This is a genomic window from Collinsella sp. AM28-11LB (assembly GCF_003469895.1).
Classification (GTDB): domain Bacteria; phylum Actinomycetota; class Coriobacteriia; order Coriobacteriales; family Coriobacteriaceae; genus Collinsella.
Genome location: NZ_QSKJ01000010.1, coordinates 49,350 through 96,583, shown reverse-complemented (window position 1 = coordinate 96,583; position 47,234 = coordinate 49,350). Strand labels below are relative to the sequence as shown.

38 protein-coding genes are annotated in these 47,234 nt (G+C 61.3%); 31 read left to right on the top strand and 7 right to left on the bottom strand.

What is annotated here, in order from left to right; translation table 11 throughout:
• Positions 1 to 109 precede the first annotated feature (109 nt).
• The 4 genes from hisS (at position 110) to larD (ending at position 7,128) form a co-directional block, all read left to right on the top strand.
• The gene (hisS, locus tag DW732_RS08275) at positions 110 to 1,423 is read left to right on the top strand and encodes a histidine--tRNA ligase (protein ID WP_118099267.1); all 1,314 of its coding nucleotides are present in this window, start codon (positions 110 to 112) and stop codon (positions 1,421 to 1,423) included.
• 257 nt (positions 1,424 to 1,680) lie between these two features.
• Entirely contained in the window at positions 1,681 to 4,494 is a 2,814-nt protein-coding gene (locus tag DW732_RS08270; RefSeq protein WP_369831594.1) for a phosphoenolpyruvate carboxylase, read from the top strand.
• Positions 4,495 to 5,069: 575 nt separating this feature from the next.
• Complete coding sequence (gene larA, locus DW732_RS08265; protein WP_117807847.1) at positions 5,070 to 6,347, top strand: nickel-dependent lactate racemase; 1,278 nt, start codon at positions 5,070 to 5,072, stop codon at positions 6,345 to 6,347.
• A 49-nt stretch (positions 6,348 to 6,396) separates the two neighbouring features.
• A complete protein-coding gene (larD, locus tag DW732_RS08260) occupies positions 6,397 to 7,128 on the top strand; it encodes a D/L-lactic acid transporter LarD (protein ID WP_117807845.1) in 732 nt (243 codons plus the stop codon).
• A 306-nt stretch (positions 7,129 to 7,434) separates the two neighbouring features.
• Here larD and DW732_RS08255 read toward each other — a convergent pair whose 3' ends face one another.
• The 4 genes from DW732_RS08255 to serB all read right to left on the bottom strand — a co-directional run bounded on the left by DW732_RS08255 (position 7,435) and on the right by serB (position 10,433).
• A complete protein-coding gene (locus tag DW732_RS08255; RefSeq protein WP_117798996.1) occupies positions 7,435 to 7,974 on the bottom strand; it encodes a TetR/AcrR family transcriptional regulator in 540 nt (179 codons plus the stop codon).
• A 2-nt stretch (positions 7,975 to 7,976) separates the two neighbouring features.
• Positions 7,977 to 8,888, bottom strand: coding sequence for a LarC family nickel insertion protein (locus DW732_RS08250; RefSeq protein WP_117734676.1), 912 nt, complete (start codon positions 8,886 to 8,888; stop codon positions 7,977 to 7,979).
• 10 nt (positions 8,889 to 8,898) lie between these two features.
• Positions 8,899 to 9,681: a nickel pincer cofactor biosynthesis protein LarB gene (larB, locus tag DW732_RS08245; RefSeq protein WP_117734675.1), complete on the bottom strand. Its 783-nt coding sequence runs from the start codon at positions 9,679 to 9,681 to the stop codon at positions 8,899 to 8,901.
• A gap of 116 nt (positions 9,682 to 9,797) precedes the next feature.
• The gene (gene serB / locus DW732_RS08240; RefSeq protein WP_118099266.1) at positions 9,798 to 10,433 is read right to left on the bottom strand and encodes a phosphoserine phosphatase SerB; all 636 of its coding nucleotides are present in this window, start codon (positions 10,431 to 10,433) and stop codon (positions 9,798 to 9,800) included.
• A gap of 256 nt (positions 10,434 to 10,689) precedes the next feature.
• Here serB and aspS point away from each other — a divergent pair, with 256 nt between their 5' ends.
• Positions 10,690 to 12,477, top strand: coding sequence for an aspartate--tRNA ligase (gene aspS, locus DW732_RS08235; RefSeq protein ID WP_118099265.1), 1,788 nt, complete (start codon positions 10,690 to 10,692; stop codon positions 12,475 to 12,477).
• Positions 12,478 to 12,596: 119 nt separating this feature from the next.
• On the opposite strand, the gene DW732_RS08230 is transcribed toward aspS, so the two are convergent.
• A complete protein-coding gene (locus DW732_RS08230; protein WP_118099264.1) occupies positions 12,597 to 13,613 on the bottom strand; it encodes a LacI family DNA-binding transcriptional regulator in 1,017 nt (338 codons plus the stop codon).
• A 375-nt stretch (positions 13,614 to 13,988) separates the two neighbouring features.
• On the opposite strand from DW732_RS08230, the gene DW732_RS08225 reads away from it, so the two are divergent.
• The 15 genes from DW732_RS08225 to ligA all read left to right on the top strand — a co-directional run bounded on the left by DW732_RS08225 (position 13,989) and on the right by ligA (position 33,956).
• A complete protein-coding gene (locus tag DW732_RS08225; protein ID WP_118099263.1) occupies positions 13,989 to 16,997 on the top strand; it encodes a glycoside hydrolase family 2 TIM barrel-domain containing protein in 3,009 nt (1,002 codons plus the stop codon).
• A gap of 3 nt (positions 16,998 to 17,000) precedes the next feature.
• Positions 17,001 to 17,456: a hypothetical protein gene (locus DW732_RS08220; protein ID WP_117743184.1), complete on the top strand. Its 456-nt coding sequence runs from the start codon at positions 17,001 to 17,003 to the stop codon at positions 17,454 to 17,456.
• A 153-nt stretch (positions 17,457 to 17,609) separates the two neighbouring features.
• Positions 17,610 to 19,073 carry an amino acid permease gene (locus DW732_RS08215; RefSeq protein WP_117743185.1) on the top strand — a complete coding sequence of 488 codons (1,464 nt, stop codon included), beginning with the start codon at positions 17,610 to 17,612 and terminating at the stop codon, positions 19,071 to 19,073.
• Between the two features lie 421 nt (positions 19,074 to 19,494).
• Positions 19,495 to 19,743 (top strand): HPr family phosphocarrier protein, encoded by a 249-nt coding sequence (locus DW732_RS08210; RefSeq protein WP_035136856.1) that lies wholly within the window; start codon positions 19,495 to 19,497, stop codon positions 19,741 to 19,743.
• 213 nt (positions 19,744 to 19,956) lie between these two features.
• Positions 19,957 to 20,199 carry a FeoA family protein gene (locus DW732_RS08205; RefSeq protein WP_040358815.1) on the top strand — a complete coding sequence of 81 codons (243 nt, stop codon included), beginning with the start codon at positions 19,957 to 19,959 and terminating at the stop codon, positions 20,197 to 20,199.
• A 39-nt stretch (positions 20,200 to 20,238) separates the two neighbouring features.
• Positions 20,239 to 20,460, top strand: coding sequence for a FeoA family protein (locus DW732_RS08200; RefSeq protein ID WP_006234774.1), 222 nt, complete (start codon positions 20,239 to 20,241; stop codon positions 20,458 to 20,460).
• Positions 20,461 to 20,583: 123 nt separating this feature from the next.
• The gene (locus DW732_RS08195) at positions 20,584 to 22,914 is read left to right on the top strand and encodes a ferrous iron transporter B (RefSeq protein ID WP_118099262.1); all 2,331 of its coding nucleotides are present in this window, start codon (positions 20,584 to 20,586) and stop codon (positions 22,912 to 22,914) included.
• Between the two features lie 205 nt (positions 22,915 to 23,119).
• Positions 23,120 to 23,320: a hypothetical protein gene (locus DW732_RS08190; protein WP_118099261.1), complete on the top strand. Its 201-nt coding sequence runs from the start codon at positions 23,120 to 23,122 to the stop codon at positions 23,318 to 23,320.
• Positions 23,321 to 23,422: 102 nt separating this feature from the next.
• Complete coding sequence (locus DW732_RS08185) at positions 23,423 to 25,372, top strand: NAD(P)/FAD-dependent oxidoreductase (protein ID WP_118099260.1); 1,950 nt, start codon at positions 23,423 to 23,425, stop codon at positions 25,370 to 25,372.
• Between the two features lie 205 nt (positions 25,373 to 25,577).
• Entirely contained in the window at positions 25,578 to 26,270 is a 693-nt protein-coding gene (locus tag DW732_RS08180; protein WP_118099259.1) for a GntR family transcriptional regulator, read from the top strand.
• Positions 26,271 to 26,390: 120 nt separating this feature from the next.
• Complete coding sequence (locus DW732_RS08175; RefSeq protein ID WP_158567387.1) at positions 26,391 to 27,413, top strand: LacI family DNA-binding transcriptional regulator; 1,023 nt, start codon at positions 26,391 to 26,393, stop codon at positions 27,411 to 27,413.
• Between the two features lie 141 nt (positions 27,414 to 27,554).
• Positions 27,555 to 28,892 (top strand): glutamine synthetase family protein, encoded by a 1,338-nt coding sequence (locus DW732_RS08170; protein ID WP_117798990.1) that lies wholly within the window; start codon positions 27,555 to 27,557, stop codon positions 28,890 to 28,892.
• A gap of 50 nt (positions 28,893 to 28,942) precedes the next feature.
• Positions 28,943 to 29,605, top strand: coding sequence for a response regulator transcription factor (locus DW732_RS08165; protein WP_006234733.1), 663 nt, complete (start codon positions 28,943 to 28,945; stop codon positions 29,603 to 29,605).
• Between the two features lie 207 nt (positions 29,606 to 29,812).
• Complete coding sequence (locus tag DW732_RS08160; RefSeq protein WP_118099257.1) at positions 29,813 to 31,276, top strand: S1C family serine protease; 1,464 nt, start codon at positions 29,813 to 29,815, stop codon at positions 31,274 to 31,276.
• 451 nt (positions 31,277 to 31,727) lie between these two features.
• On the top strand, positions 31,728 to 33,956 hold the full coding sequence (gene ligA, locus DW732_RS08155; protein ID WP_118099256.1) for an NAD-dependent DNA ligase LigA: 2,229 nt from the start codon (positions 31,728 to 31,730) through the stop codon (positions 33,954 to 33,956).
• Between the two features lie 67 nt (positions 33,957 to 34,023).
• On the opposite strand, the gene DW732_RS08150 is transcribed toward ligA, so the two are convergent.
• Positions 34,024 to 34,872, bottom strand: coding sequence for a MerR family transcriptional regulator (locus DW732_RS08150; RefSeq protein ID WP_118099255.1), 849 nt, complete (start codon positions 34,870 to 34,872; stop codon positions 34,024 to 34,026).
• Between the two features lie 74 nt (positions 34,873 to 34,946).
• A complete protein-coding gene (locus tag DW732_RS08145; protein ID WP_118099254.1) occupies positions 34,947 to 36,293 on the bottom strand; it encodes an MATE family efflux transporter in 1,347 nt (448 codons plus the stop codon).
• A 267-nt stretch (positions 36,294 to 36,560) separates the two neighbouring features.
• Here DW732_RS08145 and DW732_RS08140 point away from each other — a divergent pair, with 267 nt between their 5' ends.
• The 11 genes from DW732_RS08140 to DW732_RS09990 all read left to right on the top strand — a co-directional run bounded on the left by DW732_RS08140 (position 36,561) and on the right by DW732_RS09990 (position 47,224).
• Positions 36,561 to 37,433: a GTP 3',8-cyclase MoaA gene (locus DW732_RS08140; protein ID WP_233539411.1), complete on the top strand. Its 873-nt coding sequence runs from the start codon at positions 36,561 to 36,563 to the stop codon at positions 37,431 to 37,433.
• The gene (locus DW732_RS10130) at positions 37,346 to 37,615 is read left to right on the top strand and encodes a hypothetical protein (protein ID WP_233539410.1); all 270 of its coding nucleotides are present in this window, start codon (positions 37,346 to 37,348) and stop codon (positions 37,613 to 37,615) included. Before DW732_RS08140 ends, DW732_RS10130 begins: the two co-directional genes overlap by 88 nt.
• A gap of 4 nt (positions 37,616 to 37,619) precedes the next feature.
• Positions 37,620 to 38,930 carry a molybdopterin-guanine dinucleotide biosynthesis protein B gene (gene mobB, locus DW732_RS10180; protein ID WP_118099253.1) on the top strand — a complete coding sequence of 437 codons (1,311 nt, stop codon included), beginning with the start codon at positions 37,620 to 37,622 and terminating at the stop codon, positions 38,928 to 38,930.
• Positions 38,931 to 39,085: 155 nt separating this feature from the next.
• Complete coding sequence (locus tag DW732_RS08130; RefSeq protein WP_118099252.1) at positions 39,086 to 40,372, top strand: MFS transporter; 1,287 nt, start codon at positions 39,086 to 39,088, stop codon at positions 40,370 to 40,372.
• 205 nt (positions 40,373 to 40,577) lie between these two features.
• On the top strand, positions 40,578 to 41,399 hold the full coding sequence (locus tag DW732_RS08125) for a Cof-type HAD-IIB family hydrolase (protein WP_118099251.1): 822 nt from the start codon (positions 40,578 to 40,580) through the stop codon (positions 41,397 to 41,399).
• Positions 41,400 to 41,676: 277 nt separating this feature from the next.
• On the top strand, positions 41,677 to 41,988 hold the full coding sequence (gene gatC / locus DW732_RS08120; protein WP_118099250.1) for an Asp-tRNA(Asn)/Glu-tRNA(Gln) amidotransferase subunit GatC: 312 nt from the start codon (positions 41,677 to 41,679) through the stop codon (positions 41,986 to 41,988).
• Positions 41,988 to 43,502: an Asp-tRNA(Asn)/Glu-tRNA(Gln) amidotransferase subunit GatA gene (gatA, locus tag DW732_RS08115; protein ID WP_118099249.1), complete on the top strand. Its 1,515-nt coding sequence runs from the start codon at positions 41,988 to 41,990 to the stop codon at positions 43,500 to 43,502. Before gatC ends, gatA begins: the two co-directional genes overlap by 1 nt.
• Positions 43,502 to 45,178, top strand: coding sequence for an Asp-tRNA(Asn)/Glu-tRNA(Gln) amidotransferase subunit GatB (gene gatB, locus DW732_RS08110; RefSeq protein ID WP_118099248.1), 1,677 nt, complete (start codon positions 43,502 to 43,504; stop codon positions 45,176 to 45,178). Before gatA ends, gatB begins: the two co-directional genes overlap by 1 nt.
• Positions 45,179 to 45,658: 480 nt before the next feature.
• On the top strand, positions 45,659 to 45,862 hold the full coding sequence (locus DW732_RS08105) for a DUF1490 family protein (RefSeq protein WP_117763616.1): 204 nt from the start codon (positions 45,659 to 45,661) through the stop codon (positions 45,860 to 45,862).
• A gap of 120 nt (positions 45,863 to 45,982) precedes the next feature.
• Positions 45,983 to 46,576, top strand: coding sequence for a hypothetical protein (locus tag DW732_RS09995; RefSeq protein ID WP_199569775.1), 594 nt, complete (start codon positions 45,983 to 45,985; stop codon positions 46,574 to 46,576).
• 27 nt (positions 46,577 to 46,603) lie between these two features.
• Positions 46,604 to 47,224, top strand: a complete 621-nt coding sequence (locus tag DW732_RS09990; RefSeq protein ID WP_255413420.1) for an HAD-IC family P-type ATPase — start codon at positions 46,604 to 46,606, stop codon at positions 47,222 to 47,224.
• Positions 47,225 to 47,234: the final 10 nt, after the last annotated feature.

Here is a 47,234-nt window from a genome sequence, read left to right as displayed (position 1 = left end):
CCGAACGAGTCCCCATACCCTCGTTCGGCCAGACGCGCCGTCGCTGTTTGCGTTTGTGCCGTATAATGACCGTTACCTATGACGCGATACAAAAGAAAGGTGTTTGCCCATGCAGGCACAGAAGGCGGAGGGAACCCGCGACCTTATCGGCGCCGAGATGCGCGCCTGGCAAAAGATGCAGCAGATTGCGGCCGGCGTGTTCGAGCCGTTTGGTTTTAAACCCATCGAGACGCCCGCGATCGAGCAGGTGGATGTGTTTGTCCACGGTATCGGCCAGTCGACCGACGTCGTGCGCAAGGAGATGTTCCGCGTGTTCAGCGGTGCCAACCTGGAGCGCGTCTTTACCGAGGGCACCGACACCAAACTCAAGCCCAAGCAGCGCCTGGCACTTCGCCCCGAGGGCACGGCCGGCGTGGTGCGCGCCGTCGTCGAGAACAATCTGGTGCCCCAGGGCTCCACGCCGTTTAAGGCGTACTACGCCGAGGCCATGTTCCGTGGCGAGCGTCCCCAGAAGGGTCGTCTGCGCCAGTTCCACCAGGTGGGCATCGAGTGGCTCGGCGCTCCCGATCCGGCGGCAGACGCCGAGTGCATCATCATGCTCATGGAGTTCTACAAGCGCCTGGGCTTCGATCTTTCCAAGCTTCGTCTGCTCATCAACTCGATGGGTGACGCCCAGTGCCGTCCGGCTTACCGCGAGCAGGTTAAGCAGTTCATCCTCGATCACGCCGACGAGATGTGCGATGAGTGCCGTGAGCGCGCCGAGCTCAACCCGCTGCGTGCCTTCGACTGCAAGAACGACCATTGCCGCGAGATCATGGCCGAGGCCCCGCTGATGGGTGACAACCTGTGCGACGAGTGCCGCGAGCACTACGAGCAGGTCAAGCGCTATCTGGATGCCGCCGGTATCGAGTATGTCGAGGATCCCACCTTGGTGCGCGGCCTGGACTACTACACCCGTACCGTCTTTGAGGTCGAGGCCCCTGGCGCCGGCGTCGGCTCCATCGGCGGCGGCGGCCGCTACGACGACCTGGTTGAGCTCGAGGGCGGCAAGCCTACGGCCGGCGTCGGCTTCGCCGTCGGTTTTGAGCGCGCCCTGCTGGCCTTGCAGGCCTTTGGCAGCGACCTGGGTGCCGATGAGGCCCCGTGTGTTTATGTCGCCAACGCCGGCAAGGAGCTGCGCCAGAACGTCTTTGCCATTACGCAGGAGCTTCGCGCCGCAGGCATCGTGACCGAGGCCGACTATCAGGGCCGTTCGCTCAAGGCCCAGTTTAAGCAGGCCGATAAGGTGGGCGCCAAGCTCATCCTGGTCCTGGGCGGCGACGAGCTTGCCGCCGGCAAGGTCAAGGTGCGCGACATGGAGAGCCATGACGAGGTACTGGTCGATCTGGCCAACGTCGTCGAGGCGGTTCGTGAGCGCCTGTAGCGCATCTTTTTGAGCTGCGGACCCGCTTGAGTGTCCCGTTCATTGCGAGCGATTGTTACGGGGGTGTTTCGCATTTATGCGGAATGCCCCCGTTTGTGTATGCCGTCCACCGAGAAATACGACCATTTAGGGCAAAAACCCTTGCAATGCAGAAAATACTTTTGTGTGGTAAAGCGCAATCAGTGTCGAAAGTATTTCTCAAGCGCCTATAATGAATACCGCATGTTACGTGCATAGAAGGAGGAATGGGAGGAAACGTGGCTGAGAACCTAAGCAACCAGTCTGTACCCGAAGCCGCGGCGCGCGTCGCTGCCGTGGTCAACCGCCTCGTTAACCGAATCGGCTCGAATGCCGAGTCCAGGGAGCGTCTCGCCGAGATCGAGATCCCCGAGGAGCTGCGCGACAATCTGGCGTTGTTCCTACGCCTGGAGCGTCGTGTGCTTAGCGAGTATGATCCCGAGATCGCGGACCTGTTCGACAAAATCCTGTCGGCCGAGATTGTGGCCAATGCCGGCAACCCCGGTACCCGCGCTGCCGACGAGGCCGTCGACGAGCAGGGCGTGCCCACCGCCGACGAGCCCACCGCCGTGGCGTTTCGCGAGGTCGTCGATCTGATTGACAGTCTGCCGCTCGATAAGCAGCAGGTCATCGTTCGCGCCTTTACGAGCTTCTTCCACCTGGCAAACCTGTCGGAGGAGAACTACCGTGTGGCGCAGCTGCGCGAGCGCGAGGCCGGTGCGTCGACCGATACCGAGGTCGATCCCGCCAACGAGCTCACCGTCGCCTATCACCAGCTGGTGAATGAGCTGGGTGTCGAGGGCGCCAATGAGCTGCTCGGCAAGCTTGAGTTCCATCCCGTCTTTACCGCGCATCCCACCGAGGCCCGTCGCAAGGCCGTCGAGGGCAAGATTCGCCGTATCTCCAACCTGCTGGAGGAGCGTCCGCGCCTGGGCGGCTCCGACCTGGTGGAGAACGAGCGCCATATGCTGCAGGAGATCGACGCCCTGGTGCGTACGAGCCCCATCGCGCTCAAGAAGCCCACGCCGGTCGAGGAAGCCGATACCATCATCGACATCTTCGACAACACGCTGTTCGACGTCATCCCCGTCATCTATCGTCGCTTTGACGACTGGATGCTGGGCGACAAGGCCGGTACCGTGCCGCCGCTGTGCCCGGCGTTCTTCCATCCCGGCAGCTGGATTGGTTCCGACCGCGACGGTAACCCCAACGTCACCGCCAAGGTGAGCCGTGAGGTCGCCGCCAAGTACTTCACCCACATGGTGCTCAAGCTCGAGGACAAGTGCCGCCGCATCGGCCGCAACCTCACGCTCGAGGCCACCTACAGCAAGCCGTCTGCCGAGCTCATCAACCTGTGGAACCATCAGGTCGAGATGAGCGCCCAGTACACCGCACGTGCTGAACTGATCTCCGAGCACGAGCCGCATCGCGCCGTCATGCTCGTCATGGCCGACCGTCTGAACGCCACCGTGCGTCGCATCACCGACACCATGTACCACAGCGCCGATGAGTTCCTGGAGGACCTGCGTGTCGTCCAGCGCTCGCTGGCCGCCTGCGGTGCCGTCCGTGCTGCCTACGGCCCGGTCCAGACCATCATCTGGCAGGTCGAGTCCTTCGGCTTCCATATGGTCGAGATGGAGTTCCGTCAGCACTCCGTGGTGCACGCCCGCGCCCTCAAGGATATCCACGAGAACGGTATCCATGGCGACCTGCAGCCCATGACGCGCGAGGTCATCGATACCTTCCGCGCTATCGGCTCCATCCAGAAGCGCTACGGCAAGAAGATGGCGCATCGCTACATCATCTCGTTCACCAAGAGCGCCCAGCATGTGGCCGACGTCTTTGAGCTTGCCCACCTGTCCTTTGCACACGAGGAGGATGTCCCCGAGCTCGACGTGATCCCGCTGTTCGAGCAGCTCGAGGACCTCGAGGGCTGTGTTGACGTGCTCGATCAGATGCTCACGCTGCCCGTGGTGCAAAAGCGCCTTGCCCAGACCAACCGCCGTATGGAGGTCATGCTGGGCTATTCCGACTCCTCCAAGGATGCCGGTCCTACCACGGCCATGCTCGCGCTGCACTCCGCGCAGGAGCGCATCGCCAAGTGGGCCGAGAAGAACGATATCGACCTGGTGCTCATGCACGGTCGCGGCGGTGCCGTGGGCCGTGGCGGCGGCCCGGCCAACAAGGCCGTGCTGGCGCAGCCCAAGGGTTCGGTCAACTGCTTCTTTAAGCTCACCGAGCAGGGCGAAGTCATCTTTGCCCGTTACGGCAACCGCACGCTGGCTCAGCGCCATGTTGAGTCCGTTGCTGCCGCAACGCTTTTGCAGTCGGCCCCGAGTGTCGAGAAGACCAACACCGAGACCACGCAGAAGTTCTGGAATATGGCCGAGAAACTCAACGCAGTAAGCCATGAGCGCTATCTTGACCTGCTGAACACCGAGGACTTTACACCGTGGTTCTCGACCGTGACGCCGCTGACCGAGGTCGGTCTGCTGCCGATCGGCTCGCGTCCCGCCAAGCGCGGCTTGGGTGCCAAGTCGCTTGACGACCTGCGTACCATTCCGTGGATCTTTAGCTGGAGCCAGGCGCGCATCAATCTGGCCGCTTGGTACGGCCTGGGCACCGCCTGCGAGCAGCTGGGCGACCTTGACCAGCTTAAGGCTGCCTACCAGGAGTGGCCGTTCTTCCGCACCTTTATCGACAACATCGAGATGTCGATCGCCAAGACCGACCAGCGCATCGCCAAGATGTATCTGCACCTGGGCGATCGCCAGGATCTGTCCGAGAAGGTCTTTACCGAGATGCAGCTCACCCGTAAGTGGGTCCTTGCCATCGTCGGTGACGAGTGGCCGCTGCAGCGTCGTCGCGTGCTCGGCTGCGCCGTTCGCGTGCGCAACCCCTATGTTGATGCCCTGTCCATCGCCCAGGTCCGCGCCCTTCGCGAGGTGCGTATGAACCAGGACGAGATGGCCGAGGAGAAGAAGGCCGAGTACATGAGCCTGATTCTTTCGACTGTGACCGGCGTCTCGGCAGGACTCCAAAACACGGGGTAATCGATAGCCCTGTAGTCGTCCGGGCCCGCCATTAGTTTACTTTTAGGCACGTCCTCGGACATGCAAGAAGCCCTCGCTGCGCACTTCGTGCGGCGAGGGCTTCTCGCGTCCTGCGGAGTGTGCCTAAAAGTAAACTAATGGCGGGCCCTACGATGTCCGGTCTTCGGCGGATTACTGCTGGGGAAAAGATAGCGCGCTTCGCGCACTTTGATGGGGTTTCGTGCTGCGGAATGCATTCAGAGGGAAACCCATCGGGTCCCTTCGTCCTCGGTCTTCTGGAATTAAAGCTGAGGAGAAGAATGGCGCGCTTCGCGCGTTTTGGATGGGGCCTGTCCCGGCGGCGCGTTTGGCGCTTCGCGCCTCGCGTCTTATCGAATGGGATCGAGATGCATTTGGCGCTTCTCGCCTTACGACTGTAGCGGCCGCGGTTCCCTTTGGGATCGCGGCCGTTTTGTTGTAGGTCAAATATGAACGTTGTGTTAATGAGTCGGTGGACGGTGGTGTTTTTCGGTGAACGGCGTATCCTTCCAACGGTTTGACTAGTGTGTCAGTTGAAAGGAAGAGGGCGCTCGTCAATGTTTGAATGTGAACTGCCGTTTGACCACAAGACGTTGCATCTGGAGCTCGAGGACAAGAACTTCGCGGGTGTGATGGAAGGTCATCAAAACGAGTTTAAGACTACGAAATCGCAGGAAAAACTGGTAGAGGAGTCGCTTGCCAACCCTTATGGCTCACCTTCGCTCGAGGAGCTTTGTGCTGGTAAAAAGAACATCGTCATCATCAGCTCCGACCATACGCGTCCCGTTCCCTCGCGTGTGACGATGCCTATTCTGCTGCATCACATTCATGCCGCTGCGCCCGAGGCTCGTGTGCGTATTTTGGTTGCTACGGGTATGCACCGTCCGTCGACGCACGAGGAGCTCGTCAACAAGTATGGCGAGGACATCGTTGCCAACGAGGAAATCGTTATGCATGTCGCAACCGACGACAGCATGATGAAGAAGATCGGCACCCTGCCTTCTGGTGGCGAGTGCATCATCAACAAGATCGCTGCCGATTGCGACCTGCTTCTTGCCGAGGGCTTCATTGAGCCGCACTTCTTTGCCGGCTTCTCTGGCAGCCGAAAGTCTGTCCTGCCCGGCATCGCCAGCTATAAGACCATCATGTACAACCACAACGGTCAGTTTGTGAACGACTCCCATTCGCGTGCCGGCAACCTGTGCCACAACCACGTGAGCGAGGATATGTTCGCCGCTGCCGAGATGGCTCACCTTGCCTTTGTGCTTAACGTGGTGCTCAACGGCAAGCACGAGATCATTGGCTCCTTTGCCGGTGACATCCACAAGGCACACGAGGCTGGCTGCGAGTTCGTGAAGAGCCTTGCCGGCGTTGAGCCCGTCGAGTGCGAGATTGCCATCACCACCAACGGTGGTTACCCGCTCGACCAGAACATCTACCAGGCCGTGAAGGGCATGTGCGCTGCCGAGGCCACGCTTCCCGAGGGCGGCGTGATCATCGATGTCGCCGGCTGCGCCGACGGTCACGGCGGCGAGGGCTTCTATCACAACATCGCCGACAACGATCCGGCGGAGTTTGAGCGTGCCTGCATCGATCGCCCCAAGGACGAGACTCTGCCCGATCAGTGGACGAGCCAGATTTTTGCTCGCATCCTGGCACATCACCCTGTGATCATGGTTACCGACCTGTGCGACCACCAGATGCTCAAGGATATGCACATGACGCCGGTTAACACCCTCGAGGAGGCGCTCAAGCTCGCCTTTGAGATGAAGGGTGCCGACGCCAAGGTCGCCGTCATCCCCGATGGCCTGGGTGTTGTCGTCGCCCAGCACTAGTGCGCGGCTTAAACGAATCGTTTGTAACCAATAAGAAAGATAAGGTTTTATGCTTACCAAACTCCTCTGCGAATTCGGCGCGACGGCCCTCATGATCGTCTTTGGCGTGGGCGTGCACTGCGATACCGTGCTCAAAGGCACCAAGTATCAGGGCTCTGGCCATATGTTTGCCATCACCACTTGGTCTTTTGGCATCTCGGTCTGCCTGTTTGTCTTTGGCGGCGCCGTGTGCATGAACCCCGCTATGGTGCTTGCCCAGTGCATCGTCGGTCTGGTGCCGTGGGGCAACTGCATCCCCTTCATGCTTGCCGATATGCTCGGCGGCTTTGTGGGTGCTGTGATCGCTTGGTTTATGTATGCCGATGAGTTCAAGGCTTCCGAAGGCGTCGTCGATCCCATTGCTCAGCGCAACATCTTCTCGACCAACCCCACCACCGAGGGTACGAACTATGCCCGCAACTTCTTCTGCGAGGCCATCTGCACCTTTGTGTTCATTAGCGCCATCCTTGCTGCTGCTAGCCGTGCTGGTGAGGACGTTCTGATGCTCGCTATCTGCGTCGGCCTGATCGTTTGGGCCGTTGGCATGGGCATGGGCGGCATCACCGGCTTCGCCATGAACCAGGCACGTGACCTTGGTCCTCGCATGGCCTATCAGTTGCTGCCGATTAAGAACAAGGCTGACAACAACTGGAAGTATGGCCTGCTTGTTCCTGGCATTGCGCCGTTTGTCGGTGCTATTGTGGCCGCGCTGTTTGTGCATGGCTTCTTGGGTATGTTCTAGTCGAAGACAATTGATATAACGTCCGGATCCGGCATAGGTTAACTTTCCGCCGCGTCCTCGGACATGCAAGAAGCTCCCGCTGCGCACTTCGTGCGGCGGGAGCTTCTTGCGTCCTGCGGAATGCGGCGGAAAGTTAACCTATGCCGGACCCTGCGGGAATCCAGTTGGATTGGAACAAGCAACCCAACATATATATCTGAATTTGGATGTGAGGGGCGCTTTGTTTTTGGGTGCCTTTACAAGAAAGTGTGACTTGGGGATGGAATGGGCGCTTTGCTGGAATGGCACTTTGGGGTGGGGTCTTACTTAGGTGAACAGGGGTTGTATGGCCGATAGGTAGTCTTTGGCTACGTTGGATTTGTTGGCTTGGAAGTTGTGCCAGGCCCACCATTGGACCATTCCTACGAAGCTTGAGGCTATGTGATGGAGGAGGAAGCTGCGGTCCATGGTGCCGGCTGGGCCTGTGGGATCGATGGGGACGGTTTCGGCCGCGAGCGACATGATGGTCTTGCGGAGGCTGTCGGCGAAGACGCGTGAGCCGGCGCCGGCTACAAGGGCCCTCACGCCCTGACGGCGTTCCCACAGGTTGCTAAGGATATGCTCGACCTGCACGAATGGGTCGTCGAGCGGTGTGCCATCGTCGTCGAGGGCGTGGGTACAGATGTCGCTCACGAGCTCGGACAGTAGGTCGTCTTTGCTCTTAAAGAGGCCGTAGAATGTCGCGCGGCCTACGTGAGCGCGCGCGATGATGTCGCCGACAGTGATCTTGCCGTAATCTTCCTCGCACAGGAGCTCGGAGAACGCCGCGACGATCGCGGCACGGCTTTTGGCCTTGCGGGCATCCATGGCTATGCGTCTGCGTGAACGAGCAGGCAGCGAAGCGTACCGGAGCAACCCTCGTAGGGGCGCTTACCGGCGCCGTAGCCGACGGCCTCGATGCGGTAGCGGGCCGGCAGGTGCTCGGACGTGCGCAGTGCGGCGACGATGGCGGCGCCCGTGGGCGTCACGAGCTCGCCGGCGACCGGTGCGGGCGTGAGGGCGATATTGCCTGCTTGGCATAGGTTGACGACGGCGGGCACCGGGATGGGCATAAGGCCGTGGGCGCAGTGGATGGTACCGTGACCCTCGGAGAGCGACTCAACCACGATGTCTTCAATGCTCAGGTCGTCGAGGCAGATGGCGACCGAGCAGACATCGACGATGGAGTCGACGGCGCCCACCTCGTGGAACATGACGGTCTCGGGCGTTTTGCCGTGTGCCTTGGCCTCGGCGGCAGCCAGCGCGGTAAAGATGGCGAGAGCGCGGCGCTTGGCACCGCCACTCAGCTGCGAGCCGTCGATGATGGCGGTGACGTCTGTCAAAGAACGGTGGTGATGGTGGTGGGCGTGATGGTGGCCCTCGTGGCCATGACCGTGAGCCTCATGGCCATGCTCGTGGCAGTGTTCGTGCTCGTGCTCGTCATGGTCATGATGGTGGTGCTCATGCATATGCTCGACAGCTGCTTCGTTGCCGTAGAGCCAGGCCATATCGTGATCGTGGTTCTCGAGCTCCTCTGCAAGCTGGACGTCGAAATCGCAGGCGTCGATGCCATGCTTGTTTACGCGCGTCACGGCGATCGTAAAGCCGTCGACCGGCAGCGTGGCGAGCTGTTCGCGCAGGTGCTCCTCGCTGGCGCCCAGGTCGAGCAGAGCCGCGACGGTCATATCGCCGCTGATGCCCGAGGTTCCGTCGATGATAAGCGTGTGCTGGTGGTTGGACATGGAATGCTCCTTAGCGGGCGCAGGGCGTGCCGGCGCTCAGATGATTGATAAGACTTGCCTGATAGGCGGCGCCAAAGCCGTTGTCGATATTGACGACCGAGACGCCGCTGGCGCAGGAGTTGAGCATGGCGAGCAGCGCGGCCACGCCACCAAAGTTCGCGCCGTAGCCCACGCTGGTGGGAACGGCGATGACCGGGCAACTCACCAGGCCGCCGATGACGCTTGCCAGGGCGCCTTCCATGCCGGCGATGGCGATGACCACCTGCGCCTGGGCAAGTTCCTCAGCATGAGCGAGCAGGCGGTGCAAGCCGGCGACACCTACGTCGTAGAGGCGATCGACTTCATTGCCGTAGAACTCGGCCGTCAGTGCCGCCTCTTCGGCGACGGGCAGGTCGCTCGTACCGGCGCAGGCGACGACGATGCGTCCGTTGCCGGTGGGGGAGGGCTTGCCGCCTACGAGGGCGAGCTGTGCGTCCGGGACATATCCCAGGTCGATGCCGTTGCCGAGAAATTCCGAGGTACGGGCGGCCTTTTTGGCGTCCAAGCGCGTGACCAGGATGCGCTCCTGGCCTGCATCGCGCAGCGCTTCGATAATGGCGGCAATCTGCCCGGCGGTTTTACCGGCGCCGTAGATAACCTCGCCGGCTCCCTGGCGTACCCCGCGTGAAAGATCGAGCTGCGCAAAACCCAGATCGGCGGTCGGAGCCGTCTGGATGCGCGTGAGGGCGTCGGCAGGGGTGACTGCCCCGCCGGCAACATCGCTCAGCAATTGCTCAAGATCTCGCTTATCCATATATATGTTCCCTTCGACGGCGCAAAGTCTAGCACTCAAAGGGTATATTTCCGAACACTAAGATAAAATTGTTCGGAAACTATAGGACAGACTGATTCAATTGTTAGACGAATCGGCTAGTCACGCAGGATGATGTCCATGGCGAGCATCAGGTTGCGCTCGTCGATGGCAAACGGGGCGGCCTCGCGCGTCTTGGGCTTGGCGCAAAACGCGATGCCCGTGCCCGCGGCCTGAATCATGGGGATGTCGTTGGCGCCGTCGCCAATAGCGACCGTGTGGGCCATATCGACGCCGCACTCAACTGCCCAATCCAGCATCTGGATAAGCTTGGACTCCTTGGTCACGATGTCTGCCGCCAGTCTTCCGGTGAGCTTGCCGTCTACGACCTCCAGACGGTTGGCCAGGCAAAAGTCGATGCCCGCGGCTTCCACGATCTTATCGGCAACCTCGTGGAAACCGCCGCTTACCACGCCGACCTTCCAGCCCTTGCTGTGCGCCGAGCGCACAAGCTCAAACGCGCCGGGGGTAAACGTCACACGCTCAAAGGTGCGCTCGAACACGTTCTCGTCCAGGCCCGCAAGCAGCCCCACGCGCTCCTCGAGCGCTTGCTTAAAGTCGAGCTCGCCGCGCATGGCGCGCTCGGTAATTTGCGCTACCTGCTCGCCCACGCCTGCCTCCTCACCCAAAAGATCGATGACCTCCTGGTTGATGAGGGTGGAGTCGATATCCATAACGATGAGGCGTGCAGACATGTTGGGCCTTTCCGGGTGCAGTTGTATTGGGGCACATTGTCGCACGCGGCGCGCCTCGGCGACAGTCGCGGTGCGCCAATTGTTTCGTCTCCGTCAAGTCTTTGGGCAGGAGCTACTTTTTCGCGGCACATCGACGCGGGTGCGATAAGATAGAACGCCATGTCCGGCTGCGCGGTTTACGCAGGCCGGGCGAATCTGTACGACGCCGCCCGGAACGACACGGGGCGGCACAGATCCATAAAGGAGGATCACTGGTATGAGCCAGACCCGTCCCATCGACGAGCATTCCATGCACACCCGTACCTGCGGCGAGCTTCGCCGCGAGAACGTGGGCGAAGAGGTCACCCTCACCGGTTGGGTGAGCCGTCGCCGCGACCACGGTGGCCTTATTTTCTGCGACCTTCGCGACCGTGAGGGCATTACGCAACTCACCTTCGACCCCGAGCATTCTGACGGCGATGCCTTTAAGATCGCCGAGACCATGCGTCCCGAGTGGCCCATCAAGATTCACGGCGTCGTGCGCGCCCGTGGCGACGAGACCACCAACACCAAGCTCGCCACCGGCGAGATCGAGGTCCTGACCGACCATGCCGAGGTGCTCAATACGTCCGTCACCCCGCCGTTCCAGATCGAGGATGGCATCGAGACCAGCGAGGACACCCGTCTGCGCTATCGCTATCTGGACCTCCGTCGTCCCGAGATGATGGCCAACCTCAAGCTGCGCTCCGACTTCACCTTTGCCATTCGCGAGGCACTGCACAACCGTGAGTTCATGGAGGTCGAGACGCCCTCACTGTTTAAGTCCACGCCCGAGGGCGCCCGCGACTTCATCGTTCCCAGCCGCATCCAGCCGGGCAACTTCTACGCTCTGCCGCAGTCCCCGCAGCTTCTGAAGCAGCTGCTCATGGTCGGCGGCGTCGAGCGCTACTACCAGGTTGCCAAGTGCTTCCGCGACGAGGACCTGCGTGCCGACCGTCAGCCCGAGTTCACCCAGGTCGATATCGAGATGTCTTTCGTGGACCAGAACGATGTCATGAGCGCGCTCGAAGAGGTCCTGGCCGATGCCTTCGGCCGCATGGGTGTCGAGATGCCCACGCCGCTGCGCCGCATGGATTACTGGGAGGCCATGGACACCTATGGCTCCGACAAGCCCGATACCCGCTATGGCATGCACCTGGTCGACCTGACCGACATCTTTGCCAACTCCAAGTTCAAGGTCTTTGCGACTGCCGCAAACGAGGAGGGCTCTGTCGTCAAGGCCATCAACGCCAAGGGTGCCGGTGCCTGGGCGCGTGCCAAGATCGATAAGCTCGCCGGTGTGGCTTCCACGTTTGGCGCTAAGGGCCTGGCTTGGATCGCCTTCCGCGAGGACGGTTCCATCAACAGCCCCATCGTCAAGTTCTTCTCGGACGAGGAGATGGCCGCTCTGCGCGAGCGCATGGACGTCGAGCCCGGCGACCTCGTGATGTTCGCCGCCGGCCCGCGCCTGCTTTCCGACGAGATCCTGGGCGGCATGCGCTCCCACATGGCCAACGCGCTCGAGATCAAGCGCGAGGGTCACGACTTCCTGTGGGTCGTCAACTTCCCGCTGTTCCACTGGGACGAGGACCGCAAGGCCTATGCAGCCGAGCATCAGCCCTTTACCCTGCCGACCGAGGCTGACATCGCCAAGATCGAGGCTGACCCGCTGGCAGCCGGCTCCTGCACCTACGACTTTGTCATGGACGGCTTTGAGGCCGGTGGCGGCGGTATGCGTATCCACAACGCCGAGATGCAGATGTCCATGCTCAAGCTTCTGGGCTTTACCGAGGAGCGCGCCGAGTCGCAGTTCGGCTTCCTCATGGAGGCGCTCAAGTTTGGTGCGCCCCCGATGGGCGGCTTCGCTCTGGGCCTGGATCGCGTGTGCATGCTGCTCACCGGCTCCGACTCCATCCGCGACGTCATGGCGTTCCCCAAGACGGCCAGCGGCTCCGATCTCATGTCGGGCGCCCCGAGTGCCGTTTCCGGCGCCCAGCTCAAGGACGTCAGCCTGCGCCTGATGTAGGCGAGCGGCTACATATTGCCCGCAACGAGGGAAGGACGTGTGCCTTCCCTCGTTTTTTATACGCCGATGTTGCGAGGGTATGGGTTGACCGGGCATCGCGGAAAGCCCGGCCCAGTTTCCTACAGTGAGTCTCTCTGAACGAGCTGCATGTGCATGACGGTGGTGGTGGGCGCGGCACCGTTAATCATATCGAGCGCAATGCCTGCGGCCTTGCGGCCTTCCTCACAAAGCGGCTGACGAATGGTCGTCAACGCGGGGACGCTGCGAGCTGCGACCTCGTGGTCATCGAAGCCCACGACCGAAACGTCTTTGGGTACGCTAATTCCCGCTTCGTTGAATGCGGCGATAACGCCGGTTGCGATACGGTCCGATCCGCATAGCACGCCGTCGGCATGTATTTCGCGCGCGAGCAGCCGCCGCGTGGCTTGGTAGCCGTCTCCGCTGCTCCATCCGGTATAGATGACATTTTCATCTGGAAGGCTTTCGCCCAAAATTGCACGGTAGCCGCGAAGGCGGTCGACGACGGCGGGGTTATCCTGCGGCCCCAGCACGGCAACGATGTCCTTGCGCCCGCGATCTTTCATAGCGAGCGCCGCAAAGCGTCCGCCCTCTTCGTCGTCGGAGTAGACCGTCGAGAACACATCGCGATAGGGGTGGCCCTCGAGCTGGCCGCACAACACGGTGGGTACGCCCAGCTCACGCAGCACCTCGAGCAGCTCACTGCCCTTGTAGGGCGAGACGTCGATGACGGCGTCAAACGAGCGACGCTCAAAATGCTCGCGTGCGCGATTGCGCTCATGCGAGGAAGATGCCTGCAGGATCACGGGTAGGTAAGACGACTCCGAAAGTTCCTCGGTAATGCCGCTAAAAAACTCACTGTAGGTGGGATCGCTAAACAGCTCGCTCAAAGGCTCGGTAACCAGTACGGCGATAATTTCCGTGCGTCCGACGGCGAGCGCCCGGCCGCGTGCGTTGGGTACAAAATTGACTTCCTTGGCAGCCGCGCGGACGCGCTTTTTAGTTTCCTCGCTAATGCGGGGGGAGTCGTTGAGGGCACGCGATGCCGTGGAGCGCGAAACACCGGCAGCTGCAGCAACCTCGGCAAGCGTCGGTGCGGTGCGAACTGGTTGGGTCATGGTGTCTCCTGGAAAAAGCGGTCGATGTTGTCACTGATACGGGCTGGTGCGGATACAGCTTACTATAGTGCGCCTGAACAGCGTTCATGATATCCGGCCACTGGTGGCATTTCACGTTCAAGCTGCTGTTGAACATGGCTTGCAAGGGTGGGGCATAGATGGGCGCGGCCGTTGTCCGCCGCCTGGGAATGCTGTTTTGCGCTGAGTTTCGATACGCAGGGTGACATAAGTTCCGCGGTTGTACAACCGGTTGCACCGTTAATCCGGCGAAATCGACCGTTCAGCGGACAACCGGTTGCACAGGTTTTTGCATCGCCCATAAGATAAGGACAACCGGTTGCACAAGAATCACTACGATGACGAAGGAGCATCACCATGGACGCCATTAACGATTGGGAAAACCAAGCGCTCACCCACAGGAACCGCCTGGCACCCCATGCGTACTTTATGGGTTATGAGACCGCCGATCTCGCCGCTACGTACAGCCGCGAGCTGTCGCGCGGATTTGTCCAGCTGTCCGGCTCGTGGCAGTTCCGCCTTTTTGAGGGCCCCGCGGCCGTCTCCAACGAGGCACTTTGCACGTACGAGCCCGAGTGGGATCACGTGGAGGTTCCGCACCTGTGGCAGGTAGACGGCTATGGCAACCTTGCCTATACCGACGAGGGTTTTCCGTTCCCAGTGGACCAGCCGTTCGTTCCCTCCGACGACCCCACGGGCGTCTACCAGCGCATCGTCAACCTTCCTGCCGTGCCTACCGGCGCTCGCGAGATCATTCGCTTCGACGGTATCGAGAGCTACGGCGAGCTGTATGTCAACGGCAAGTTTATCGGCATGACCAAGGGTTCGCGCCTGTCCGCCGAGTTTGACGTAACCGACGCGCTCGTCGAGGGCGACAACCTGATTGCGGTCAAGGTTCTGCAGTACAGCGATGGTAGCTACATCGAGGACCAGGACATGTGGTGGGCATCGGGCATCTTCCGCGATGTGTACCTCATGCAGCGTCCCGCCGCGCATCTGGTCGACTTTAGGTTCCGCACGCACCGCGAGGGCGATGCCGCTCTGGTCACGCTCGATACGGTTGCCGAGGGCGCAAGCCGCGTTGTGTATACGCTCAGCGATGGCCAGAATGTGGTCGCTACGGGCGAGTGCGTCGACGGCCATGCCGAGTGCAGCGTTGCCGATGCCCACTTCTGGAACCCCGAGGACCCCTTCCTCTATGACCTTACGCTTGAGGTCTACGACGGCGACGAGGTCAGCGAGTACGTTCCGCATCGCCAAGGCCTTGCCGAGGTGACGGTCGAGGGCAATCATATCTACCTCAACGGCACCTACTTTAAGATGCATGGCGTCAACCGCCATGACCACGACGATCACAAGGGCCGCGCTGTGGGCCTCGATCGCATGCGCCGCGACCTGGAGCTCATGAAGCAGCACAACATCAACGCGGTGCGCACATCCCACTACGCCAACGACCCGCGCTTCTACGAGCTGTGCGATGAGTATGGCATCATGCTGGTCGCCGAGACCGATATGGAGAGCCACGGCTTCGAGAATATCGGCAACATCGCCCTGGTCACCGACGGCCCTGCCTGGGAGCCGGCCTACGTCGACCGTGTTGAGCGCCTGGTGATGCAGGAGCGCAATCACGCCTGCATCATTATGTGGTCGATGGGCAACGAGAGCGGCTATGGCTGCAACATCCGCGCGATGTATGCCAAGGCTCACGAGCTCGACGGTCGTCCGGTCCACTACGAGGAGGACCGCAACGCCGATACCGTCGACGTCATTTCCACCATGTACTCCCGCGTGTCGCAGATGAACGACTTTGGCGAGCATCCGTTCCCTAAGCCGCGCATCAACTGCGAGTACGGCCACTCTATGGGTAATGGTCCCGGAGGCCTGTCCGAGTACCAGGAGGTCTTCGATCGCTGGGATTGCATCCAGGGCCAGTTTATTTGGGAATGGTGCGACCACGGTCTGGCTGCTGTGACCGAGGACGGCGTTGCCTACGACATGTATGGCGGCGACAACGGCGATTACCCCAACAACAGCAACTTCTGCATCGATGGCATGGTGTTCCCTTGGCAGCAGCCGAGCCCGGGCCTTACTGAGTATGGCCAGGTTATCTGCCCGGTTCGCATGGCCTACGATGCCGAGTCGGGCGAGCTGACCGTCACCAACAAGCGTTGGTTCACCACCCTCGAGGATGTTTGCCTGTCGGCCGAGACCCTGGTGGACGGCGACGTGGTCAGCCGCAAGACGCTCATGCCCGGTGCGGTTGCCCCCGGCGAGTCCGTCCAGCTGCCACTGGTGATTCGCGAGGCCGCAGTGGGCGAGACCCTGCTGACCGTGCACGCCTACACAATGGCGGCTCACGCCTGGTGCGAGCCGATGTTCCAGCTGGGTGCAAGCCAGTTTGCCATCGCAAACCATCCGGCGCCGGCCATCGCGGCTCCCATTCGTCCTGAGCTTACGGTCGAGGAGACCGAGCAGGAGATTCGCATTCACTCCCTCAACGGCGAGCTGACCTTCAACAAGGTTAACGGTACCGTGAGCGAGTGGAAGGCATCCGGCCGCGACGTCATCGCCTCCGGTCCCCAGGTTGGTTTTTGGCATCCGCTCGTCGATAACCACGCCCAGGAGTACGACTCCCTGTGGAAGGACAACTTCATCGATGTGATGCAGACGTCTACCCGCAAGGTTTCTTGGAAGCAGGATGGCAACGCGGTCGTCGTTACCGTGAGCCAGCGCATCGCTCCTCCCGTCCGTGCGTTTGGCATGCGCGTCGAGCTTGTCTACACCGTGCTTCCGAGCGGTCGCGTCGACCTCAAGGTTTCCGGCGAGCCCTACGGCGATTACTCGGACATCATCCCGCGCATCGGCATCTCCTTCGAGGTTCCCGGTTGCGATCGTGCCGTTGAGTGGTACGGCCACGGCCCGGGCGAGAACTATCCGGACTCGCTGCGCGCCAACCCGGTCGGTCATTACCGCACTACGGTCGACGACATGTTCACGCCCTACGTTATGCCTCAGGACTGCGCCAACCGCGAGGGCACCCGCTGGGTTGCCCTGCGCTCTAGCCACGGTGACGGCGTGCTGGTGACCCGTCCGGTCGATGCCGCCTCCAACCCGTTCTCGTTCTCGGCATGGCCCTATAGTTGCGAGGCCATCGATAGCGCCAAGCACGTCTACGACCTTGTCAAGGGCGATACGGTCACGGTCAACATCAACGACCAGCTGCTCGGCCTTGGCTCGAACTCTTGGGGTTCCGAGGTGCTCGACTCCTATCGCACCCGTTTTGAGAGCTTCAGCTTTGAGGTGTCCCTGCGACCGCTGACGTCTGCCGATCTGGCTCAGGCGCTGGCACCCATTAAGGAGGCATAAGTCATGCATGTATTTAACTCGCGTGCCGACTTCGACGCCCAGATGAAGTCCGTCAAGAAGTGGATGCGTACCGGACAGGCGCTCGATGGTGTTGCCGACCTGCAGCACGACGTGGCGTACTCCATCGGCGACTCGTTGGTGTACTGGTGGGTCTATGCCCGCGAGGCCGCAACCGCCGATCTGGTCGGTCACCGTCGCTACCATGCCGTGCTCGCCCCGCTCGACGGCGACCTGACCGTCGAGGTTGCCCCCAAGGCAGGCCTCACCTGCACGCGCGCCTACAGCGATATCGATGATCGTGAGCGCTTTGAGGGTACGGGGGAGACCGTGACGATTCCCGCCGGCGGCGTTGCCGTCGTCGAGATCGACGAGGCCTACCGTGTCGTGGACGATGCCGCGGATTCCCGCGTCGTGGTACTGCACGTGACGGTTGAAGGTTATTCCTTCCCCAACAAGTAGTATTCGTCCGTTTGGACGTTTGCTTTGCGCCGTTAAGGGGGATGGCTTTGTTGACTCCCTTTTCCCCATCCCCCCTAGCAGGTGTGCTGTCCACGATTGCGCTTGCAGTCCGGACGGTTTTAGATGAGATATAACGGATGATTGGGAGGGCTTATGAGCTCTGAAAAACGAGGAACGATTGGTTCGTTCGCTCTGCTGGGCATGACGGTCGCCGCCGTGTTCGGTATCAAGAACATCATCAACAACAACGCGGCCATCGGCTTGGCGGCTGCGCCGTCGTTCTTCTTCGCCACACTTTTGTACTTTGTCCCCTATACTCTGGTTACCGCCGAGTTTGTCGGTCTTAATAAGGACTCCGAGTCTGGTGTGTACGCATGGGTTAAGACTTCGATGGGTGGTCGCTGGGCGTTCCTGACGGCATTTAGCTACTGGTTCGTTAACCTGTTCTACTTTGCATCCGTCCTGCCCAACGTCATCATCTACGCGAGCTACGTGTTCCTTGGTGCCAACGCCGAGCTCTCGCAGCTGTGGATCACCATTATCGAGATCGTCGTCTTTGCTATCGCCACGTGGGTTTCGACCAAGGGCGCTAAGTGGATCGGCTCCATTTCCTCCTTCGGCTCGACCGCGGCTCTCGGCCTGACCGCTGTGTTCATCTTGCTGTCCCTGGCTGCTGCCTTTGGCGGCGTCGAGTTCGCTACGGCTCCTACCCCCGCTAACATGGCTCCCGACATGAGCAACTTCGCAACTATGTGGGGCTTCTTCGGTACGCTTGCCTGGATCATCCAGGGCGTTGGCGGCGCTGAGTCTGTCGGCGTGTTCCTTAACGACCTTAAGGGCGGCGTCAAGGCCTTCGTGCGCACCGTCGTTATCGCCGGCCTGACCATCGGCCTTCTGTACGCAGGCGCTTCGCTGCTGGTCAACCTGTTCATTCCCGAGGGCGGCGTTGCCATCTCCACCGGTATCTTCGACGTATTCGGCGCTGTCTTTGCCCACTTTGGCATTCCCATGGAAGTGTCCACGCGCGTCATTGGCCTGATCCTTCTCGCTGCCACGCTGGGCTCCCTCATGATGTGGACCTCTGCTCCCATCAAGGTCTTCTTCACCGAGATCCCCAAGGGCGTCTTTGGTAGCAAGATCGTCGAGCTCAACGAGCACGGCATTCCCGCCCGCGCCGCTTGGCTGCAGTTCGCCATCGTCGTCCCCATCCTGATCATCCCGGCCTTGGGCTCTGGTAACCTCGACGACCTGCTCATGATCGTCACCAACATGACGGCCGCCACTGCTCTGCTCCCGCCGCTGCTGATCCTGCTTGCCTACTTTATGCTGCGCAAGAACTTCGACGCCGCTCCCCGTGACTTCCGCATGGGCTCGCGCAGCTTTGGTCTGGTCGTTGCCGCATTCCTGCTTGTGGTCTTCTGCTTTGTGCTTGTCTGCGGCACCATCCCGCTCGATCAGCCGCTGTGGCTGACGCTGGTCTACAACGTTGGCGGTGTGGTTGTCTTCCTGGGCCTTGCCGTGATGTGGTACAACCGCTATATCAACCGTCTGCGCGAGACCGATCCCGAGGCCGCCGAGAGCGAGCTGCGCCCCTCCGTCCTCGACATGATGGAGTAGCGGCTAGGATTAATCTACGGCTGTGGAATAAATCGATTCCCTTTCCTAAGGAGGGGCCTTACGAGGCCCCTCCCTTTGTGTTTTGGGGCATGGTTTTGGACCCCGTGGTCAAAAAATGCCAAATATGAGTACTGTTGCAAAAGAGGTGTCATATTTTTCGGCCTGTTCTGAGCAAAAACGGGCTTAAAATCAATTTATATAACCCCCCTTAAAGGGCGTTTGACGGCTTTCAACCTCTTCGAATCCCTCAAAGGAGGCAATTTGCTCTCGATTTTGCTGCTACTAAATTGGTGACAGTACTCATATTTGCCACTTTTTGCCCACGAGGTGTTCAGAGGAGCTCTCGACAAGCATCTAACGCTACAATAACTACCACGTGTCTGGGTTTGCCAGCCGAATGAGCGATACCGCGGGAGGGGACATGGTCGAGTTTACAAAGACGATTAAAGATCCGTTGGGACTGCATGCCCGCCCGGTCGCGCTACTCTACGACATCATCGCCAAGCATCGTAGCGACGTGTCGGTCAGCATCGGCGACCGCCATACCGATGGCCGTGACGTGATGGGCCTCATGGCGCTTTACGGCGAATGTGGCGAGGACATCGTCTTTCGCGTTTCAGGCGTAGACGAGGCCTCGTGCGTCACGTCGATCAGAAACCTCTCGCTCTAAACGCAACAAGGGACTGCGGACAGTCCCTTTGTCACATCTCTAGGAGGCGCTCTTTGCGGTGCCTCTTTTGTTTCGTATAGGAAACTTTTTCGAAAACTGAATAGAGACCCTTTCAAAAAAGTTAACCACATGTTAGTTTACTAAAGCGAACATAGACGTGGTTAACTTTTACCGCGTCGATGTTGAGGACGAACCGACGTTAGGAGCTCACTCATGTCTTGCGGACCGCAGATGCCGGCCATGCCGCTTTCGATGGTAAAGGCGGGCGAAACCGTGCGCGTGTCTCGGGTAAAGGGCAATGAGGACATGAAGCACCACCTCAAGGACCTTGGCTTTGTCGAGGGCAGCGAGATTCACGTGGTGAGCTCGAGTGGTGCCAATATCATCGTCACCGTGCTGGGCGCACGTTTTGGCATCGATTCCAAGGTTGCCATGCACATCATGACCGTCGGTTAGTCCGCAGCATTTCATTAAAACCGAAAGGGGGACAAGAGGATGAAGACGTTGGGTGACGTTAAGGTAGGCGAGAGCTCTACCATCGTCAAGCTTCACGGTGAGGGCGCGCTGCGCCGCCACCTTATGGACCTGGGGCTCATCAAGGGCACTTCGTTCAAGGTCGTAAAGGTTGCGCCGCTCGGTGATCCGGTCGAGATCAACGTGCGCGGCTACGAGCTTTCCATCCGCAAGGAGGAAGCGGCCGTCGTCGAGGTTCAGTAAGGGCTCGCGGCGTGTATTTCTGCATATAAAGTTAGGTTTTTCTAACTTAATGCAGCATCTTTGAAGCACATTATCCAACCTGCGCGGAGATGACAGCGCGGGCACACAAGGAAGAAGGATTGAATGGCGGATTCTCAGATCCATGTCGCGCTTGCGGGTAACCCCAACTGCGGCAAGACCACGCTTTTCAACCTGATCACCGGCGCCAACGGCTACGTTGGCAACTGGCCCGGCGTCACGGTTGAGAAAAAGGAAGCCAAGCTCCTAAGCGACAAGAACGTTACCATCACGGACCTCCCTGGCATCTACTCGCTTTCCCCCTACAGCCCCGAGGAGCAATGCTCGCGCGATTACCTCATGAGCGGCGAGCCCGATGTCGTCGTCCAGGTCGTCGACGCCACCAACCTCGAGCGCAACCTGTATCTGGCACTTCAGGTCATTGAGACCGGTCTGCCCGTGGTCGTCGCCCTCAACATGGCCGACTTGGTCGAGAAGAACGGCGATAAGATCGACACGGACAAGCTCTCCAAGAAGCTCGGTTGCCCGGTCGTGATGATCTCGGCCCTCAAGAACAAGGGCATCAAGGAACTGTTCGAGCAGGTCAAGAAGTCCGCTGCTTCCAAGGGCCAGGTGCCGGAGCACAAGTTCGATTCCTCCATCGAGGACGTTCTGGACCACATCGAGAATAACCTGCCTGCGAGCGTTTCCGCCAGCAAGCGTCGCTACTACGCCGTCAAGCTGTTCGAGCGCGATACGGATGCCTGCAAACTCATCAACCTCACCAAGGAGAAGGCGGCTCGTGTGGAGCAGCTGGTCGCCCAGTGCGAGCAGGATTGCGATGACGATGCCGAGTCCATCATCACCGGTGAGCGCTATGGTGTGATCGCGCACATCGTCGATGAGTGCCTCACCAAGGCTCCGGCCAAGATGAGCACTTCCGAGAAGATCGACCGTGTGGTTACCAACCGCATTCTGGGCCTGCCGATCTTCGTAGTCATTATGTTCTGCGTGTACTACATCGCCGTTTCCACCCTGGGCGGTACGGTGACCGACTTCACCAACGACCAGCTCTTTGGCACCGACGGTTGGTACGTGCTCGGTCAGGGCCGCGACGCCTACGATGCGGCCGTCGAGGCCGTGGGCGAGGACGCTGCCGATTCGATCGACCCGGCACAGTACGGCCCGTATGTTCCGGGTATTACCACCATGGTGCACGATGCCCTCGTGGCGGGCGGCACCGAGGACGGTGGCCTGGTCGATTCGCTGGTCTGCGACGGTATCGTCGGCGGCCTGGGCGCCATCTTCGGCTTCGTGCCGCAGATGTTCCTGCTCTTTGTGATGTTGTCCTTCCTGGAGGATTGCGGCTATATGGCCCGCGTCGCCTTCATCATGGACCGCGTGTTCCGCCGCTTTGGCCTGTCCGGTAAGTCCTTTATCCCCATGCTCGTGTCCTCGGGCTGCGGCGTCCCCGGCGTCATGGCCACCAAGACCATCGAGAACGAGAAGGACCGCCGCATGACGGTCATGACCACCACGTTCATTCCCTGTGGCGCCAAGCTGCCGATCATTGCCCTGCTCATGGGTTCCATCATCGGCGATTCTTCCACCACCGCCGCGTGGATCAGCCCGCTCTTCTACTTCCTGGGCGTCTTTGCCGTCATCGCTTCGGGCCTCATGCTCAAGAAGACCAAGCTCTTCGCCGGCCGCCCGACGCCGTTTGTTATGGAGCTTCCTGCCTACCACTTCCCGGCGATCCGCTCTTGGGCGCTGCACGTGTGGGAGCGCTGCTTCGCCTTTATCAAGAAGGCCGGCACGGTCATCTTTGCGTCCGCCGTCGTCGTTTGGTTCCTCTCCAACTTTGGTAGCTACAACGGCGCCTTTGGCTACCTGCCTTCCATGGAGGGCATCCCCGAGGAGTTCATGGATTACTCCGTGCTTGCCATGTTCGGCAACCTGGTCGCTTGGATCTTCGCCCCGCTCGGCTTTAGCACCTGGCAGGCCACCGCACTGACCGTCTCTGGCCTCGTCGCCAAGGAGAACGTTGTCGCCACCGCCGGCTCGCTGCTCTCCGTTGCCGACGCCGCCGAGACTGACCCGAGCCTGTGGACCGCGTTTGCCGGCATGTTCCCGACTATGGGCGCCTGCGTTGCCTTCGGTGCCTTCAACCTGCTGTGCGCCCCCTGCTTCGCCGCCATGGGCACTATCCGCAACCAGATGAACTCCGGTAAGTGGACCGCGATTGCCATCGGCTACGAGTGTGCCTTTGCTTGGGTCATCGGCCTGTTCATCAACCAGTTCTATAACCTGCTTGTTCTTGGGCAGTTTGGTATCTGGACGGTTGTGGCCATCGTGCTGCTGGCTGCGATGCTCTTCCAGATCTTCCGTCCCATGCCCAAGCATGCATGGACCGACGAGGACGAGACCAACACCGCTTCTGCCACGGTTTCCGCCTAAGTCCGAATAAGGATTAGCCCCTTTTCACGAGCCCGGGTGTCCCAGCGACACTCGGGCTTTTTGGTGCAATGGGGGACAGATTGCTTTGCTCCAGAAGTTAAGATGTGACGTTTCTGCAGATAAAACCGACCAAAATAAACCTGTCCCTTTTTGGCAGGTGGAGAATGGGGTAAAGTAAGTGGTGGTTAACTAGAGGAGGCTTTCTATGGCACCTATCGATATTGTTGTGCTGGCCGTTATCGCCATTGCGTTTGTCGCCGTGTGCGTGCGCATTTATCGCAAGGGCACCTGCGCCGACTGCGCTCAAGGTGGCGTTTGCACGGGACATTGCTCCAACAAAAAGACCTGCGCCGCACTTAAAGGCGTGGACAAAATCGCCGAAGACTTGGGTCGCGGTATTCATTAGCCGACTGGCGTTTGAGCATATATGACTGCGGATACGGCAGTTGCTGATACGATAAGTACGTTAGCAACTGCCGCCGAGCGGCTCAAACGAAAGGAACCTTGTATGGAGTCCTCTGCCTACCCGATGCTCTTTAGCCCGATCAAGGTCGGTACGACCGAGGTCAAGAACCGCGTCTTTATGCCGCCGGTGTCTACCAACCTGGCCGATCATGGCTATGTGACCGAAGACCTGGTCGACCACTACCGTGCCCGCGCCAAGGGCGGCGTGGGCCTGATCATCACCGAGGTCGTGACGGTTGAGCCCACCTATACCTATCTGCCGGGTGACATGTGCTGCTACGACGACACGTTTATCCCCGGTTGGGAAAAGCTCGCCGCGGCCGTCCACGAGTACGACTGCAAGATCATGCCGCAGCTCTTCCACCCCGCCTACATGGCCTTTAACATTCCGGGCACGCCGCGCCTGATCGCTCCGTCCTTTGTGGGCCCGTCCTATGCCCGTGAGGCGCCGCGCCCCATCACGGTCGATGAGATCCACGAGCTCACGCATCAGTTTGGCGACGCTGCCGTGCGTATGCAGAAGGCCGGCGTCGACGGCGTTGAGGTCCATGCGGCACACGCCCATGGCATGCTCGGCGGCTTTTTGACCCCGCTCTATAACAAGCGTACCGACGAGTATGGTGGCTCGCTCGACGCCCGCATGCGCTTCTTGCTCGAGGTCATCGCCGAGATTCGCGAGCGTTGCGGCAAGGACTTCATCATCGACGTCCGTATCTCGGGCGACGAGTACACCGATGGCGGCCTGACCCTCAACGACATGATCTACGTCTCGCGTCGCCTGGAGAAGGCCGGCGTCGACATGATTCACGTGTCGGGCGGTACCACCATCAAGCGCGGCTCTGCAATTCCCGCCGCTGGTACACAGCAGGCTTCGCACGCCGCTTGTTCGCGCGAGATCAAAAAGCATGTGAACATTCCCGTTGCCACGGTCGGCCGCATCAACGAGGCATGGATTGCCGAGGAGCTGATCGAGGACGGCGCTGCCGACATCTGCATGATGGGCCGCGCCAATCTGTGCGATGCCGAGTTCTGCAACAAGGCGGCTGCCGGCAACGCCGACGAGATTCGTCCCTGCATCGGCTGCCTGCGCTGCCTGAACGGCATCATGTTCGGCAAGCGCATCTCCTGCACCGTCAACCCGGACGTGGAGCGCGACGAGGCCGGCTACGAGCCTGCCGCCGAGGCCAAGAACGTGCTCGTCGTGGGCGCCGGCCCCGCGGGTATGGAGGCGGCCTACATTGCCGCCAAGCGCGGCCACAACGTGGTGCTCGTGGACAAGCAGGATGAGCCGGGCGGCGAAATGCGCATCGCAGCCGTTCCGCCGGCAAAGCAGGAACTCACCCGCGTGATCAAGTATCAGTACCGTCGCCTGGCCGAGGCCGGCGTCACGTGCGTCTTTGGTACCGAGCTTTCGGCCGAGGACATTCAGCGCGATTACGCGGGCTACGAGGTTGTCCTGGCTTATGGCGCCGAGCCCATCGCTCCGGCCTTTATGCAGGGCTTTAAGCAGGTTATGACGGCTGACGACCTGCTGGGCGGCAAGGCCTTCCCGGGCAAGAAGATCGTCATCGTGGGCGGCGGCACCGTCGGCTGCGAGACGGCCGATTACCTGGCCCCGTTGGTCAACGACCTGTCGCCGGCCAATCGCGATGTCACCGTCATTGAGATGACCAAGACGCTCGCCGCCAACGAGGGCGGTGCCGGTCGCGCGGTGCTCATCACGCGCATGCTCTCCAAGGGCGTTCACGTGCTGACCGAGGCCAAGGTGACCGAGATTACCGAGGACACCATCAGTTACGAAAAGGATGGCCAGATCCACACCATCGCCGATGCCGATACGCTGGTGCTTGCCATGGGCTACCGCCCCAATACCAAGCTTGCCGATGACCTTGCCGCTGCCGGCGTTGTCACCCACGTGCTGGGCGATGCCCAGAAGTGCGGTAACATCCGCGACGCCATCGGCGATGGCTACAAGGTCGCCTGCGAGCTCTAATCAATCCCCTGGCGCATGAGGGGGGCGTCTCTGCGCCATCCGATAGCAAAACAGCGGTGGTGTCCCGGGTTTCGGGATGCCGCCGCTTGTTCTTGTGATCCTGGCGACGTGAGCGCGCCCTATTTCACCGCAACTGAGGGAATGGGGGATGCGATAGTATTACGTGGTGATATTCGACAAACCGTGAGCTTCATTCGAGGGCTTTATGGAACAGCACCAGCATTATCAGAGCCTGCAAGATCAGGCATACAACGCATTGCGCTCCAAGATCATCTATGCCGAGCTCAAGCCCGGCACGCGCCTTTCGGCGATTGGTCTGGAAAAGGAGACGGGAATCGGGCGCACGCCCATTCGCGAGTCCTTTGTGCGCTTGCGTGAGCAGGAGCTGGTGGAAACGCGTCCCAAAAGCGGCACTTATGTCTCAAAAATCAGCATGGAGCGCGCCGAGAACGCCTGTTTCTTGCGTGAGAAACTCGAGAGAAGCGTGCTCATTAAATGCTGCTCTGCCGCCACGCCCGAGCAAAAGCAGCGGCTCGAGCAGATTCTTGCCGAGTCCGAGTCGCTTGACCATCGCGAAACGCGTTGCTTTTTCGATCTGGACAACCTGTTCCATGAGACGTGTTTTGAGATTGCCGGCCGCCACATGTTGTGGGATTGGATGAGGAGCGTCAATACGCATTTCGAGCGCTACAACTGGTTGCGTATGGTGTCGCAGGATCTGGATTGGGAGCCGATTCGTCGGCAGCATCGCCGGATTCTCGAGGCCATTAAGAAGGGCGATACCGACGCGGCGAGCTATTTGGCAGAGACGCACTTGCATCTGATGCCCGAGGAGCAGGGCCCGGTTATCGCCTTGCATCCCGACTATTTTGAGCTGCCTAAAGACTCGGCCATCTAACTCGCGCCCTTTATTAGCTGCGGTGAAATTAAGATCGTTCTGCGGCTCTGGTGGCGTAGGCAGTTCGTATAAATGCCTAAAATGGCTCAGGTTGCCGACAATTGGGAAACGGGGTGCGCTATGGCGCAGATGAGAATCAAAGACATTGCCGCCGAGGCGGGCGTGAGCCCGGCCACGGTTTCGCGCTATCTCAATAACCGCCCCGGGCAGATGACCGAGGAAACCCGCGCTCGCATCGCGGCGGTTATCGAGCGCAACGGCTATCGCCCACGTGCCGCCGCACGCAATCTGCGCAGCTCGCGCACTAACCTCATTGGCGTGATCTTGGCAGACATCGCCAACCCGTTCTCCAGCGCCATGCTCGAAGGGCTTTCCGCCAGCGCCGCCGCGCGCGGCAGCTCGCTCATGACGGCCATTAGCGGCAACGACCCCGCCAAGGAGGCAGAGTCGCTCACCAGACTTATCGATGCCGGCGTGGACGGCCTGATCGTCAACACCTGTGGTGGCAACGACAAGGCGATCGCCGCGGCCGCGGGGCGCCTGCCTGTCGTTCTGCTCGACCGCGATGTTGCCAATGGCGGCATCGATCTGGTGACCTCTAACAACCGCGAGTTGGTCGCCGGCCTGGTAGACGCCTTGGTCGCCGCGGGCAGCGAGCACCTGTGCCTGCTCACCGAGGCAAGCGACGACAGCCCCGTGCGTCGCGAGCGCGCCGAGGCCTTTGCCGACGAGCTCTCGCGTCGCGGCCTGACCGGCGAGGTCGTCACCCTGGCCGACGGTGGCGCCGCGGGTGTCGGCCGCCTGGACGAGGCCATCCGCGACTATGCGGGCAAAAAGCTCGGCCTTATCGCCGTCAACGGCCTGGTCTTTCTGCGTCTGACCGAGGCGTTGGCGCAGCTGGGCCCCTCGCTGCCGGCGGGTCTCAAGATTGCGACGTTTGACGATTACCCCTGGAATCATGTGCTCTTTGGCGGCGTGACCACGGCCGCGCAGGACACCCTCACCATCGCCGAGCGCGTGGTCGAGCGTCTGTCTGAGCGCATCGATGTGGTCACCACCACGGTGGGCGATGCCGCAAAGCTCGCCCCCAAGCGCATCGAGATTCCCGGTCACATCGAACACCGCGCTTCGACCTCGCGCTAACCATTCGTTCGTGCTTGGCACCCGCCTGTTCGCGCACGTTTTTTGAGCGCTTGATACGCTTTAACCCTGCGGAAACATTTTTCTGCGATAGTATCTGCGGTATAGACCAGTCGAAACCCGCCCGAAAGAAAGGGGAGCGACATGAACCAGCAGAACATCGATTACGTACTCCGCTCCGTAGAGCAGCGTGACATCCGCTTTGTGCGTCTGTGGTTTGTCGACATTCTCGGCCGCCTCAAAAACTTTGCCATTAGCCCCGAGGACCTCGAGGTCGCATTTGAGGAGGGCATTGGCTTTGACGGCTCGGCCATCGAGGGTTTTGCCACGCCCGAGGAAGCCGATATGCTGGCGTTTCCCGATGCTTCGACCTTCCAGATTTTGCCGTGGCGTCCGAGCCACAACGGCGTCGCCCGTGTGTTCTGCGACGTGTGCACTCCCGATCGCAAGCCCTTCGCCGGCGATCCGCGCGATGCGTTGCGTCGCATGTTCCGCAAGGCAGAGAAAGCCGGCTATCTGCTCAACGTGGGCGCCGAGCTGGAGTATTACTACTTCCCCGACGAGCACACGCCCGAGCCTCTCGACAACGTGGGCTACTTCGATCTTTCGGTGAGCGATGCCGCTCGCGATCTGCGCCGCAACACGGTCCTTACGCTCGAGAAGATGTCCGTGCCCGTGGAGTACACCTTCCATGCCGCCGGTCGCTCGCAGCACGGCATGAGCCTGCGCCATGCCGAGGCCCTGAGCATGTCCGACGCCATTACCACGGCCAAACTCATCATTAAGCAGCAGGCTTACGAGAGCGGCTGCCACGCCTCCTTTATGCCCAAGCCGTTGGCGGGCGAGGACGGCAGCGCCATGTTTTTGCATCAGTCGCTGTTCGACCACGACGGCAACAATGTCTTTTGGGGCGAGGCCGACGAGAAGTACCACCTCTCCGATATTGCCAAGCATTACATGGCCGGCATCCTGGCGCACGCGCGCGAGATCAGCGCCATCACCAACCCCACCGTCAACTCGTACAAGCGCATCACCACGGGCGGCGACTCCGTGCCGCAGTACGCCACGTGGGGCTTGCGCAACCGCGCAAGCATGGTTCGCATCCCGGTCTACAAGCCCGGCAAGCAGCTGTCCACGCGCATCGAGCTTCGTAGCCCCGATCCCATGGCCAACCCGTATCTGGTCAACGCCGTCACGCTGGCGGCTGGTCTCGACGGCATTGAGCGCAAGCTGGAGCTCCCGCCCGAGGCCACGGCCGAGACGCTCAAGCTCAACGACCGCCAGATGCTCGAGGCCGGTTATACGCCGCTGCCGCGCTCGCTTAAAGAGGCACTCGACGTCTTTGAGGACTCGCAGTTTATGAAGGATGCCCTCGGCGAGCACATCCATAGCTTCTTCCTCAAAAAGAAGCGCGACGAGTGGCATAAGTTCGAATCCACGATCACCGAATGGGAGATCAAGCACTACCTGGCGAACTCCTAATCGCGCTGGCTTGTCCCAGTACGATTGAGCTCATTTTTATGGAGGCCGATATGTCCGAAAAGAGTGCCCTGTTCATGGCGCGCACGACGCGCTTCCACGAGTTTGCCCGCAGCTTGACGACCACCCTGGGTGTCGAGGTGAGCCTGGCCACCCCCGATTCGCCGACTGCGGCGCACGACTTTGACCTGCTGATCCTCGATTCTGATGGCATCCGCAGCGACCGCATCGATCAGATTGCCAAGTGGCTTGACGACCGCGGTGGCGTTCCCATGTTGGTGATCGTCGACGACGAGGCGCTCGGCACCCTGCGCCTGCCCAATCACGCGCATGCCGACTTTGTATGCCCCACGGCGACGCCCAACGAGCTCAAGGCTCGTGCGCAGCGCCTGATGGGCGAGGAGGAGACCGTCACCGCCGACGATGTACTCAACATCGACAACCTCGAGATCAACCTGGCTACCTACCAGGTGACGCTCGATAACGAGCCCATCGACCTGACGCTGATGGAGTACTCGCTGCTGAGCTTTTTGGCCACGCACCCCAACCGCGCCTACAGCCGCGAGGTGCTGCTGCACCGCGTGTGGGGCTTTGAGTACTGCGGCGGTACGCGTACCGTCGACGTGCATATCCGACGCATCCGCTCCAAGGTGGGCCCGCAGATCGCGGCACACATCACCACCGTCCGCGGCGTGGGCTATCTGTTTAAGGACTAGATTTCCACCACAAAGGGGACAGGCGCCTTTGTGGTGGCTTTGCCACAGGTGGGGGTCCCTTTCGGGTCTGCAACAGAACTTAAACCTTCCTAAAAGATTTCGTTCTCATACACGTTCGCCCACATATTGGGGTACAACTCAACGTGAACAATGATGGCCCGCCACATGTTTGGCGGGCCTTTGGTTATTTGACGAAAGGATTGCAGCATGAACGAGAACGATCCCCAGCGTCCCCAGGATGCGGGCAACGCCGGCGAGACTCAGCAGCAGCCGCGCGTACAGGTGGAGTCGACGCCTGCCGACGGCAACAACATTCCCTACGTGCAGGCCTACGACACGCAGACCGGCAAGCCGCTGGGCGGCCAGCAGGTTGTAAACAAGCACACGGTGGTCAAGACCAAGACCAAAAAGCTGCCGATCTTTATTACGGCGCTTGCCGGTTGTGCCTGCGGAGCCTTGCTGGTCATCGCACTCATTATGAGTGGCACGCTCGATATTGGTGGCGGTAAGAATGCCGTGACGGCGGGTGCTTCGGGTTCATCGACGCAAAAGATCACCATCGACTCCGAGGACACCACGCTGGCCGAGGCCGTCTCTGCTAAGGCCCTGCCCTCCGTCGTTTCCATCGCCGCCACTTCGAGCGGTAGCCAGAATGGCTCGCTTTCGCAGTCTGCCGACGAGTCGGATAGCTCGGGCAGCGTCGGTTCGGGCGTGGTGCTCGATACCGAGGGCCACATCCTCACCAACAACCACGTGGTCGATGGTTACGACCAGTACGTGGTGACCATGGACGACGGCACCACCTATGAGGCCGAGTTCGTGGGCAACGATGCCTCGAGCGACCTCGCCGTCATCAAGCTCAAGGATGCCGATGCCTCCAAGCTCACCCCGATCGAGATCGGCGACTCCTCCAAGCTCAACGTGGGCGAGTGGGTCATGGCTATCGGTTCGCCGTTTGGCAACGAGCAGTCTGTCTCCACGGGTATCGTGTCGGCGCTGTATCGCTCCACGGCCATGAGCTCTACCAGCGGCAATACCATCTATGCCAACATGATTCAGACCGACGCCGCTATCAACCCGGGCAACTCCGGCGGCGCGCTCGTCAACGACAATGGTGAGCTTGTGGGTATCAACTCGCTCATCGAGAGCTATTCGGGCTCCAGCTCGGGTGTGGGCTTTGCCATTCCGGTCAACTATGCCAAGAACATTGCCGACCAGATCATCGACGGCAAGACGCCGGTGCATCCGTACATGGGCGCTACGCTTTCGAGCGTCAACGCGCTCAACGCCCGCACCAACAAGCTGAGCACCGATAGCGGCGCGTATGTGGCGAGCGTCGTTGAGGATGGTCCTGCTGCCAAGGCCGGCATTCAGGAGGGCGATGTCATCACCAAGCTGGGCGACGATGAGATCACGAGCGCCGATGGCCTGATCATCGCACTGCGCAGCCACGAGGTGGGCGAGAAGGTCGAGATCACGCTCATGCGCGGCAAGGACGAGAAGAAGGTCACCGTCGAGCTTGGCTCCGACGAGGAGCTGCAGAACCAGCAGCAGGACGACAGCGCGACTGACACCGGCAACGGCGGTATTACCGACGAGCAGCTGCGCCAGTATCTGGAGGAGCTGCTAGGCCAGCAGGACCAGGGCCAGGGCTACGGTCAGGGTTACTAACGAGCCACTCCACACATATCGAAGCCAGAGGGGGGCTGTCCCGCCAACGCGGGGCAGCCCCCCTCTTTTCGCGATGATCCCTTGGGGGCGGAGGAAAACGGATCACTTGTGGCTGGCAAGAGGCTTGGTTCGGAATGGCCTGGACAGTTAGTTCAGATACGTATAAATCTGGGGCAGCTTGGGATGCGTTTTGAGCAATTTTTGATTGGGATGGGGCTTGAATGGGTGTTTGGGAGGGAGAACGGGACGTTTACATGGTCTCAGGGAGCCCAAATTAGTTGAAACAGGGGTGTTCGTGCCTGATCAAGCTTTAGGATTTATACGTATCTGAACTAACTGTCCACCCCAGTCTGGCGGCTGCCGATTCGGTGCGGTTCGAGACCGCTATTCGGCCTCATTGCGACCGGTGGTACTCTAGTATCCGTTTGAAATCGAGCGAAGGAGTGCCGCTATGGAGCAATCGAGCCTGTTTGGTGACGGCGTGGACATCGATACCGAAACGCCCACGACCGCGGAAGCCACCGCACCGACCGATGTCCGTGCCCAGGCGGCAACACGCGCGGCCGAGCTGCGCCACGAGCTCGACTACCATGCCTATCGCTACTACATGCTCGATGCGCCCGAGATCACGGACGCCGCCTTTGACAAAATGCTCGTTGAGCTGCAGGAGATCGAGGTGGCCTATCCTGACCTGGTGACGCCCGACAGCTATACCCAGCGCGTGGGCGGCTACGTGAGCGAGCAGTTTACGCCGGTAACGCACATGGCGCGCATGTATTCCATGGACGATGCCATGGATCTGGACGAGCTCGACGCATGGCTCCAACGCACCGAGGATGCGCTCGGTGCCGGCAGCGTCACCTATACTTGCGAGCTTAAGATCGACGGTCTGGGCGTGGCGCTTACCTATCAAAACGGCACCTTTGTGCGCGCGGCCACACGTGGCGATGGCACCACGGGCGAGGACGTATCGCTCAACGTCCGTACCATCAAGGATGTGCCCATGCACCTGTCCGAGCCGGCGCTCGCCCACATGGGCGCCGACCGCGAGCGCACCATTGAGGTACGCGGCGAGGTCTATATGCCCAAAGGCAGCTTTGTACGTCTGAATGAAGAGGCCGATGCCGAGGGCCGCGACCCCTTCGCCAACCCGCGCAACGCCGCTGCAGGATCCTTGCGCCAAAAAGACCCCAAGGTCACGGCGCGTCGCGACTTGGCCACCTTTATCTATGCCATTGCCGATACCGACCCGTTGCACGTCCACAGCCAGCGCGAATTTCTCGACTGGCTGCGCAACGCCGGCTTTAGCGTCAACCCCAACGTGGCTCGTTGCGCCGCGCCGGCCGAGGTCCACGAGTTCTGTGCCCAGGCGCTCGAGCACCGCGGCGACCTGGACTACGACATCGACGGCGTGGTCGTAAAGGTTGACAGCTTCCAGCAGCAGCTCGACCTAGGTTTTACCGCCCGCGCACCGCGCTGGGCCATCGCCTTTAAGTTCCCGCCCGAGGAAAAGCAGACCGTCCTGCGCGAGATTCGCATCCAGGTGGGCCGCACCGGCGTGCTCACGCCGGTCGCCGAGTTCGACCCGGTGACGGTTGCCGGCTCCACCATCGCGCGCGCCACGCTGCACAACATCGACGAGATTCGCCGCAAAAACGTGCGCGAGGGCGACACCATCATCGTGCACAAGGCGGGTGACGTGATCCCCGAGGTCGTGGGGCCGGTGCTCGACAAACGCCCGGCCGATTCGGTCGACTGGCACATGCCAGAGGTCTGTCCCGTGTGCGGCAGCCCCGTGGTCCACGAGGATGGCGAGGTGGCATATCGCTGCGTGTCCATCGACTGCCCGGCGCAGCTCAAGGAGCGCCTGCTCCACTGGGTGAGCCGCGGCTGCATGGACGTGGACGGCCTGGGCGACGAGATCGTCGACAAGATGATCGCTGCTGGCCTGATCCACGATGTCGCCGACTTCTACCAGCTCACGGTCGACGACATCGCCGGCCTAGACACGGGTCGCGTGTATGCCAGCTCCAACAGCAAAAAGGGCGTCAAGAAGGGCGACCCCATCCCGGTGGGCCTCAAGACGGCCGAGAAAATCATCGCCGAGCTCAACAAGTCCAAGAGCCAGCCGCTCGGTCGCGTACTGTTTGCCTTGGGTATCCGCCACGTGGGCAAGAGTGTGGGCGAGGTCATTGCCGAACGATTCCTGTCGATTGACAAGCTCATCTTGGCAAGCGAAGAGGACATCGCCGAGTGCGAGGGCATCGGTCCCAAGATTGCGGCAAGCGTCAAGCAGTTCCTGGCCGTGCCCGAGAACCTTGCCGTGCTGGAGCGCCTGCGCCAGGCGGGCCTGTCGCTCGAGGTCGACTTGGGCGCCGCGCACGCGCAGGCCGCAGCCGACGCTGGCGTGGCGGGTGAGCTTGCTGACGCACAGCCGCTTGCGGGTCTGACCTTCGTGCTCACCGGCACGCTCGTCAACCGCACCCGCGACGAGGCGGGCGCGGCGCTCAAGGTACTCGGCGCCAAGGTTTCGGGCAGCGTGTCAAAGAAGACGAGCTATCTGGTCGCCGGCCCCAAAGCGGGCTCCAAGCTCACCAAAGCCGAGCAGCTGGGCGTGCCTGTATTGGATGAGGACGCACTCGAGCAGATTCTTGCGACTGGTGAGGTGCCCCAGGCTTAAGGCGCCGATAGCCAAATTAATCAAATTGAAGAGCCTCCCGGATGGCCCGATGCTATCCGGGAGGTTTTTATTCGGCCACGGCAACTGGCACCGTGATCTGCGTCACGTAGGTTGCTGGGTCGTCGCTGATAATGTCATCGATCAAGGCGATCTCGCGCGAGGAGCCGGCGGGTACTATGCCGTGCTCGTGCATATAGCCGAGCAACCGCTCGTAGCGTGGGGCTGCTTGCCCGTGCGTGCCGCGGAAGCTTATGGTCAGGCAGTGCGCGGCAGGTCGCGTCTCAACGTCACCCAAGTAATCATCGGTGTCATCGAGCATCAGAAAGACCTCGTCGTAGCCATCAAAATCACCGGCGGCGAGGCGCTCGGCGCCAATCCCGACGCCCAAGTTGCCCAGAAAGACAAAGGTCTCGTGCTGCCCCTTCTGCAGTTGACGAATCTGCCACTCCAGCGCATAGGCGTCGGTGGGGTTGACGCGTTCGCGCAGCACGGCGCAGCGAAGCTCGGGTGCATCGATTGCGCAAATGGTATCGAGCTCGGTGTTCAAGGCATCGTGAAGCAGGGTAAGCCGGTTGTCAATCTTGCGCGACACGCGCTCCAGTTCGCGGCGCTTGCGTTCGATGAGCTCCTGCTGCTGAGCCAGCTGCCGCTGCATTAGGTTCACATCGCGCGTGGTCACAAACTCACGGATTTGTGCGAGCGACAAGTCGAGAACGCGCAGGTGGCTGATGGTGTTAAGGGTGGAGAGCTGCCGTGATCCGTAGTAGCGGTACCCGCTCGCCGGATCGATGTGCGCCGGGTCCAGCAAGCCCATCTGCTCGTAATGGCGCAGCGTGCCCACGCTCAGGTTAAACATGTGCGCCACTTCGCCAATGCGGAGCAAGCCCTCGGTATGTTCAGTTGGCGTGTCGGTCATGGGACCGCTCCTTTCGATGTGCGAGGGAACGCCGGGGCCATGCAGCGCAGCCGTCGTATGACACGAACGAGCTGCTACGCCATCAGCTTGTCAAAAGCCCCGCGACGGTTGAGCGCGGTAAACGCCACCACGCAAATAATCACCGACAGAATCGACCCGCACGGCGAGGCGATGCCCATGGGGAACAGCGTGTCGGAGTAGGCGTTCGACAGCAGCCACGCGCCGGGCACGCGAATGAGCACCACTGCCAGCACGTTGTGCGCAAAGCCGATGTAGCTCTTGCCATACGCAGCGAAAAAACCGCTAAAGCAAATGTGGATGCCGGCAAAGATCGCGTCAAAAATATAACTGCGCATATAGCCGGTGCCGGCCGCAACGACCGCGGCGTCCTTGGCAAAAAAGCCGAGAAACGCCGGTGCCACCAGCCACATCAGCACCGTGATCAGGCAGCCATATATCACCGAGATGGTCATGGCATCTTTGAGCACCTGACGCGCGCGGTCGCCCTTGCCCGCGCCGGCGTTTTGCGCCGTGAGCGCGCTGACGGTGGCGCCCATGGAACTCGGCACGATAAACAAAAAACTGATCATCTTTTCGACCAAGCCCACGGCGGCGGCGTCGACGAGCCCTCGGTGGTTGGCGATGACGGTGATGAACATAAACGCCACCTGGATGCAGCCGTCCTGCACGGCAACGGGCACGCCGATCTTAAGGATGCTGCTGAGCACCTCGGGCTGGGGGTGCAGGTCGCTGCGCTTGAGGTGAATGTGCGTGCGGCGGCTCTTGAGCCACACGAGCGCGAGGGCAACGCTTGCCGTCTGGGCGGTTACCGTGCCGAGTGCCGCGCCCACGGGGCCGAGTCCCATGTGGCCGATAAACAAAAAATCGAGCGCGATGTTAATGATGCATGCCACGCCGATCACGTACATGGGCGAGCGCGAATCGCCCAGGCCGCGAAAGATGGCCGAGAGGATGTTGTACGCGGCGATAAAGGGAATGCCGACAAAGCAGATGCGCAGGTAGGCGGCGGTGCCTTCGACTGCTTCGGCCGGCGTGCCAATGAGCGCCACGATCTGCGGGCACAGCGCAAACAAGACGGCGGCCAGCACCACCGAGACGCCCATAAAGAGCGTGATGGTGTTGCCGATGGCGGCCTCGGCGCGGTCAAAGCGGCGCGAACCCACGGCGTGGCCGACGATGACTGTCGTTCCCATGGCCAGGCCCACGAGCGTCACGGTAATGATATAGAGCGTCTGCGCGCCATTGCCCACGGCGGTGATGCCGGCCGCGCCGCTAAACTGTCCCATCATGTACAGGTCGGCCATGCCGTAGAGCATCTGCAAAAAGTACGAGAGCATATAGGGCAGGGCAAAGACCGCAATGGTCTTAAGGACATTGCCGCGTGTGAGGTCGTGTTCCATGGGCGGGGCACTTTCTGGCTTGGGTCGTTTAGCTACCAGTGTAGTGAAAACCCTACAACGATTGTAGAGTCAAGGTTTGAGTTGAGGACCGGGCGAAAAAGTTGCGTGCGTAGGCATTTCCAATTGAATGCAGGTGTGTTGAACCATGTCGAGTTCGCGCTAGAAAACGCCATTCGCCCTGCGCCGTGTCGTACGCATGTCGACCTATTCTTCCCGTGCGGTACTATATTCCCTAAAGAATAAAGACCAGCGTGAGGGGAGGGCTGCGTGGACGGGCGCGTGCATCATGACGGTTTTGGCCGCAATATCAACTACCTGCGTATTGCCGTTACCGACAAGGGCAATTTCCGCTGCATTTACTGCATGCCGGCCGAAGGCGTGGCGCCCCGCGTGCACGACGAGCTGCTCAGCGCCGAGGAAATCGCCCGCTTTGTGCGCCTGGTTGCGGGGGAGGGCATTCGCCGCGTGCGCCTGACGGGTGGCGAGCCGCTGGTCAGCCGCCGTATCATCCCGCTCATTCGCGACATCCGCGCGATTCCGCAGATCGAGGACATCTCGCTTACCACCAATGGCGCCCTGCTGCCCAAGCTGGCGCCGCAGCTCAAAGACGCCGGGCTTAACCGCGTCAACATTTCACTCGATACGCTCGACCCCGTGCTGTTTGAAGAGATCACCCGCTTGGGCCGGCTCGAGCAGACCATGGCCGGCATCGACGCGGCGCTGGCCTGGGGCTTTGAGCCCGTCAAGGTCAACTGCGTTGTTGTGCGCAGGCTCAACCAAGATGTGGCGGCCCTCGCGCGCCTGACCGTCGACCGTCCCATTCACCTGCGCTTCATCGAATACATGCCCATCGGCGACGAGCGTACGAGCTCGCATTGCGCCGTGGACCCTCATGCGCCCACGCTCAATCCAGCGCTGTGGGATGCGAGCGACACCGTGCCGAGCGACGAGCTACGGGTGCGCGTCAATGCCGGGGCCGCCACGGTGGGCCTGGGCGAGCTCGAACCGCTCGACATCACCGACGCTCCTGCCGGCGCGGGTCCCGCGCGCTATTGGCGCTTTCCGGGTGCGGCGGGAACGGTCGGCTTTATCAGCGCCATGTCCAACCATTTTGCGCGAGCTGCAGCCGCCTGCGCCTGACGGCCGACGGCAACGTGCGTCCGTGCCTGTTCGGCGATGCCGAGTATTCGGTGCGTGAGGCGCTGCGCCGTGGTGATGATATGCAGGTGCTTTCGATTTGGCGCGATGCCGTGGCCCACAAACCGCAGGAACACGCGATAATTGAGGGCACGCAACGATTTATGTCCCAAATCGGAGGATGATCATATGGCCAAGAGCAGGTACGCCGATGCCACCAAGGCCGCTCGCAGGGCCGCGATGTCTGCCCACAAAGTCACGGCTGCGGCGAATGCTGGCAACGCCGACGCGACCGCACAGCCGTCTGCCGGCGCTGCTGCCGAGCCGACTCGCGACGCCCGCCGCGACGAGCTAACGCATGTGGATGCCAAGGGCGAGGTTCGTATGGTCGACGTGTCCGACAAGGCCGAGACCCATCGCATCGCCATCGCCGAGGGCACCATCCTCATGCATCCCGAGACGCAGGCCATGGTGCTGCAGGACCGTGCCAAAAAGGGTGATGTGCTTGCCTGCGCGCGCGTAGCGGGCATCATGGCCATCAAGCGCACGAGTGACATCATCCCCATGTGCCATCCGCTGCTCGTTACCAAGAGTAAGTGCGATATCGAGCCTATCGCGCCGGCGGGGACGCCCGTCGAGGACGTGCCCGAGGGCTGGGCGCCGTCACGCGCAGACGGGCAGGTCGGCTTTCACGTGCTGGTCACAGCCGGTGTGACGGGCAAGACCGGTATTGAGATGGAGGCCCTGACTGGCGTGAGCGCCGCGTGCCTGACCATCTACGACATGTGCAAGGCCGTCGACCGCGGGATGGAGATCGTCGACGTACGCCTGCTGCACAAGGAAGGCGGCCACTCGGGCGTGTGGGATCGCGCCGAGCGTCAGGCCGCTGCTGTTGAGTCCGTGGCCGCCGACGGTGCCGCACCCGCGAGCGCATCCGTTGCCATCGCGTCCGCAGTTCCGGCCCCGGCCGTCCCCGCGATCGCATTTATCGGCTACCAGAACTCGGGCAAGACCACGCTCGTCGAGAAGGTTATCGCCGAGCTCACCCGCCGCGGCCTGCGCGTGGGCTCGCTCAAGCATCACGGGCATCATGGCTTTGATATCGATGTGCCCGCTAAGGATACGTGGCGCCATCACCAGGCCGGATCCAAGCACGTGGGGCTCATCTGCGCCACGCGCTGGGCGGAGTATGCCGATACGCGCGAGGAGGACGAGATGCCCGCGCGCGAGCTGTTGTTGCGCTACGGCGATGTCGACGTGGTGATCATCGAGGGCTACAAGACCGAGGGCTTCGACAACATCGTGGTCGCGCGCTCCGGCGTCGATCGCCTGCGCGGCAAGAGCTCGCTCGACCTGGTCGACGGCCGCACGCTGGCGCTCGCCTGCAACGAGGCCCTGGCGCGTCAGGCCTTCGATGCGGGCTTTGCAACCCGAGCCATCAACATAAACGACGCCCGGGCCATCTGCGACCTCATCCAAGACCACCTCGGTAGATTTTAGGGACATGCCTTAAAATCTACCACGTAGTTCATGCTGGGCGAAAAGACGGAAGGAAGAGGCTCGATGCGCCCTTAGTAAGGCATACGGATAGGTTGAGCCAATGGACGGAGGGCCGAATGCCCGACGTCCACATTCGTATGCAATAAGGAGCCCCCATGCTCGCATCTGTATTTCCAACATTCCACTCGTCGCTGTCCGTGCAGGCTAAACGCCTGGTGGCGATGCGCTTTCTCATCTACACCGGTTTTCAGACCAGCTACTTTATCGGCGTCATCGGAACGCTCACCTATGCGGATGACGCCTCGGTCGTCGCGACATCGCTGGCCGTCCTGTTCATGAACGTTTTCGTAATCCTGGGGTCCTTTGCGGGCGGCGCGGCGCTCGACGCCTGGGGCCCGCGCCGTCATTTCTTGCTGAGCATCGTCGGCACGCTTGTAACCGGCACGGCAATCATCGCCTTTGGTGGTGCGACCGGCATCGTCCTGCTCGGCGCGGTGCTCCTAGGCTTTACGATGGGATTTGCCCAACCCATCGCCACATCTTATCCGGCCTACCTCACCGACGACCCCGCCGAACTCAAAGACATCAATTCCGCCATCGCCATGTTCTCAAACGTGAGCATTATCGTCGGGCCCACGTTGGGTGGCTTCGTCGCGGCGGCTGCGTCGTCGCGCGCGGTGTTCGTGCTTATGATGCTCTTTACCGTGCTGGCGCTCATCGCCGGCTGGGGTTTTAAGCCACGGGCAGGTCAGGCTGCCGGGCACGAAGACGAACCCGTGACCGGTGACATAACATCGGATAAGGCCAGCCAAGGCCCCAACTCCAGCGCGTCCACCCGCGCCACCTTCGCAACCAGCATCAAAACAGTCTTTACCAACAGCGTCCTCGCCCTACTGTTCTGCATTATCTTTCTCTCGAACTTTGGCTATGGCGCCTTTGACCCGCTGGAGTCGTTCTTCTACCGCGATATTCTGCATGTCGGTGTCGAATGGATGGGCTGGCTCTCGTCGGCCTCGGGCGTGGGCGCGGTGCTGGGCGCTATGGTTGCGCTCCGGCTGCCGCCGCGCCTGGTCAACCTTAAAACACTGCTTGCAGCGCTTATGTCCGTAGGTCTGGGAAGCCTGCTCTACGTGGGAACGTCGTACGTGGGCGTAGCCCTTGTCGGACAGATTGCCCTGGGCGTGGCCTGGGGCGTCGTCAACCCGCTCCACAACACCATCGTGCAAACGACGGCCCCGCTCGAGCAGCTCGGCCGCGTCAACTCGGTCATGGGTTTTGGCAACATGTTCGCCGGCGTGGCTCCGCTGGCGATTGCCCCGTGGCTGGCGGCGACATTTGGCGTGCAGCAGACACTCGTAGGGGCGGGCATGGTCGTGACGGCAGTTCCCGTAGCGTTGCTGCTGTTTGGCCGCCGGCATTTCGATCGTTCTGCAAGGCAGTAAAACCATCACAACATTCGATAAAAATCGCGATTTTGCCGAAAAACGTCGAATGTTGGGACGGTTTGCGCTGTGGATCCGACCACCACAAAGGGGACAGGCACCTTTGTGGTGGTTTTGCGCCAAAGCGCCCCGTGTGCGCCTTGGTATACCATGTACGCCGCTTACGAATACATCAAGCACCGCCGCGTTACCCAGAAAGGTCCCCATGGACGCCACCTTCAGCCACATCAAAGCCGTACTCTGCGATCTTGACGGCACGCTGCTTACGAGCGAGCACACGGTGTCCCCGCGCACCGTGGCGGCCATCCGCGCCCTGCGCGAGCGCGGCGTGCTGTTTGGCCTGTGCACCGGGCGCGACGCCCAGGCGACCGAGGCCATGTTTGAGCTCTGGGGCATCGACGGCCTAGTAGACGTGCTGGTGGGCTGTGGCGGCGCCGAGGTCATCGACCGTGCGCACGGCATCAACGAGCTGAGCTACCCGCTGCCGGGCGAGACCATCGCGCGCATCTGCGAGCACATGGCAGACCTGCCGGCAACGCCCGTTTGTCCTCGGAACGGCGTGCTCTATGTGCCCGAGAGCAATGCGTGCGTCGAGCACCTGTCGCGTGTCGACGGCGTGCCCTACAAGGTGGTCGACTTTGCCGAGTTCCTGCGCGATCCGCAGGCCAAGGTGATGTTCACCATGGCGCCCGAGGCGATGCCGCAGGTGATCGAGCGGGCGTCGACACTCGCCGACGACACCGTTAAGGCGGCTGCTCTGCAAACCACGCAGCGACTCTACGAGTTTATGGATCCCCGCGTGTCCAAGACGCGCGGCCTTGTGCGCGTGGCGGAGCTCAACGGCATGGAGCTGCAGAATATCTGCGTGTTTGGCGATGCCGATAACGATACCTGCATGGTGGCCGACGCCGGCGTGGGCGTGGCTATGGCAAACGGCAGCGACGCCACCCGTGCCGCCGCGGACTTTGTAACCGCGAGCAACGACGAGGATGGCATCGCAATTTTTGTCCAGGAACATCTGCTGTAGCACCGGGGAAGAGCCACCACAAAGGGGACAGGCGCCTTTGTGGTGGCGGGCTCCAACCGTCCCAACATCCGATGGAAATCGCGATTTTGCCGAAAAGCGTCGAATGTTGGGACGGTTTTTGCAGCGGGCGCGACGGTTCCTGCCGTGGCCGATGCACTTTTGCTGCAGAGGCGCCGCCCTCGTTACGTTTTCGCTGCATTTGGGTAAAGCGCCTGCTCCAAGTCGGCGTTGCCCTGTATACTAGAGCGGTTTAACTGTTATGCGGAAGGGAGCGCCTATGGCACTCAGCGAGAAAGACGTGCGCGGCATTGCCGAGTACGCAAAGATCGCACTGGCCGATGACGAGCTCACCCAGATGACGTCCTACCTGAACGATGCCGTCCAGATGCTCGAGCCCGTCTTGCAATATGACTTGCCCGACGTGGAGCCCACGTTCCATCCCATCGGAAGCCTGTCCAACGTGATGGGCGACGACCTGCGCGAGCCCGAGCGCGACCTGCCGCTCGACGTCGCGCTCGAAAACGCCGGCAGCGTGCGCGACCGCTACTTCCGCGTGCCGTCCATTTTGGGAGAGGGGGAGAGCGAGTAATGAAGCTCAATCTCGATCGATTCACGGCCGCGCAGCTAGCCGAGCACGTTGCCGCCGGCGATTTCTCTGCCACCGAGATCGCGCAGGCCTCGCTCGAGGCCATCGAGGCGCGCGAGGGTGGGGTCCAGGCATTTCTGCAGGTGGCGCCCGAGCTCGCGCTCGAGGCTGCCGCCAAAATTGACGCCCGCCGCGCCGCCGGTGAGGCTCTGCCCCCGCTTGCGGGCGTGCCGCTGGCCATCAAGGACAACATGAATCTCGTGGGTACGCGCACCACCTGCGCTTCCCGTATGCTCGAGGACTACCAGAGCGTCTACACCGCCACCTGCGTTCAGCGCATGCTCGACGCCGGCTGCCTGCCCATGGGCAAGGTCAACATGGACGAGTTTGCTTTTGGCAGCTCTACCGAGAGCTCGGCGTTCCACCGCACCAACAACCCCTGGGATACCGAGCGCGTGCCCGGCGGCTCCTCGGGCGGCTCCGCTGCCGCCGTTGCTGCCGGCGAGGTTGCGCTCTCGCTGGGCTCGGACACTGGCGGCTCGATTCGCCAGCCGGCGAGCCTGTGCGGCGTGGTGGGCTTTAAGCCCACGTATGGCGCCGTGAGCCGATACGGCGTGGTTGCCTTTGGCTCGTCGCTCGACCAGGTGGGACCCTTTGGCCGCACGGTCGAGGATGTCGCGCTGGCCATGAATGCGCTTACCGGTGCGGGTCACGATCCGTACGACTGCACCAGCCAGGATTGTGCCGTCGACTTTACCGAGCATCTCAACGACAGCATCGAGGGCAAGCGCGTGGGTATCATCCCCGCGTTTATGGAGGCCGAGGGCCTGACGCCCGAGGTCAAGGCCGCTGTTGAGCGTGCCGCCCAGGAGCTGCAGAACCAGGGCGCCGAGCTCGTGGAGGTCGACCTGCCGCACCTGGACGCTGCCATCGCCGCCTACTACGTCATCGGCCCGGCCGAGGCGTTCTCAAACCTGGCCCGTTTTGACGGCATTCGCTATGGCTACCAGGAGGAAGGCTGCGCCAACCTGTCCGACCAGAGCTCGCTCAGCCGCGCCCACGGCTTTGGTGCCGAGGCCAAGCGCCGCCAGATGCTCGGTGCCTACCTGCTCTCCTCGGGTGTGTACGACAAGTACTACTATGCCGCGCAAAAGGCCCGCACGCTTATCACGCAGGACTACGACGCCGCGTATGCCAAGGTGGACACCATTCTTATGCCCGCTTCGCCGCGCACGGCCTTTAAGTTCGGCGAGATCAGCGACCCCACGCAGATGTATCTCTCCGACCTGTACACCATTTCGCTCAACATTTGCGGCAACGGTGGTATCTCGGTGCCGCTGGGCCTGGGCGAGGACAGCCGCCTGCCCGTTTCTGCCCAGATGGTGGGACCCGCCTTTAAGGACCGTCAGTTGCTCACGTTTGCCCGCGCCCTGGAGCGCGGCTTTGCCGATACCGCCACGGGCGCGCCCGTGCTTTCCGTCGCGCCCGATTTTGCCGGGAAGGGGGGCGAGCTGTAATGAAGGAGCTTTCCGAGGTCCTGCAGGATTGGGAGGCCGTGATTGGCCTGGAGATCCATACCGAGCTCACCGCACTCGATACCAAGATGTTCTGCAACTGCAAGCTCAGCCACGATGACGAGCCCAACGCCAACGTGTGCCCGGTGTGCCTGGGCCTGCCCGGCGCCCTGCCGGTACCCAACAAGCGCGCCATCGAGAGCATCGTCAAGGCCGGTCTCGCGACCAACTGCGAGATCCAGCGCCACTCGATGTTCTACCGCAAGCACTATTTCTATCCCGATATGGCCAAGAACTTCCAGACCACGCAGGGTCCGGTCGCCTTTGCCATGTACGGTCATCTGGATCTGGACGTGACCGGTCGCGGTGCCGCCGAGCGCCCCGACTGCGCGTTTGGCGAGGCCGAGGCCCAGAGCCTGGCGAGCGCTTCGGCCAATGCCGAGGGCCTGTCCACGTCCATGTCCTCCACGATGCGCGAGGGCAATCAGCGCGCCGGCCACCTAGCCAGCTACGATGCCTCCAACATGCAGATGCCCGAGCGTCGCGAGGACGGTTCTTACACCGTGCCCATCCGCATCCTGCGCATCCACATGGAGGAGGACGCCGCCAAGATGGTGCACGTGGGCGGTGCCGAGGGCCGCATTACCGCCGCGGCCGAGTCGCTCGTCGACTACAACCGCTGCGGCACGCCTTTGATTGAGCTCGTGACCGAGCCCGATCTGCGCACGCCCGAGGAGGCGCGTCTGTTTATGGAAAAGCTCCGTCGCATCTTTGTGACGCTGGGTATTTCCGACTGCTCCATGGAGAAGGGCTCCATGCGCTGCGACGGCAACGTGAGCCTGCGTCGCCGCGGCGAGACCAAGCTGGGCACCAAGACCGAGCTCAAGAACCTCAACTCGTTTAAGAGCCTGCACGACGGCCTTGCCTACGAGATCTGCCGTCAGGCCGAGGTGCTCGAGGAGGGCGGCATCATCTACCAGGAGACCCGCCACTGGGAGCCCAGCCGCAAGCGCACCGTGGTCATGCGCGTCAAGGAGACGGCCGACGACTATCGTCTGTTCCCCGACCCCGACTTGGCGCCGTTCGATCTGGATGACGAGTTCATCGACCGCTGCCGCGGCGAGATTCCCGAGCTGCCCGATGCCAAGCGCGCCCGCTTTGAGGCCGATTTTGGCATTAAGGCCGCCGACGCCGAGCAGATCGCCGGCGACCCGGAGTTTGCCGAGTTCTTTGAGGCCGCTGCTGCCGGCATGGCTGGCAAGGAAGCCCAGACGGTCGCGAACCTGCTGGTCAACGAGATGATCGCCTACCTTAAGGACGCGGGTACCTCGCTGGCTGAGTCTGGCATCGCGCCGGCTCAGGTGGCGGCTCTTGCCAAGCTGCTGGCGACCGATGCCATCAGCTCCAACCAGGCGCACGAGGTCTTTGAGGCCATGGCCCAGACCGGCGACGACCCCAACAAGATCGTCGACGAGCGCGGTATGCGTCAGGTGAGCGATGCCGGCACGCTGCAGCCGATTGTGGACGAGGTGCTGGCAAACTGTGCCGAGCAGGCGCAGCAGTACCGCGACGGCAACCAGAAGGTCATTGGCTATTTGGTGGGCCAGTGCATGAAGGCGAGTCGCGGCAAGGGCAACCCGAAGCTCTTCAACGAGTTGCTGAGAAAGGCGCTCGCGTAGCACACGGGCAGGGAAGGCTATCGGGCGGGCAGGGCCCGGGCCTTTACTCTCAACTTCGGACAGTCCTGCGCAAGACGGAGGCGCCACTGGCGCCTCCTTTGCGTGCGGAACTAGTTGCGAGCAAAGGCCCGGGCCCTGCCCGCCCGATAGCCTTCCCCGCCCTGACGACTCGGCCTTTCGGGTCAGGTGGCTGAATGGAATAGAGTGAATGGGCGTGCCGTCGACACGCCCATTGTTTTGAAGGGAACTCATTTTGAGGAAGCACCCGCCCTGCCGGGGCTCCCGGGTTCCGTGACGACTCGGCCGTTCGGGTCAGGTGGGCTGAATGGAATTTGGACTCCAAGATTTCCAAAAGTTAACCTTTGTTGACCTTAATAGTTAGATATACTAAACTATTTCTAAAAGTGTTCTCAAGCAAACTTGTTTACTCGGGTGCTGAGGCACCGTGCCGCGTCCAATGCGGCAAAAGGGAGAAGCAACATGAAGAAGTCGACGTTCAATACCCTGCTTGTTGGTGGCGGTTTTCTGCTCGGCACGGACGGCATCAAGCTGCTCACCAGCGCTCCGGTCAAGAACGCCTGCGTGCAGGGTATCGCGTGCGGCATGCGCATCAAGAACGCCTACCAGGACATGATCGAGCAGGCCAAGGCTAATGTCGACGACATGGTTGCCGAGGCGGCCTAAATCACCCAGAGCGAGGCCGCTGCTGACGAGGCAGCCGAGTAACGCTCCCAGGCACAAACTATGAGATTCTCGATTATGAGCGAGATCCCCGGCAGGACCCGTCTTCAATTGGCGGGTCCTGTGCCAGAGAGTGATCTCGATGCACTTCTTAAGCTTAGCGGCGATATCGACGGCGTGCACAAGGTGCGCGTTTATGGCCGCATCGGCCAGATGGCGCTCGAATACGATGAGCCGCACCGCGATGCCGTGCTGGCCGCCGTCGGTGCGCTCGATGCCCAGGCCATTGCCGACGCAAAGACGGGTTACGTGATGCAGCTTGAGCCACGCAAGCACAAGCTCGTCATGGATCTTGCCACACTTTTCGGCGCCCACTATGCGCGCCGAAGGTTTTTGCCCACGCCCCTGCGTGCGGTGTTTGTCGTGGCCGGTTACATCGCATTTTTGCGCGCTGCCCTTCATGAGCTGGTGCAGCCGCGCCTGGCTTGCGTGCTGACGACCGACGGCTGGAGCGAGGATGAGGTCCTGCGCCTTTCTGCCTGCCTGGAGGAGCATTTCCCGCATCCGGTGGCGCGCGCAGTCATCAGCGCTGCTCGCGAGCGTGGGCTCGAACACCGCGAGCGCCATGCCGCCGTCGAGTACATCGTGGCGCACGGCATCGCTTCGTCCATCGAATGGCGTCGCGCCATCATCGGTTCCGCGCACTTTGTGTTTTAGGACGAGAGTGCGCAGCTCGATTCCGACATTAAGGAGCAAATCGAGTCCCAGATGCAGGGCCTGTCGCCGCTGTATCTGGCGGTCGACGGCAAGGTTGTCGGCGTGCTCGGCATCGAGGATCCGCTCAAGCCCGGGGTCCGTGAGGCCATCGCCGACCTGCATGCGCTGGGCGTCAAACATGTCGTTATGCTTACGGGCGACTCCGAGCGCACGGCCGAGCGCATTGCGCGCGAGGCGGGTGTCGACGAGTTTAAAGCCGAGCTGCTGCCCGAGGACAAGTACGCCTATGTGGAGCGGATTAAGCGCGAGGGGCGCCACGTTGCCATGGCGGGCGACGGCGTCAACGACTCACCGGCGCTGGGCCTGGCCGATGTGGATCTGGCCATGGGCGGTGGAAGCGACATTGCCAAGGAGGTCGCCGATATCATCCTGGCGGATACCGATCTCGCTGCAATCGTGCGTCTACGCCGCATGAGCCAGGGGCTTATCGACCGTCTGACGGGTTCGTATTCCAAGGTGATGCTCACCAACTCGGCGCTGTTGGCATTGGGTATTACCGGCATGATCACTCCGCAGACGTCGTCACTGCTGCACAACGGCTCGACGATTGCCTACAGCCTGAGCAACGCAAAGGCGTACCTGCATTAGCGTTTTCGAT

Coding starts and splice junctions, on each gene's coding strand:
- DW732_RS08215 (WP_117743185.1), top strand. CDS start 17,610: ATGAGCTCTGAAAAACGAGGAACGATTGGTTCGTTCGCTCTGCTGGGC.
- DW732_RS08145 (WP_118099254.1), bottom strand. CDS start 36,293: ATGGAACACGACCTCACACGCGGCAATGTCCTTAAGACCATTGCGGTC.
- DW732_RS08105 (WP_117763616.1), top strand. CDS start 45,659: ATGAAGAAGTCGACGTTCAATACCCTGCTTGTTGGTGGCGGTTTTCTG.
- serB (WP_118099266.1), bottom strand. CDS start 10,433: ATGTCTGCACGCCTCATCGTTATGGATATCGACTCCACCCTCATCAAC.
- DW732_RS08125 (WP_118099251.1), top strand. CDS start 40,578: ATGGACGCCACCTTCAGCCACATCAAAGCCGTACTCTGCGATCTTGAC.
- DW732_RS08195 (WP_118099262.1), top strand. CDS start 20,584: ATGGCGGATTCTCAGATCCATGTCGCGCTTGCGGGTAACCCCAACTGC.
- DW732_RS08180 (WP_118099259.1), top strand. CDS start 25,578: ATGGAACAGCACCAGCATTATCAGAGCCTGCAAGATCAGGCATACAAC.
- DW732_RS08250 (WP_117734676.1), bottom strand. CDS start 8,888: ATGTCCAACCACCAGCACACGCTTATCATCGACGGAACCTCGGGCATC.
- DW732_RS08200 (WP_006234774.1), top strand. CDS start 20,239: ATGAAGACGTTGGGTGACGTTAAGGTAGGCGAGAGCTCTACCATCGTC.
- gatC (WP_118099250.1), top strand. CDS start 41,677: ATGGCACTCAGCGAGAAAGACGTGCGCGGCATTGCCGAGTACGCAAAG.
- DW732_RS08255 (WP_117798996.1), bottom strand. CDS start 7,974: ATGGATGCCCGCAAGGCCAAAAGCCGTGCCGCGATCGTCGCGGCGTTC.
- gatA (WP_118099249.1), top strand. CDS start 41,988: ATGAAGCTCAATCTCGATCGATTCACGGCCGCGCAGCTAGCCGAGCAC.
- hisS (WP_118099267.1), top strand. CDS start 110: ATGCAGGCACAGAAGGCGGAGGGAACCCGCGACCTTATCGGCGCCGAG.
- DW732_RS08210 (WP_035136856.1), top strand. CDS start 19,495: ATGGTCGAGTTTACAAAGACGATTAAAGATCCGTTGGGACTGCATGCC.
- aspS (WP_118099265.1), top strand. CDS start 10,690: ATGAGCCAGACCCGTCCCATCGACGAGCATTCCATGCACACCCGTACC.
- DW732_RS08130 (WP_118099252.1), top strand. CDS start 39,086: ATGCTCGCATCTGTATTTCCAACATTCCACTCGTCGCTGTCCGTGCAG.
- DW732_RS08165 (WP_006234733.1), top strand. CDS start 28,943: ATGTCCGAAAAGAGTGCCCTGTTCATGGCGCGCACGACGCGCTTCCAC.
- DW732_RS08190 (WP_118099261.1), top strand. CDS start 23,120: ATGGCACCTATCGATATTGTTGTGCTGGCCGTTATCGCCATTGCGTTT.
- DW732_RS08220 (WP_117743184.1), top strand. CDS start 17,001: ATGCATGTATTTAACTCGCGTGCCGACTTCGACGCCCAGATGAAGTCC.
- larB (WP_117734675.1), bottom strand. CDS start 9,681: ATGGATAAGCGAGATCTTGAGCAATTGCTGAGCGATGTTGCCGGCGGG.
- DW732_RS08225 (WP_118099263.1), top strand. CDS start 13,989: ATGGACGCCATTAACGATTGGGAAAACCAAGCGCTCACCCACAGGAAC.
- DW732_RS08205 (WP_040358815.1), top strand. CDS start 19,957: ATGTCTTGCGGACCGCAGATGCCGGCCATGCCGCTTTCGATGGTAAAG.
- DW732_RS08160 (WP_118099257.1), top strand. CDS start 29,813: ATGAACGAGAACGATCCCCAGCGTCCCCAGGATGCGGGCAACGCCGGC.
- DW732_RS08175 (WP_158567387.1), top strand. CDS start 26,391: ATGGCGCAGATGAGAATCAAAGACATTGCCGCCGAGGCGGGCGTGAGC.
- DW732_RS08185 (WP_118099260.1), top strand. CDS start 23,423: ATGGAGTCCTCTGCCTACCCGATGCTCTTTAGCCCGATCAAGGTCGGT.
- larD (WP_117807845.1), top strand. CDS start 6,397: ATGCTTACCAAACTCCTCTGCGAATTCGGCGCGACGGCCCTCATGATC.
- mobB (WP_118099253.1), top strand. CDS start 37,620: ATGGCCAAGAGCAGGTACGCCGATGCCACCAAGGCCGCTCGCAGGGCC.
- larA (WP_117807847.1), top strand. CDS start 5,070: ATGTTTGAATGTGAACTGCCGTTTGACCACAAGACGTTGCATCTGGAG.
- DW732_RS08150 (WP_118099255.1), bottom strand. CDS start 34,872: ATGACCGACACGCCAACTGAACATACCGAGGGCTTGCTCCGCATTGGC.
- DW732_RS08170 (WP_117798990.1), top strand. CDS start 27,555: ATGAACCAGCAGAACATCGATTACGTACTCCGCTCCGTAGAGCAGCGT.
- DW732_RS08230 (WP_118099264.1), bottom strand. CDS start 13,613: ATGACCCAACCAGTTCGCACCGCACCGACGCTTGCCGAGGTTGCTGCA.
- ligA (WP_118099256.1), top strand. CDS start 31,728: ATGGAGCAATCGAGCCTGTTTGGTGACGGCGTGGACATCGATACCGAA.
- gatB (WP_118099248.1), top strand. CDS start 43,502: ATGAAGGAGCTTTCCGAGGTCCTGCAGGATTGGGAGGCCGTGATTGGC.